Source organism: Methylocaldum sp. 14B (assembly GCF_002005105.1).
Taxonomy (GTDB): domain Bacteria; phylum Pseudomonadota; class Gammaproteobacteria; order Methylococcales; family Methylococcaceae; genus Methylocaldum.
On the sequence record NZ_MSCV01000006.1, the window covers coordinates 1 to 57,671 of the forward strand.

The following is a 57,671-nucleotide window of genomic DNA, read 5'->3' on the forward strand; positions in this document are numbered from 1 at the left end:
TTAAGTAGGTCGGCAATCCTTTGCCGACACAGCGGATCTGTCGGCAAAGGATTGCCGACCTACGGACTGAGCGGTGTCTGTTCACCTGCAACGCGGCTAACGATGCGACTATCGCACCGTTCGCTCGCGTATAATGGCCGCCTATGGTGATCAGGCAAGAATCGGTACATCGTTTTTCCGGTCTGGCAAGTTCCGGCCGCGAGCTTTTTTTTGCACGTCGAAGCTTTATACATTTATTCCGGCCGGCCGCGGTTCTGCTGCTGACTTTCCTGCTTGCCGCCTGCGGCAGTCCTCTGAACAATCCTTATCCGGCCGGGGACAAGGGCAGGAACATTCTTTATACCTCCTTCACCGAGCGGCCCAAGCACCTGGACCCGGCGCGGGCCTACAGCTCGAATGAATACGAGATCATCGCCCAGATTTACGAGCCGCTGTTGCAGTATGCCTATCTGAAAAGGCCCTATCAGCTCGAGCCGCTGACGGCGGAGGCTCTGCCAATAGTGACTTACCTCGATAAGGATTTGCGTCCGCTCCCGGACAACGCGCCTGAGGAACGGATAGCGTACAGCGAATACGATATTCGCCTTCGTCCGAACATCCTGTTTCAGCCTCATCCGGCATTCGCCAGGAACGGCGATGGGAGCTTTCGCTATCACGCGCTGACCGAAGGCGAATTGGCGAAAATAAGCACGATTACCGATTTTGCCGAAACCGGCGCCCGAGAGCTGACGGCCGAGGATTACGCTTATCAGATCAAGCGGCTGGTGCATCCCCAGCTGCATTCTCCGATCGCCGAGATGATGAAGAGTTATATCGTCGGTCTCAAGGAGACGGGCGAGCGGATGGCGAAGGATTTCGACGCCCGGCCGGATAAATCGGAATTTTTCGATATTCGCGGCTATACCGTGGAGGGCGTCGACATCGCCGATGCGCACCGCTTGAAGATCCGGCTGCACGGCAAGTATCCGCAGTTCCGCTTCTGGCTGGCGATGCCGTTTTTTGCCCCCATGCCTTGGGAAGCGGATGCGTTTTATGCCCAGAGGGGGTTGATCGAAAAGAACATCACCCTCGACTGGTATCCGGTCGGCACCGGCGCCTATATGCTGGCGGAGAACAATCCGAACCGGCGCATGGTGTTGCTGAAAAACCCCAATTATCACGATGAGTTCTACCCGGCAGAGGGCGAGCCGGAGGATGCGGCGAAGGGTTACTTGAAGGATGCCGGGCAAAAGCTGCCGTTTATCGAGAAAGTCGTCTTCACTTTGGAAAAGGAAACGATTCCCTATTGGAACAAGTTCCTGCAGGGCTATTACGACGCCTCGGGGATCGCTTCGGACAATTTCGATCAGGCCGTCCAGTTCACCGGGCAGAACGATGCCGAACTGACGCCGGAGATGAAGGCCAAGGATATCCACTTGGAGACGGCGATCACGACGACCATATTCTATATGGGCTTCAACATGCTCGATGCCACGGTGGGCGGGCTGGACGAGGCCAAATCCAAGCTTCGCCAAGCCATCAACATCGCGGTCGATTACGAGGAATTCATCGATATTTTCATCAACGGACGCGGCGTTCCGGCCCTGGGGATTTTGCCTCCGGACATTTTCGGTCACGTCGAGGGCAAGGACGGGATCAACCCTTACGTGTACGACTGGGCGGACGGCGCGCCGCGCCGCAAGAACATCGAGGCCGCGAAAAAGCTCCTGGCCGAGGCCGGCTACCCCAACGGTGTCGACGCCAAGACCGGCAGGCCCTTGGTGCTTTATCTCGATACCGTGGCGCGGGGCCCCGACGACAAATCGATTCTGAACTGGTACCGCAAGCAATTCGCCAAGCTCGGCATTCAGCTGGTGCTGCGCACCACCGATTACAACCAGTTCCAGCAGAAGATGCTGAACGGCAACGCACAGATTTTTATGTGGGGCTGGAATGCCGATTATCCCGACCCGGAAAACTTCTTTTTCCTGGTGTACGGCGAGAACGCCAAGGTGGGCAAGGGCGGAGAGAACGCGGCCAATTATAAGAACCCGGAATTCGATCGCTTGTTCGAGCGTATGCGCAACATGGACGACGGGGAGGAGCGTTTCCGTATCATCCAGGCCATGCAGGAAATCCTTAGGCACGATTCGCCCTGGTTATTCGGTTATCATCCCAAGGCTTTTTCGCTGCATCATGACTGGTTCCGCAACCTCAAACCCAATCTGATGGCCAACAACGGGCTCAAGTACCGGCGCATCGAAGCCGAGCAGCGGGAGCTCAAGCGGGCGGAGTGGAACCGGCCGATCTATTGGCCGCTGGCCGCGGGTTCGGGGCTGCTGGTCGCGGCGATCGTCCCGGCCTATTCGACCTATCGCCGCCGCATGAGGTCCACCGCGTTATGATCCGCTATATCATCCGCCGCGTGCTCTACGCTCTTCCGCTGCTATTGGGCGTGAACATCCTGACCTTTCTGCTGTTCTTCGTGGTGAATACGCCGGACGACATGGCGCGTATGCATCTCGGGGAGAAGCATGTCACCCAGGAGGCGGTCGAAGGGTGGAAACACGAGCGCGGCTACGATTTGCCCCTGTTCTGGAACGATAAAGCGGAAGGCGCCGAGAAGGCGACCCGGACGATTTTTTATCAGAAGTCGGTGGGTCTGTTTATGTTTCGGTTCGGACGTTCCGACAGCGGACGCGAAATCGGCGCCGATATCCGTCAGCGCATGTGGCCGTCCCTCGCCATCGCGGTGCCTTCGCTCATCGTCGGGCTTTTGGTGCACATCAGCCTGGCGCTACTCCTGGTGTTTTTCCGGCTGACTTATCTGGAATTCTGGGGCATTGCCTTGTGCGTCGCGCTGATGTCCGTTTCGTTCCTGTTCTACATCATCGGCGGACAATACCTATTGGGAAAACTGCTGCAGCTCACGCCGATCTCGGGTTACGACTCCGGAGTCAACGCTATCCGTTTCCTGATCCTGCCCTTGGCCATCAGCGTGGTTGCCGGCATTGGTTCCGGCGTGCGCTGGTATCGAACCCTGTTCCTGGAGGAAGTGGAGAAGGATTATGTCCGTACCGCGCGGGCCAAGGGGCTGTCCGAGCCGCAGGTGCTGTTCGGGCATGTGCTCAAGAATGCGATGATTCCTATTTTGACCGGGGTGGTCGTGGTGCTGCCCTTGCTGTTCACCGGCAGTCTGATCACCGAATCGTTCTTCGCCATTCCGGGGCTAGGCAGCTATACCATCGATGCCATCAGCCAGCAGGATTTCGCCATCGTGCGCGCCATGGTGTTTCTAGGCTCTGCGCTTTACGTCCTCGGTCTTCTGCTGACCGATCTTTCCTATACGCTGGTCGATCCAAGGGTGAGGCTGGGTTGAGCGGGACTCGCAAGCGTCGAAAAAGACAGGCCATTGCAACGGTGTTAAATGCGGAGACGCACATGAACAGAGAATACACGGCGATTACCAAGCAAATCGGCGAATGGCGGGTGGGATGGATCGAAGAAATCCCCGGCGTGAATTGCCAGGAAAGAACTCATGAAGAGTTGTTGAAAAGCCTCAGGATAACTCTGATCGAGGCGCTGCAATTCAATCACGAGGAGGCGAGTTCTCGTAGGGTGGGTTAGGCCGCGAGGCCGTAACCCACCGAGAGACCTCGGATTGGTGGGTTACGCTGCGCTAACCCACCCTACAATTAATCTTCTCAAGATTTGCAAGGACTTAGGTGTGCCGCTCGCAAAGTAATCCGACATGTTGAAGCTGCTCTGGACCGACATTCTGTTCTTCATCCTGCTGGCGGGGTTCGCCGTGCTCGTCGTCCGGGCCAGGGGCCGCGAGCATTTGCGCCGGCCCTGGCGCAAGGTGGCGCAGAGCCGCAGCGCCATGGTGTCGCTGGTAATTCTGCTGGCTTACCTTTTCATTGCCGTATTGGATTCGATCCACTTTCATCCGCGGATTGAAGGCGAAAACGGCCAATACCAAGGCGAGGTGATCAGCGTGCTGGACAGCTGGATGACGCCGATCCGGACGCGCGTGGAAAAAACCTATTCGGCGCCTTTTTCGTCCTACGCCTATGCCAAGGAAATGATCCGTCAGCCGGACGGTACGCAACGATGGGACTATCCCCGTTTGCAATACGGCGGCGCGCATCTGGCCGATCCGGAACACGAGAATATAGCGGATATTCTGACGACCGGCATGAAGGGATTTGGAAAGGGAGTATTGGTCTGGCTATTGCCGGCTTTGCTGGTCGTCGCCTGGCGCAGCCGCCAGGACCGTATCGGTCCGGCCGAGAGTTTCAAGCGCATCGCCCTCGGCCGAACGGAAATTCCGTGGCGGGCCGCATTACTGACGCTGTTCCTCATTTTGGCATGCGGCGGCACGCTGGGCGAGCTGGGGCTGCGCTATCACGTGCTCGGCACGGACAAGGTCGGCGAGGACGTGTTCTACCAAAGCCTCAAGAGCGTTCGGACCGGGCTTTTGATCGGCACCCTGACCACCTTCGCTACGCTGCCGCTGGCCTTGGGATTCGGTATCCTCGCCGGTTATTTCCGCGGCTGGGTCGACGATGTGATCCAGTATCTTTACACCACCCTCAATTCCATCCCCGGCGTGCTGCTCATCGCTGCCGCCATGCTCATCATGCAGGTGTACATGGCCCGGCACGAGGACGACTTCGCCAGCCTGGCGCTGCGGGCCGATTTCAGGCTGCTGTTTCTTTGCCTGATTCTCGGCATGACCAGCTGGACCGGCTTGTGCCGCCTGCTCCGCGCGGAAACCCTGAAGTTGCGCGAAATGGAATACGTTCAGGCGGCTCGGGCGCTGGGCGTCAGGCAAGGCACGATCCTGGCGCGGCATATCCTGCCCAACGTATTCCATCTGGTGCTGATTTCGGTAGCCCTGGATTTCAGTTCGCTCGTGCTGGCCGAGGCCGTGCTGTCGTACGTGAATATCGGCGTCGATCCCACCATGGAGAGCTGGGGCAACATGATCAACAGCGCCCGGCTCGAAATGGCGCGGGACCCGGTGGTGTGGTGGTCGTTGGCGGCCGCGTTTCTGTTCATGTTCACCCTGGTGCTCGCCGCCAATCTTTTTGCGGATGCCGTGCGGGATGCTTTCGATCCGAGGCGGGCGGAGTGATGGACTAGCCATTGTCATCATGTTCGATAAGGCCATGGTATTTTTTCCAGATTCCCGGAGGTAGCTTTTCATGAAATTAAAAGTGATCGTCCATCAGGCCGAGGAGGGCGGTTATTGGGCTGAAATTCCTGCGATTCCAGGCTGTGCTTCTCAAGGCGAAACCTTAGAGGAGTTGTTGGCGAATCTTCATGAGGCCGTAGAAGCTTGCTTGTCCATTGAGGTCGAGGAGAAAGGTCTCGCACAGACGGACAGGATTTTGGAGATCGCCGTTTGAAAACCATTTCCGGCAAAGCTTTAGGGAAATTGCCGGAGCGGCATGGATGGGAGCTAAAGAGAATCAACGGCAGCCATCATGTCTACGGAAAGCAAGGTTATTCGGCGCGTATTTCGGTTCCTGTTCACGGCAATGAGCCGCTCAAAATCGGGCTTCTAAAACATTTTCTTAAGGTGGCCGAAATTTCGGAGCATGAATTGTGAGTGTTGTCTCTGAGGTGCTGGAAACCGGTGTAGAGCGGCAACCGGCCAGCTCGCTTTTGTCGGTCTCCGATCTCCACGTGAGTTTCCGTCAGGGCGCGGAGCTGATACCTGCCGTTAGCGGGGTTTCGTTTCATATCGACAAGGGCGAGACTTTCGCCCTCGTGGGCGAGTCGGGTTCGGGAAAATCGGTCACGGCGCTGTCGGTATTAAGGCTCTTGCCCCACAATGGACGAATCATGAGGGGGCAAGTGAGTCTTGGGGGCACCGATTTGTTCGGGTTGCCGGAATATGCCATGAGCGCCATCCGTGGGCTGCGCATCGGCATTATTTTCCAGGATCCCATGAGTTCGCTGAACCCGGTCATGACGGTAGGACGGCAAATCGGCGAAGTCCTGCGCTTGCAACGGGGTTTGCAGGGCAGGGCGGCGAGAAATCGTGCCTCGGAGCTCCTGGATCATGTGGGACTGCCGAATCCGGAGCGGCATCTGAATGAATATCCCCACCAGCTTTCCGGCGGCATGCGGCAGCGGGTCATGATTGCCATCGCTCTGGCCGGGGAGCCGGACCTCTTGATCGCCGACGAGCCGACTACCGCTTTGGACGTGACGATTCAGGCGCAAATTCTGGAGCTTCTCGAGCGACTGAAGCGCGAAAGCGGAATGGCGCTGTGGCTGATCACCCATGATTTCGGCATCGTCGCGGAACTGGCCGACCGCGTGGCCGTCATGCGCGCCGGCAAGATCGTGGAACAGAGCGATCGAGAAGGGTTTTTCGAAAAACCGGAGCATCCTTACAGCCGCGAGCTGTTCACGGTCATGCCCCGCTTGGACGCCTGCCTAGCCCGGCCCGAAACACATCATTCGGACCCGCTGCTAGTCGTGGAGGACTTCAAGGTCCATTACCCGATCAAGCGCGGCATCCTTCAGCGGACCGTGGATTATGTCAGGGCTGTGGATGGTGTTTCGCTTTCGGTGGCGCAGGGCGAGACCCTGGCCCTGGTGGGCGAGTCCGGATGCGGCAAGACTACCCTGGGCAAGGGGATTCTCAATCTGATCGAGAATTCCGGTGGGCGGGTCCGCTTCGATGGCGCCGATATCACCGGGCTTCGCGGCGAGGAACGCCGGAAACGTTACGCCGAGATGCAGATCGTGTTTCAGGACCCGTATTCCTCCATGAATCCGCGCATGGTCGTGGGCGACATCGTCGAAGAGGGACTACGTGCCTTGCATCCGTCCATGACCGAGAAGGAGCGGCGCGAACGAGTCGAGGATTTGCTCCACAGCGTCGGTTTGCCGAAAGAGGCCCGATTGCGTTATCCGCACGAATTTTCCGGCGGACAGAGGCAGCGCATCTGCATCGCGCGGGCCTTGGCTGTCGATCCCAAGCTGATCGTGTGCGACGAGCCGACCAGCGCCCTCGACGTTTCGGTCCAAGCCCAAATTTTGAAGCTTTTGAGGGATCTGCGCGATCGGCGTGGTCTCAGTTATTTGTTCATCACCCACGATTTGGCCGTGGTGGCCGAGTTGGCCGATCGGGTGGCGGTCATGCACCGGGGCAAGATCGTCGAAATGGGGTCGACTCAGCAAGTTCTTTTTAAGCCGGCTCACTCTTACACCAAGCGTCTGTTGGAGGCAGTGCCGAAGTTAAGAAAGGGACAAAAATAGTTTCTCTCACTTCCAAGTGACAGTGAGCGGAACGAAACGCCTTATGGCCGCTCGGCTGAAATGAAAAAGCCGGGCGCAAGGCCCGGCTAAATGCAGATCGATAACAGGCGTTCGTCTAGTTCTGTACCGCCGGCAAAGTGAGAGGACTGCCACCTGCGTCATTAATACAGCCGGGCTGTTCAAAGCCGGCCGTGACGCCATCCCCGTTGCCGTTATACTGGTCGAGAATAATATTGTCCGGACGAGCGGGATCGCCCGATACACCGCCGACACCCTGCATCTGGTCCAATCCCAGGTTCTTACGAACGCGCCAGGCGATGTTGTGGTCGGCACAGGAGGTATCGCCGCTAACACCCACGGCACCGATGATCTTTCCATTCTTGTAGAGGCCCAATCCGCCCCCGAATACGTTTACGCCACCGGGACGTTTGCCCACCATCGGGTCATTGGCCTGACCATAGTGCTTCGGGTTACCGCCGTAAGCCACGCCGGGATTTACCGGATTGCTGAACTGAAGGCCGTACAAACTGCCGCCGAGCATCGTTTCCGCGTTGGCGCCGGAGGTTCCTTGCGCGGCCGAGTAAAGGTTACCGGTGGAGAGTGCTAGGCCATTAAGGCTAAATGCATTGGCCGTATTGGCTTTTTGGGCGGAAATTACGCGGCTGCCGGGCCATTGGGCGCCACGGTTAGCTCCGGAGAAGGCAACCGCACAGACTACGCCATCACGATTGACGATGGTGCCCCACATGTCGAAGTCCAGTCCGCTGCTTTCGCTGGCAACGGCGCTGATGAGAGCATTTTTCAGCTCGGCATGGGAGGGCAAACCGTTGCACGCCTCCTTGCCAGCGGAAGAATCCGCCATAACATTGCTGCAAGCCAAGGCAGCCGCCCCCAAGGCTATTATTATTTCTCTTGATTTCATAGCAGAATTTCCATTCGTTTGTTGGTGTTGAAAGACAAATAAAGTTATTGAGCGTACCGTCCGCAGCCGGCGGATTACAGGCAAATTAAGAAAAAAGCCCAAAAAGCATTAATTAACAGGGTTTGAAGTCAGATTTCGACAATAACAGGAGCATAAAGCGGGCCATGTCTTTTGTCCCAGTGTTGCAAAAGACAATACGGGCTTTCCAGGAAGCGATTTTCCATTAAATCTAGATTGCTAAGACAAATGGCACGACTATAAACCGGCTATACCGTTTTGCGACTGTAAAAAAAACTGACATTTTCTGTTATCAAGAAGCCGGAATGAGTGATTAATCCGGATAAACCTATGTCCGTATCCTTTTTCATATGTTTTTACATCTTTATCAGGAAGTTAAAGTGTCAGCTTTTTTTACAAATAAGCCGAATCGGTTAGCGCCAGAACACTCCTTCAGGTAACGTTCCAGACTTTCCGGTCAATCGTCCCTCGCCCGATTGATGCAGCAGCGCAAAAATTTCGGCGGCGGCTTTTTTCTCGGTTTCCCCCCAGCTTTTGATTCTTCCGTCGCAGTAATGCTGTCGCAGGGCGTTTTGAATCCGTTCGTCGGTTTCCTGCGTTAAGGGGACGACCTTGCGCCAAACGGCGTCCGACTCGCAGATCGATTTTTTGGCCGCGTCCGCCGCCTTCAAAAATCCTGAAAGCGCATTCTCGTGAGCATTGGCCCAGTCCTCCCTAAAAACATAACCGAGACTCGGTACATCGGCGTCTACCCCCAAGCCTCGAAGTATGCCGCGTCCATCGATAAGACGACGATAATTCTGAGCCTCCAGTTTGGCGGCGAAATTCCAGTAATTCAGGACGGCGTCCAGCTTGCCTTGTTGCAACTGTTGGTTGAGCAGCGGCGGCGCGCCGAAGACCTTGTCGGCGGACTTGTCGAGGTCCAGGCCGTGCTGTTTTTGAGCCAGAGCGCGCAGCAGCAGCCAGTTTTTGTCCAATCCGCCGCCCGCGATGCCTAGCCGCTTTCCCTTGAGATCGGCGATCCCTTGGATGGAAGAGCCGGCCGGTACGATCAACGCCCCATGGCTGGTAGAGTAGGGCAGAAAAGTGACATCCATGCCTTGCCCGCGCTGATTGGCCACCCAGATCCAATCGGACACGATTACATCGACGCTTCCTCCTTGCAGGGCGATTTTCCCCGCCTCGGCGCTGGCAAGGGGAGTCGTTTCTATGGTGATCCCCTGCGCCTTATCGAGTTTTTCCTCTTGAATAACGGCAAGCTCCCAGTTGAGCGTGCCGAAAGCCAGCATGCCGATTTTGATCTTTTGATCGACGGTTTCGGCACAAACGTGACCGGCAGCGATCAGGGCGAGGAAAATCGAGATGACGATTTGATTGTGCATGATGTTTAAACCGGTGCTAAAGAAAGGACTGTAACATTTCCAGGGCGGTAGCTTCAGGATAAAGCCGAACACATCATTGTCCGCATGCCTCGCTTAAAATTCTTGCCATTTTGGGCCCGTTGACTGCGGTACAGTATTCGCGTTTGACCGCGGCTCGTCCGGCTTGTCCCAGGCGGATGCGCAGGTCGGGGTTATGCAGTAGTTCCAGCAAGGCGGCTTTCCATTCCGATTCGGTGGAGGCGAGAAAGCCGTTGACGCCATGCTCGACGATCCTGAGGTTGGCTCCGACCGGCGAGGCGACCACGGGTTTGTGGCAGCCCATGTACTGGATGAGTTTATAGCCGCATTTCCCCCTTTCCCAAGGGGTATCGGACAGGGGCATGATGCCGACGTCAAAGCGCCGGATTTCGTCCACTTCGGTTTGTTCCGACCAGTCGCGATACTCGATGTCAACATTGGAGAGCCGCAAATGCGCGGCTTCCGCCCCCACCACTTTTATCCGTAAGGGATGGTCCCGTGCTATCGCCGAAAAAACGTCGTTCAAATTTCGCAAATACTGCGCCGTAGTGGGCGAACCTATCCAGCCGATGGTGAAGATGTCGTTTGGTTCGGTCGGATTCTGGGGATAGCGGTTCAAGTCGATCGAGGTTGGGATAAGCGCCACACGTGCGGCGCCGGCTTTAGTCGCCCGCTCGGCGAGGTATTCGCTTCCCGCGATCACCGCTTTGGAATGCCGCATGACGCGGTCTATCTTATCGCCCAGGATTTTGCGGATGACAGGATTGGCGTGACGATCGTAGCGGTGGAAGATGGCGTCGTCGTAGTCGACGACATAGGGAATTCCCGCGCGCGCCATGGCGGTCTCGATCCAAGCCGGAAGCCAGGGCAATACCTCCGCTTCGATCCAGATCAGGTCGTATGCGCGTAATCCCATCAGGGATACGATCCGCCTGCCGTAGCCGGCGAGCGCATAGCGCAGCGATTTTCCGTGTCCGGCATAGAATCGTTCGAGATACTCGTCCTTGAAGAAAGGCGCGACCGTGATCCGAAATCCCTGGCTTTCGAGATAGGGTAGATACTGATACGAGCGGAGCCGGCTGCTGGCCCCGAGTTGGCCGTAGCGGCTAAGAAGCAGCACCTTCATTTATCGATCGGCGCGTCTGGCCCAAACCGTCATCCGTGCGGTTTGGCCGAGCCGGCTCAGGATCAGGGCCAGCGGATAAAGGGGCAGGTTGAAAATTTCGGGATGCCGCTTGAGGAAGCGGGAAACGGTCGAATTGGGCCATTTGTCTTCGATGAGATAAGCCGTGCTCGCCACTAAATCGGTCATCACTTTCTGGTAAAGAATCTTCTCGATGCGCCAACCCGTAGCGTTCAGCAGGGCTTCCAAAGTCTCCGGGGTGAAGTGGTACAAATGGGCGGGCAAGTGCAAGGGAAACCATCGCTGTTTGAACCAGCCGAGTTGGAAGCAGGCCGCGTTGGGAACCGAGATGGCCAGCCAGCCGTCCTTCCGGGTCCAGCGATGCAGCTTGTTGAGCGCGAGCACGGGGTCGTGCAGGTGTTCCAGCACCATCCAGCCTACCACCAGATCGAACTGTTCGGCGGGTTCGGGCGCCGATTCCAGGCTCCCGCAATGAACCGAGAAGCCTGCATCTTGAGCATTCTTCGCCGCCGTGGGCGAAAATTCTATGCCTTCCACTCGCCAGCCTTTATCGGCCATTCGCCCTAGAAAGCTGCCCGAGGCGCAACCGATTTCCAGCATTCGTCCCGGTTCGAGTGCGGGCAAGGACAGGCTGTGTATCCTCAAGGCATTTCTGACGAATTCCTTAATGGCATTCGCCGCTGTTCTGAAACGCGAATGGGTAATGCGGGTGCCGGCGTAAGGCCCGTAAGTCTCGGGATAGTAATAGCCGATGGTGTCCGCGGTCGGTCTCGGATCGGTTCGCAACAACCCGCACGCCGAACATCGAACCACGGAATACGTGCCGGGCAGGTCATGCAGTCTGTCCCTTCCTTGCAGAACCAATTCATCGCGGCTTTCGCAGCCCATGGGACAGGGCTTGCTTTCAAGAGCAATAGAATCTGGCGTATCAGTTGAAACCATATTGATGTTTAGCGAGAGCTGGCTAGACGGGCTTTATCGATCCACGCCAGGCCCAGACCGATCGGAAGACTGATCCCGAACAGCAGCGGAAAGCCGACTTCCGCCAAGCTGGCATATAAGGATTCTCCGGCATGGACCGAGTATCGGATGAAGTTGGCCATATTCTTGAGCTTGGGTTTGATCCCGGTGGGCAAGCGTACCGCTTCGCCGTAATAAAGCCGAGCGCCTCTCGGGCTTCGATAGCGTATTGCCCTCGCTTTGGCGGTCAATCCGTCGGGCAGATACTGAATGATCCGCATCACCTCGTTGACGCACCGGAATCTCGGATTGAGCCGGTTGAACACGACACCTTCCACCAGGAATCTTTCGCCGGGGATTTCCGGAAAAGGATATGACCGCAGCCGTTCGGTCCGGACGAAATAACACTTGTCGCCTTTCATGTTCATTTCGAACCAGTATTCCCGATGGCTCATATCCATGGAGTCCCGGGGAAACCGCTTCGGGACGATGCTCCCGTCGCGATAAGCGCACAATCCCATGACGCCATCCAAGGACTCTTTTTCTTCGGGAGGAATGGCATTCCAGATTTCATGGAATCGTTTCAGAGTGTGGGGCAGAAGGAGATCGTCGGAATCCTGGATCAGAAAAAACTCGCCGGATGCCAGGCTCAGCCCCCGATTGATCGCCACATGCTTGCCCCGATTCTCCTGATGAACGTAGACGATAGGGAAGCCGGCGTTGGCTTGCCATTCCTCGACCCGTGCCCGGGTATCGTCGGTGGAACCGTCGTCCACGATGATCCACTCGAAATCGGTAAACGTCTGCGCCTTGAGGCTCTCAAAAACCTCGGCCAGCAACCGAGCCCGGTTGTAGGTCGGGGTGAAGATCGTGAATGTGTATGACGGCATCGTCGAACCGATCAGGCAGACCGCTCGAACAGGGTATTTTCCCGTTCCCGAAGAATGCGGTACCCGTTGTCCGAAATGAGGGATCGTAGTTGTCGTTTCCGCTCGGCCGTTTGCGGACCGCCTTCGATCTCGACCAGGATGTAGGCTGGTTTAAGCTGGGGAATATCGGCAATGTCATCGAAAAACCGATTCAGGACCGGATATTCGAATCCTTCGATATCCAGCTTCAGGACATCGATCTTTTTGATATCAGCCATCTGCAAAGCGTCATACAAGGAATGGCACTGGACCTCCTCCGTCTCTCCCTCGGCCTTGAGGAAACTGTTGGCGCCCCGGTTGCCTTGCCGATTGAGCCCTAGCCGCAGCATCTCCTTCTTGTCCGAGATGCCGATTTGATAGGCGGCGATCACGCTGTTCCGACCGTTGATTTCGATATTTTTTCGCAGGAGTCGGAAATTTTCCGTCGCCGCCTCGAAGGCGATCACCTTGCCGGATGCGCCGACGATCTCCGCGGCGAACAGCGCGTAGGCGCCGATATTGCTGCCCACGTCCACGAATACGCCGCCTTTCGGCAAACGCTTCATCAGGAATTTTCGCTCCCACCGGTCGTACATGTGCGGGATGAAGAACAGATTGCCGCCCACGCAATCGGAAGGATCGAGGATCATCTCGATGTCGCGTCCCCGGTAATTCCAGATGGTGGAGCGAAACAAGGCCCCGGAGATGAACGAGCAGACCAAGGGTTTGACGATGCGGTTGCTGATTCCGCTAAACCGCCAAACGGGCGGAATAAGCCGCGTCATGGCTTTGGCGGCTTTGACGAAAGGCGGTATCGGGCTGATCGCTAGATCCATGTTCATCGTTGATTTTTGTTGTTGGGCGTTTAGCCGATGAGACCCAATTTTAACCTGGTTTTGACGATTACCAGCGCTGAAAGATTTATGCCGGCGACTGCGATTGCGCTGGCAATAGCCGCGCCCATGGCGCCGTGTTCGCCGATGAGATACAGCTCCAAAGGCAGTTGCACGGCCAAGCCGCCGCCCATGAGCCATGTGGCTTCCTTCTGATGTCCGGTCATGGTCAGCAGGATGGTCCCGAGACCGGTCAGAGCGTACAGCGATTTTCCGGCCAGGAGCATGATCAGAAGAGGGTAAGCATCCACGAACGATGCTCCGAAAATACCGAGTATGTATTTTCCGGTGCCGGCAATGAATGAGGCGGCCGTCAAAACGAACAAGGCATTGCCTATTGTGGTGATTTTCAGTAGCCGCCGGAGGTCCGGAATCAAGCGATTGTTCCAATGTGCGGCGATTAAAGGCGCGGTTACGCTGCTGGCCACGACCAAGCCGAAAGCTGCGAAATCTGCGACTCTGGCCGCTACCGCATACGAACCGGCTTCCCGCGTGCCCACCATCGATCCGATCAGGAGGATGTCCAATTGGCTGATCAGCAGCTGGATGCCGACGACGACGAACATGGGAACGGCCATGGTCAGCCATTCTTTTTTTCGATAGGACGGCAGGCTGCCGGAAACGCCCTCCGGCAGGGATTGCCGAAGCCATGCGCTGCCCAGCAGGAAGTTGGTCATGGCTACGGCCAGGCTGATCAGCATTGCCGTCACGGGATCGACGAAGTCGTGAAACCCGAAATAAATCGCCGACAGCAGAATGATCAGGAGCAGGGGGCGAACGAGGTTTTCCGGGAGTTCGGCGAAACTGATTTTGAGCAGGCCGCGGAGAACGCCCACGCGCAATTCGGACAAGGACATGAAGGGCACATGGAGGAAAGCCAGGATGAAAACATAACGATGCAGATCGTCCATTGTGTCTTTCAGCAGCCAGCCGATCATCGCTGCGGCTGACCCGATGACAAGGCAAGCTCCGAGCGTGCTGCGCGTCGCGAAAGCCATGAAACCTAGAATGGCGCCCCAGTCTTTCTGCGAGTTGTAAATCGCGACGTACCGGATCGAGGTCTGTACCATGCCCAGTTGGGCCAGCCAGGATAAGATCGGGGTGAAGGCGAGGGCGTACACGAATAGCCCGTAATTGTCGGAACCCATGAACCGCGCGGTAATCGCCTGAGCCGTGAACGACAGGCCGATGCCGACCGCTCGGAGGCTGAAAGTGCCTATTGCGTTGCGAACGAGATAAAAAAAGGTCCGGTCTTTCCCGAACCTCGGTTTTGCGATCATTGATTCCGATAAGGTTTGAATGGGTTTGCGCGAGCGCGCGACCGATCTTTTTTGGTTGCGGCACGAAGCGGCGGATGCTGACCCTGAACCGATCAAGTTCGCGCCATCGGGTATTATACTGTCCTATTTTCTTGAGTCTTTCTTCGCGAGTTTCGGGACGACGGGCTGCGGGTCGAGTGCGAACAGGCAACCAAGACACGGGCCATACGAAAAGACGACGTTCCGCCTTTCCAGGTCATTGAGCCAAGCCGTTTTGAACAAGAAACTTTTATTTTTCGTTACCGAAGACTGGTTCGTTTGCTCGCATTGGCTGCCCCACGTGACTGCCGCCCGTGACGCAGGCTACCAGGTCTACGTGGTGACGCGGGTACGGCAGCACAGGGCTATCATCGAAGCGCGAGGCGTCCATGTCGTTCCGCTCGAATTGTCGCGGCGCGGCCGCAATCCGATGGCGGAACTCCGGGTGATTGCCGATCTGATCAAGATTTACCGAAAGATTCGGCCCGATCTGGTGAAGCATGTCGCCATGAAGCCGGTGGTGTACGGCACCATTGCTGCGTGGTTCAGCCAGCCATGTGCCGTGGTGAATTACATGGCCGGTCTCGGCTGGCTGTTTACTTCGGACAGCGTCAAGGCGCGGCTGCTTCGTCCGGTGGTCCGTGCCGTGTTGAGGCAGCTTTTCGCACGGGGGCACGTTATCGTGGAAAACCCGGACGATTACGAGCAGATGATGAGCTTGGGGTTGCCGGCCGCCCGCGTGAGCTTGATCCGGGGCGCCGGTGTGGATCTCCGGGAATTCAGTCCGGCGGTAGAGCGCGATGGGGTCCCTTTGGTCGTCCTGCCGGCGCGCATGCTCTGGACCAAGGGGGTAGGAGAGTTCGTCACGGCCGCCGAGCGGCTGCGCGCCGAAGGCGTCGCGGCGCGATTCGTCCTGGTAGGCGATCCTGACCCCGACAATCCGGAATCGGTCTCGATCGACCAACTCGAAAGCTGGCGGCAGAAAGGGGCGGTCGAATGGTGGGGGCGGCGGGACGACATGCCTCAAGTGCTCGCCGCATGCCATATCGTCTGCCTGCCCTCATATCGGGAAGGCCTCCCCAAGGCGCTGCTCGAAGCGGCAGCCGCGGGAAAACCCATCATCACCACCGATACCCCCGGCTGTCGGGAGGTGGTCCGTCACGGCGACAACGGTCTGCTGGTACCGGCGGCGGATGCGCTCGCTCTGGCCGAAGCGCTCAAAACGTTAATCGAGGATGGGCCGCAGCGGGAGCGGATGGGGCGTCGCGGCCGGGAAATCGCGGAGACCGAATTTTCCTCGGAAAAGATAACCTCCGAAGCTTTAGCCCTGTATAATGCCGTCCTTTCGTGAGTGGTAGGTCGGCAATCCCTTGCCGACGAAGGTGTCTCCGTCAGGGGAACTTCAATTCCCCGCTACCGTCATCTTTTCGAGCAAAATAGATCCGGTTCGGGTATTGCCCCGCAGGTCTACATCGTTTCCGACGGCCTGTAGATTCATGAACATATCTTTCAGGTTGCCCGCGATGGTGATTTCCTCCACGGGGAACTGGATCTCGCCGTTCTCCACCCAAAATCCGGATGCGCCGCGGGAATAATCGCCGGTGACCGGGTTGACGCCCTGGCCCATCAGCTCGGTGACGAGAAGTCCCGTGTTCATGCGTTTCAGCAAGCCCTCTAAATCGAGTTCGCCGGGGTCGATGACGAGATTGTGCACGCCGCCGGCATTGCCGGTGGTTTTCATGCCGAGCTTGCGGGCTGAGTATGTGCTCAACACATAGGATTCGAGTATGCCGTCCTTGACGATGTGGTGAGGTCGGGTCCGAACGCCCTCGGCGTCGTAGGGTGCGCTGCCCAAGGCCTTCTTGAGGTGCGGTTCCTCGCGAATTCGTATGAAGGCCGGGAAGATCTGCTTTCCCAGATGGTCGAGCAGGAACGACGACTTCCGATAGAGATTGCCGCCGCGGATGGCGCCGATGAGATGGCCCAGCAGGCTGGACGCGATATCCGCCGCGAAGATGACCGGGCATTGCCGGGTGCTCAGCGAACGGGCGCCGAGCCGCTTTACCGTGCGCTCGGCGGCCTTTCGGCCCACCAGCTCGGCCGCTTCCATGTCTCGGGCGTCTCGCGCCACGGTCCACCAATCGTCCCGCTGCATGCTGTCGCCCCGCTGGCCGATGACCGAACAGCTCAGGCTGTGGCGGCTGGACGCATAGCCATGCAGGAATCCCAGCGAGTTGCCCAGGACTCGTAACCCTTGGAAGGTGTTGAGGCTCGCGCCCTCGGAATTGACGATTTCGGGATGAAACTGGCGTGCGGCATTTTCGCAGCCTATCGCCAGGTTTATGGCGGTTTCCGCGTCCAGGTCCCAGGGATGATAAACGTCGAGATCGGGGAACTCGGTGGCCAGCATGTCCCGGTCGGGCAATCCGGCATATTCGTCTTCGGCCGCGTATTGAGCGATCCGGCACGCGGCTTCTACGGTTTCCCGCATCGCCGTCGCGCTGAGGTCGGTGGTGCTGGCCGAACCCTTGCGCTGGCCCACGTAGACGGTGACGCCGAGTCCGCGGCTGCGATGATGTTCAATGGTTTCGACCTCGCCCATCCGCGCGGTGACGGAAAGGCCGTGCTCCAGACTGACGCCGGCCTCCGCCGAGGTGGCGCCTTGCCGCCGGGCTTCGGCCAGGCAATCCGCCACCAGGGATTTCAATTGTTCGAGTTGTTTTGCTTCACGTGCGAAAGTCGTGGGTTCCTGCACGGATGGCTCCTTCTAATCGTTAAATCGTTCGGATATAGGAACGGGTGGGGCGCTGGTCTTAAACCCGAGTACCGCCCACGGTCAGCCCGTCCACCCGCAAGGTCGGCTGGCCGACGCCCACGGGTACGCTCTGGCCGTCCTTTCCGCAGGTGCCGACGCCGGTATCGAGCTGCAAATCGTTGCCGACCATGCTGACGCGGGTCAGCACGTCCGGGCCGTTGCCGATCAGGGTCGCGCCTTTGACCGGCCGGGTGATTTTCCCGTCTTCGATCAAATAGGCTTCGCTGGCGGAGAACACGAATTTGCCCGAGGTGATGTCGACCTGGCCGCCGCCGAAGTTCTTGGCGAACAGCCCTTTTTTCACCGAACCGATGATTTCCTGCGGGTCGTGAGGTCCCGCCAGCATGTATGTATTGGTCATGCGGGGCATGGGCAGGTGGGCATAGGATTCGCGGCGGCCGTTGCCGGTCGGCGATACGCCCATGAGCCGGGCGTTGAGCTTGTCCTGCATGTAGCCCTTGAGAATGCCGTTTTCGATCAAAACCGTGCATTCCGTCGGCGTGCCTTCGTCGTCGATATTGAGCGAACCGCGCCGGCCGGGCAGGGTGCCGTCGTCGACTACCGTACAGAGCGGCGAAGCCACGCGTTCGCCGATTCGCCCGGCAAAGGCCGAAGTGCCTTTGCGGTTGAAATCGCCTTCGAGTCCGTGGCCTATCGCTTCGTGCAGCAAAACGCCCGGCCAGCCGGGTCCCAAGACCACGGTCATGGTTCCCGCGGGAGCTTCGACCGCTTCCAGATTCACCAGGGCCTGACGCACGGCTTCCCGTGCGTATTCGATGGCCCGGTCTTCTTCCAAAAAGAAGCGGTAATCGGTGCGGCCGCCACCGCCGCAGCTGCCTTGTTCGCGGCGCCCGTTTTCCTCGACGATCACGCTGACGTTGAGCCGCACAAGCGGACGCACGTCGCCGTGGAGCGCTCCGTCCTGGCCGATCACCAGAACGACTTCGTGGCTGCCGGCAAGGTTCACCATGACCTGCTCGACACGCGAATCGAGTCTCCGGCATTCCTCGTCCAGACGTTTGAGGAGGGCGATTTTCTCTTCTTCGGGCAACGATTGCAGCGGATCGATCGGCAGATAAAGCTGTGGCGGGCGATATAGGCCGGAGACTTCCCGTTTGCCCTGTGCTCCCTCTCGAGCGATGGCTCGCGCGTTCTTGGCGGCTTCGAGCAGGGTCGGCAGCGTAATTTCGTCGCTGTAGGCGAATCCGGTCTTTTCGCCGGAAACGGCGCGTACCCCGGCGCCTTGTTCTATGCTGTGGCTGCCTTCCTTCACGATGCCGTCTTCCAGCATCCAGGACTCGAACCGGGTGGATTGCAGATAGACGTCGGCGGCATCCACCGACGCGCTCAAGAGCTGTCCCATGACGCGGTCGATGTCGCCGCCTATGAGTCCAGCCGGCTCCAGCAGGGTTTGCCGGGCGATTACAAGAGGATCATGACTCATGATGAGGTGTGAGAATTAAGCTGATGATAAAAACTAGCCTACACGCCATAGCCCTCAGCGGCAATGCAGTTTGCGGTGGGTCAGGGCCGGAAACGCGGCCCGCACTTTCTGCAGCCGGTCGCGGTCGAATTCCGCAGTCACCACACCGGCGCCCTGTGGAAGGCTGCCGAGCACCTGGCCCCAAGGGTCCACGATCATGCTGTGGCCGAAGGTTTCGCGGCCGTTGACGTGAAACCCGCCCTGATTGGCGGCGACGGTGTAGCACAGGTTTTCGACCGAACGGGCGCGCACCAGGATTTCCCAGTGAGCGGCGCCGGTTTGCGCAGTAAAGGCCGAGGGAACGACGAGAATGTCCATGCCGCTGTCCGCCATCTGCCGGAACAGTTCGGGGAAGCGGAGATCGTAGCAAATCGACAAACCGAGTCGCCCGAACGGCGTGTCCAGGACCAGAGCCTCGCTGCCGGCGTCTATGGTCTTGGACTCGTGATACTGTTCGTCGGTGCCGGGCACGTTGACGTCGAACAGATGAATCTTGTCGTAGCGTCCTGCCCGCTCGCCTTTGTCGTTATAAACCAGGCAGGCAGCGCGGACTTTGCCGTTGTCGGCGCGGATCGGCATGGTGCCGCCGACCAGCCAGACCTTCAGCCGCTCCGCCGTCTGGGCGAGAAAATCCTGGATCGGTCCGGAACCGTCGGCTTCGGCTACGGCCAGTTTGTCGGCTTCGGATGTACCCATGATGGCGAAATTTTCCGGGAGCACGATCAGGGAAGCGCCCTGGGACGCGGCTTTCTCGACTAGTCGCCCCGCCTCGATGAGGTTGGCGCTGACATTGGGACTGGACGCCATCTGGATAGCGGCGAGAACCGTTTTACTCATTCGTCTTTTTCTCCGTTTCGGTGCCAAAACCTGATAAATCTTTCATGCCGCTCCAGGCCCGGTCGAGAATGTCGAGCGGCAGGTTGCGGCTAATCTTGGTGATTTGCGGTTCGTCCCAACTACCCTTGACGGCGTAGTGGGTCGCGGTGATGCTGTCCACTTCCTCGCCGACCAGTTGTTGTGCCAGAAGCACGGCAGCCCCGACTGCGGGTCCGCCGGCCAGAGCGCCCGCGATGGGCAGAGCGACGCTGGTGTGGGGTATGACGGTGACGACTTGATCCAAATCTCTCGCCACCAATCCGGCGCGGCCGTTGATGACGATCTTGGCGGGAACCGCATCGATTAGAAAACCCTTCGTTACGGCTTGACTGTTGCCGAGCTGAAAGGTTCCCAGGACGCTGTCATAGGCTAGGCCCTTGCCGAACAAATCGCTGAAATCGAAGGACAGCCTGCGCCACAACGTGTCCAAGTTTAACATACCGAGCACCCGGCCCAGCCCCGGCTCGACCTTGAGAATCGCGCCTTTGCCCAGCTTCATCCGGATGTCGCCGTTGACGCTGGCACGGGAAAATTGCTGGGGCGCGCCCGGCCAGGACAAAGTGAAGTCGACGTCGGAAGGGGTTTCCCTGACCTCGCCGGAATAACCGATGACGGTCAACAAATCACCCATGTCCTCGATGCGGAGTTTCCCCTCGATACGCGTGGATACGGTTTGGTCCGCCGACCGTGTCCAACTGCCGTGGATGTCGAAGCGGTGATTTTTGGTCCCGCCCTCGAGTGTTCTTATGATCATGCCATGAGCGTGGCGTTCGGTTTGGAGTGTGAATGGGCCTAAATCGGCGTCCTGCCAGAGTAGCCGCTTGGCATTAAGCGCCAGATTCGGTACGGCGGACGGATCGATGGGTTCGATGTTCGCCGGTCCGGCTTTATTGGCCTTCAGTTTCGGTATCTTGAGGTGTTCCAGATCGAAAGCGATCGAATCGGCCGTGGCTTTGAAGCCCCCCTTGCCGTAAGCGCTGGCGATATGGCCCCGCCAATGTCGGTCTTCGCTCTCCATGTCGATGATCAGCGGACCCAAGGTTTCTTTGTTCCAATATAGCGTCCCGACGTTCAATTCCAGTTTACGCAAGAGACCGGTACTGCCCGGTTCGTCCGAGGAGTTGGGCAGCAAGCGCCGCCATTCGGCGGCTTCGAGTTCATCCAGTCGGGCGAAGATCGCCAGGCCGGGTTCCGATGAGGAGGAGGGGAGCAGTGTTCCGATGGCGATATCGCCCCCTTCCAGCTCGATGCCGGTATCCGATTCCGAGAGCCTGAGCCGTGCGGTGACATCGTGTCCATAGCTCAGCCGAAGCGGGATCTTGCTGCCGGCGAGAATCGCCGTTTCGATGAATAGATCTTTTCTCGCTTTTTCGCGCTTTCCGAGTGGCGCCGGCAGATTCAACTCCAGGCCCGTCATTCCGGACGACAGCGACAGAACCAGCGGATCGCTTTCGGTATCGAGCGATTCCGGAATCCGGAGATTGAGCCGATAATCCGTGGCTCCCCGCGCCCATCGCCAAAGACTGCCGGGGATTTGTTCCTGCAGGTCCGACACTCCGATTCGGCCTTTGATCTCGACCGAAGTCTCGGCCTTCTGTCCCGAGATGCGGATGACGGCGGGACGATCGAACGCCGAGGCTCGAATGGCATTGGCGCTCAAACCGGTTCGCGTAAAATGCAAGGGGCCGTTGATGTGCCCCAGTTCCAGCCCGGCATCCTCGACGCGGAGGGTCGCATTTTTGAATTCCGCTTTGCCTTCGACTTCGGTATCGCCCAGTTTTTGATCGAGCGGAATGGTCAGGTTCAGCGAAATATCCGTTTCGCCGGCGGTGCTCACGAACTTGCCGAGCCGTTCAGGGATATCCCGAAGGGGAGTGTGGGCGAGAAAATCCAGGGCATCCGGCACCGTCGCGCGAGCGGTTCCGCTCAGTTTGAGCCAAGGCGAAGACTTTAGGTCCTTGGTTTCGGCGTGCGCTTCCACAATCTGGCCCTGGCCGATTCGTCCTTTGGTCGAGCCGATTTCCATGCCGGGACCGTGGAATTGCACGCGGGCGTCGGTTTGGGTCAGCGGCGGCCAGTCCGGATGAAAGCGAAGTTCGATGTTTTGCGCTTCGATCGAGGATTCGAATACGCCTTCGTTCCGATAAAACGGGAAATCGGCGATCGCGCCGTGAAACAGAAGATGGGCATTTCGGACTTGTCCGCCGATCAGCGCCTGCTCCAACCAACGCGAAGTTTGGGGGATTACGGCGAAAGGCAGGTAATTCTTGACGGCGGCCACAGTCGTTTCGCCGAGTTGCACGCGAAGATCGAGGAAGGGAGAGGCATTTGGGCTTTTCGGCAGGACGACTCCGAACCGGCCGCGTGCGGCGAGATCGGCGTTTTCGAGCGAAAGCGAACGGGATGAAATCGACCAATCCGTGTCGGTTTGCCGCCAGGACAGATCGGCCGTGGCCTTATTCAGATGAACCGGGCTCTTCAGTCCCAGCGCGGCCGGTTGGATATCCCCGTTTTCGACTGATACCGAGATCCGGCCGGTTTTGTCGGTACCGCAGAGTTTTCCGGTGAAGCCGGAAACGCCCGGAAGCGATTGCCAGGCATTCGAGCCGAAATCGTCGAATGTTCCGCACAGGGCTACGCGTTCGCCCAGCGATCTTCCGGGTGCGAAAAAGAAACTGGTATTCCGTACGGTGCCGCGCGGAGCCAAGTCCCTCAACATTCCGCCGGCTTTTTCGCCGAGCACCGGGAGAGCGTGCAAGACGGTGTTGATATCGCCCAATTCGAGGTACGACGCTGCGGCGCGTATGACGGCAGGCGTTCCGCCGGCGCGACGGGTGAGAGCGAAGGAAAGGCGGGTCTTGGGCCAGGTGTCGGTCAACGCCGGCCTGAAGCGATCGAGATCCAGTCGCCAGCCGTCGTTTTCCAGCTGCCACCTGAACCGGCTTTCCAGGGAGGCCAAAGCCAGCTGATTTTCGGTGTTTGAATCCCCATGGAAAACGAATAACGGCTTTGCGAGCTTGACGTCTCCCGTCACGGAATTCAGCGCGCCGTTCCAGTTTCCCCAAAGTCTGAAATCCGCTATTCCGGATTTCATGGCGAAACGCGGCGTCGATAAGGCGTCGGCTATCCGGGCCGTATCGATGCGCTTTCCTTCGAGGTAAAGCTTTCCGGACCACTCCTCGGCCCGGAAGAGATCGCCTTCCGCATTCAGGACAAGCCGGAATGCTTGGCCCAGACTTTGAGGCAAGATGATATCGGCACCGAGCTTATGTTTTCCGTTTTTGTTGGCAAGCCGGATATTCGCCCGTCCTAAGTGCAGAGACGGTTTGTTCCCTTGCAAATCCAGCCATTCCAGATCGCAGTCCAACAGTTCGAAGCGGCCGTCGCCCATGAGCCAGGCCGGCGGCTGGTCGCGCACGTGCAGACCTACGATGCCGATCGTGCCGTCTTGCCTGCGCCGGATCGAGAGTTTCGCTCCGATAATCTGCAGCCGGTCGAAGCTGGGTTGGCCGGTCAACAAGGTGCGAAGCGGATCGACGTCGACGCGGATTGCGGCGAATCGGATCGCCGGCTGGCCTTGCGAGTCCAGGATATGGAAGCCGTTCAGGGAAAACTCGGGATGGAAGCCATGCAGGCGGGCCGACAGTTCGTCGATTCGGACGGTTTCGCCGATCAGGAAACCGATTTCGGTTTCCAGGCGGCGGCGATACTCCGCCGCTCCGGGAAACAGCCAGAAGCGCAGGACAGTAACCGTCAGCGCCAATATGACAATGAAGCAAAGACCGAAATACAGCGCCGTTCGGTGGGTAAAACGAAGAATTCTTTTCAAAAGACGGCGCTACAGCAGGACGACATCGTATTGCTCCTGGGTATACTGCGTTTCGGCGCGGAACTTGATGCGAACCCCTAGGAATGTCTCCAGTTCCGACAAGGTGTCGGCTTCCTCGTCCAGCAGTCGCTCGACGACTTCGTTGGATGCCAGCACGAGGAGTTCCTGGACATTATATTGACGCACTTCGCGAATGACTTCGCGGAAAATCTCCATGCAGACCGTTTCCGGCGTTTTCAACACCCCGCGTCCGCTGCACGCCGGACAGGGCTCGCACAGGATGTGCTCGAGGCTCTCGCGGGTGCGCTTACGCGTCATTTCCACCAGCCCGAGCGAAGACACCTCGCTGATGGTGTTCTTGGCGTGGTCCTTTTCCAGGCTTTTTTCCAGCGCTTGCAGGACCTGCTGCTTGTGGTCCTCGTCCCGCATGTCGATGAAATCGATGATGATGATGCCGCCGAGATTGCGCAGCCGTAGCTGGCGCGCAATGGCTTGGGCCGCCTCCAGATTGGTCTTGAAGATGGTTTCTTCCAGGCTGCGTCCGCCGACGAAGGCGCCGGTGTTGACATCGATGGTCGTCATCGCCTCGGTCTGGTCGAACACCAGATGGCCGCCTGACTTGAGCATGACCCGGCGCTCCAGAGCCTTCTGTATTTCGTCCTCGACGCCGTAAAGATCGAACAAAGGCCGTTCGCCGGAATAATGCTCGACGAGGGGAGCCAGTTCCGGAACGAATTCCTTGGCGAACTTGACCAGGCGACCGTAGGTTTCGCGAGAATCGACCCGAATTTTCTCGACTCGGGCGCGGTGCAGATCGCGCAAGACCCGCATGCTGAGCGGCAGGTCCTCATGAAGCAAGGTTTTCGGCTTGACGGTCTTGATCCGCTGAGCGATGGAGTTCCACAGCTTAAGCAGGAACAGCATGTCGGTGCGGAGCGCGGTTTCTTCGATGCCCTCGGCGGCGGTGCGCGAGATGAATCCTCCGGTGGCGTGCTCCTTCTGAAAGGTTTCGATGACGGTGCGCAGCCGAATCCGTTCCTGAGCGCACTCGATGCGCTGCGATACGCCGCAGGTTCGGCTGTAAGGCATATAGACCTCGTACACCGACGGAATGGCGATTTCGGTGGTGAGCCGCGCGCCCTTGGCACCTATGGGGTCTTTGACGACTTGTACGACCAGTTCCTGCCCTTCGTGAAAAATCAGCTCGATCTGGTCGGTCGGTGTTTTCTCCCGATCGGTGGCTCCTAGATCCGATATGTGCAGGAATGCCGCCCGTTCCAGCCCGATATCCACGAAAGCGGCCTGCATGCCGGGCAGCACTCGGCAGATCTTGCCCTTGTAGATGTTGCCGACCAGCCCGCGGCGGCGGGTCCGCTCGATCAAGACCTCTTGCAAGACGCCGTTTTCGACGATGGCTACGCGAGTCTCCCGCGGTGTGACGTTGATGAGTATTTCGTCGCTCATGCGCCGGCTAGGTGGCAGAAACGTTGAGGACCGAGATCCCGACACATTTCAACAGTTCCGCCGTCTCGAAAAGCGGCAAACCCATGACGCCCGAGTAGCTGCCGGACAGATGCCGAATGAAGACCGCACCCTTGCCCTGAATGGCGTAGGCGCCGGCTTTGTCGCGGGGTTCGCCGGTGGCCCAGTAAGCTTCGATTTCTTCCTGGCTCATTCGGCGAAAGCTCACGCTGCTGACAGTCAGCGCTTCCCAATGCCGGTCGCCTTTCCGCAGCGAAACGGCGCTCAGGACCCGATGCTCCCTACCGGCCAGCTGCGAGAGCATGCGCGAAGCGTGCTCGAAATCTTGCGGCTTGCCCAAGATGTTCCCGTCCAATACGACCTCGGTATCCGCCGCCAATACCGGCAGCCTGCCGCCGCTGCTCTTCCATGTTTCGAGCGATTTTTCCGCCGCCACGCGCTGGACATAGGCTTCGGGGGACTCGTTCGGCTGCGGGTGTTCGTGAACTGCGGCCGGCATCACGTCATAGGCGATGCCGAGTTGATCGAGCAGTTCGCGGCGGCGGGGCGATGCCGACGCCAAAATAATCTGCGGACTTCGGGTGTCCATGCTATCGGTGATAAGGGTGATGCTGCAGAATGCTCCACGCCCGGTAGATCTGCTCGGCTACGATGATACGCACCACCGGGTGAGGAAAAGTCAACTTCGATAAGCTCCATCGTTGATTCGCGCGTTCCAGGCAAGCCGGAGAGAGTCCGTCCGGTCCTCCCACCAGAAGCGCCACGTCGCGTCCGCTTTCCAGCCAGCGCGCCAAAGTTGCGGCCAAGTCCGGCGTGCTCCACTCCTTTCCCGCCACATCGAGCGCGACTACATGCACATCGCGCGGCAATGCCGCCAGCATCCGCTCTCCTTCATCCTCGGTCAGTCGGACGATGTCGGCATTCTTCCCGCGTTTCGCCGGGGCGATTTCCTTCAGCGCCAGTTCGCACTCCCGGGGCAGGCGTTTGGCATACTCCGAATAAGCTTCCGTCACCCAATCCGGCATACGGTTACCGACGGCCACCAAATGAATCCGCATGTGACAGCGCGGGACAAAAAAACGAATTATAAGGCAATCGGCCTAATTTACCGACTGCGACAAATGGGGTGGCTGAAAGAAAAAGCACGTAGGATGTGCTGACCGAAGGGAAGCGCATCGGTTGCGAACGATTCGCTTCCTTGCGTCAGCGCATCCTACCGGCTCGCCATCGACGCGTTGCGAATCAAGCCAGTTGCAGCATCTTGTTCAGAGCCAGCTTGGCCCAGCGTGCGTCACCCTCGGGTACTTTGATGCGGTTGACGACGTGTCCTTCCACAAGGTTTTCCAGCACCCAGAGCAAGTGTTGCGGATCGGTTCGGAACATCGTCGAGCACATGCACACGGTCGGGGACATGAAATGAACTTCCTTGCCCTGCGGCTTGAGTTCCTCGGCCAGCCGATTGACCAGGTTGAGCTCGGTGCCCACCAGCCAGCGGGTGTTCGGCTCCGCCTCGCGTACGGTTTTCAGAATGTATTCGGTCGAGCCGATGTACTGGGCTTTCTGGCAGACTTCGAAAGAACACTCGGGATGGGCGATCACCCGTGTGTCCGGGTAACGCTCCAAAAAGCGGTCGATATGCTCGGGACGGAACATCTGATGCACCGAGCAGAAGCCCTTCCAGAGAATGATCCTCGCCCGGCGGATTTCGTCTTCGGTCAGGCCGCCCATGGGTTTGGCGAAATCCCAGGTCACCATCTCGTCGAGCGGAATGCCCATGCGATAGCCGGTGTTGCGTCCGAGGTGCTGGTCGGGAAAGAACAGCACTTTCTGCCGCTGGGCGAAGCTCCAGTCGAGAATCTTTTGGGCATTGCTGGAGGTGCAGACGATGCCGTTGTGCCGCCCGCAAAAGGCTTTCAGATCGGCCGCCGAATTGATGTAGGTCACCGGCGTCACGATTTCGTCGGGATCGAACAGTTGACCGAGTTCGCTCCAGCACCGCTCGACGGCGGCCAAGTTCGCCATGTCGGCCATCGAGCAGCCGGCCGCGAGGTCGGGGAGAATCGAGATTTGTTCGGGACGCGACAGGATATCCGCCACCTCCGCCATGAAATGCACGCCGCAGAACACGATGTACTGGGCACTGGACTTGGAGGCTTCGCGGGACAGCTTGAGGGAATCGCCGGTCAGGTCGGCGTGGCGGAACACCTCATCGCGCTGGTAATGATGGCCCAGAATCACGCAACGATCGCCGAGTTTTCGCTTCGCGGCGATGATTCGTTGCTCGCACTCGGCGTCATCCAATAGGGCAAATTGCTGTATGGCAAGAGCGGATACGGACATAATTCGGCGGTAACACGAGTGAAATATGGCAGTGTGGAGGCCGATAATAACACAGCAAAATAGTGCGTAATAGGTGTCGCGAACGGGATCGACGGTGTGGTCTTGTTGCGAATCAATCTGAGAAATGCGGACTGGCGTTTGGGATATTCCGACTCAGTTCCGCGGACGCAGTTGATTCAGGGGGGGCGCCGAATTGGCGGCGAAACGCGGTGGCGAAGTTGGCGGCACTGGTGAAACCGGCCCGGTGCGCAGCCTTGTTCACGCTAACGCTTTCGCGTTCCAGTGCGGTGCGTGCACCGTCCAGCTGAACCGCCCCGGTTTTCCCGGAGACAGTTAACGTTGAGTCAGGCCGCGATGACCGACCAGTTTCAGCTTCCGCCGCAGCAGGCCGGTCAGGGAATGGCGCCGCCATCTAATTCCGTCATCGTTGTTTCTGTGGAAGCCTCGCCAGTCTCGGCACCCGAGTTCATGGCGACGTTCCAGTCCCGCACCACGCGTTGCGCAAACGACCGCACTCCTTGATCGGCATCTCCGGCGAGTCGCTCGAATGCATCGATCACCGCACGATCGCGGAATCCCTGACTAGCGCCATGCTGCCATAAGTGGTGCGCTGCACGCTGACGGAACTCGGAGGTGCGGCCGGACGCTTGGGCGGTGGCGATCAGCGCTTCCGTAGCCCTGGGATCGTCAACGCCCTCCAGTACATCCAGCGCCTCCTCGTGCAATCGGCTATACGGCGATCGTAAGGCATCCAGGGCCCGTTCCACCGAAGCGGACAGTCGGCGCCTTTGAGCCTCTTCGAAAAGTTTCTGCTGGGCTTCGGGATCTCTTGCTTCGTCCGGATCGATCCCCGCGTACGATCCGGGCAGTGGGCGGAACTCGTCCAGGCTCTTAGGCTCGCCGGGAGCGGGTTTCGGCTCCGCGGCGATCAGCCGGAGCGTGTCCGCGCTGCCCGGATTTCCCAGGACTCGCGTCACCCAACGTCCTTGGTTGTCGGGATAAGCTACGAAGGAATAACCGTCGAGCAGTCGTCGCAGCGCCTCGGGCACGTCGAGGTCGGCGAACGTCACCGATACCTTTCGGCGGTCGGCTTCCGCCTCGCCGATGAGGAAGCGGATTCCGGCGGCGGCCCCGACTTCTTCCAGGCAACGCTGCAAGGTTTGATTTTCGCAGCGCAGGCTCAGGCGCTGATCGGTATAGCGCGCTTCGGGCTCAACCGTGGAAGTGGCCGGAAGCGCTTCGCCGCAAACTCCCGCCAACAGTGCGACGGCTCCTAAAATGGTTTTCCGGTGGATCATGATCACAAGACCTCGTTCGGTGTGGGTTCGCCCGTTACTTTCGCCATGCCCCGCCGGGCACGACGGCGCTTTTACCTTGAAAGCAACCGGGATGCCATCGCCTCGAAGACTGGACACACGCGCGCCGAATTCCCGCACTCGGGAAGCTCGCCAGGCAGGGTGACGCGCTTCGGATTGGGTTCCCCCTCGGTCGCCCCCCTCAAATCAGCGCCATTTTTACGCCATATCGTTTTGTGTACGAAATATCGTAATTCCTCGACGGATTACGATCGGCTCGCTGCCCCATGCTCTTAGGCATAACCCAGTCAATTCAGTCGCTTACATGAGGAGGCGAGTGTTGGCCCGCGGTTTGCGCCAGTACGCATCGTCACCGTACCCGAAAAGAAATCTCTTTACATACATTCAGGAGACGAGCCGTGAACACTCTTAAAACACTGACCGCCTGGTTCCTTACCGCAGCCACCGCCCTGGGAAGCACGGTTTCCCTGGCCATCGACAACTCCGCCTATTCGCACGACGCCGACAACGGCGCCCGCAATCCGCAGTGGATGAGTTCGCTGCCCGATAGCCGCAAGTTCAGCGAACTATCCGTGCCGGGAACCCACGACACCATGGCGTTGTACGGCGGCGACTATGCTCAGGCGCAATCCATGTCGCTCGCGAAACAACTCGATGCGGGCATCCGGGCACTGGATATCCGCTGCCGCCATTACGAAAACACTTTCCAGATCTATCACGGCTTCGTGTACCAGTTTGCGAGCTTCGAGACCGTGCTGGACGCCGTGCAGCAGTTCCTGAATCAAAACCCCCGGGAAACCGTTTACATGTATATCCAGTCGGAAACCACAGACATCACGCCGGCCAAGGGAAACACCCGGTCCTTCGCCGAAACCTTCGACGACTACAAGTCCCGGTATCCCGGTCTGTTCTGGGAGTATACCGGCGAGAATCCGACCCTGGGCGAAACCCGAGGCAAGGTCGTCGTCATTCAGAATTTCTATCACTCGCCCGCAGTGGGTCTCGATTACGACCGCTTCGTCAAGCGGGATAACGATTGGAAAGTCAGCACCAACTGGAAACTCTACGACAAATGGACCTCGGTCAAATCCCAGCTCCAACTGGCCGCGACGGCGTCGACCGATACGGTTTTTTCCATCGGCTTGAACGGCGCCGAAATCGCTTTTCCCTACTTCGTCGCCAGCGGCCATAGCTCGCCGGGCACCAACGCGCCCCAACTGATGACCGGCCTGACCACGCCGGGCTGGAAGGACTGGTATCCGGATTTTCCGCGGGTCAACTGCGTGTTGGGCATCTGCTCCATCGCCTTTCTGGGCACCAACCAGTTGACCAACCTTTGGCTTCTGACGCAGCGGATGACGGTGGACCTGCTCAACATGGACCCGAGAAACAAAGACCGGGAGCGCATCCCCTATCCCCGCGTCGGCCTCATCTGGGCCGATTTTCCCGGTAGAAGCTTGATCGAGAACATCATCGCGCTGAATCGCAGGTAGTCTCGAGCGGTGGAGCACATGAAGGGGTGGCAAGATGAGGAGGCATTGCCACCCCTCTTATTATCTTGGCACACCGTGAAAAGCATCGCTCATGCTGAAACTGGAAATAAAATGGGGTACATCGTTCCGCTTGGAATCCATTCCATTGCGCAATGCTGTCTGAGGCGGTTCGAAAAAGCATGACCGTTTCACGCGGAGACTTTTTTCAGACCTGGAAATAAGCCGAGCTGCACGAGAACTACGCATACTCGGCATCGCACGAGCCCGCCGTCCGCGAATTGAGATGCCTGCCGGCATCCTCTATTCTTAGCGACTTTAATGAAATTGGCCGATTCGTGCTCAATAAGACGATAACCGGCGGGCGGAGATGTGAACCTAATCCAGCAATTGTTATTGACGGTCGGCCTGGGTTTGATGGCTGTTTCGGTTAAGGGAAGCGATCTGGGCCTGAGCGACGAACCTTTATTAAAAGAATTTCATTTGGCGGATTTCGACGGTAAGGCGGACGAAGCCGCCTTATTGAGCGATTGGAAGATCATAGTGGAGCGACAACCGGCCAGCATGGCGTTTCGGCTGGGCGAAGACCGAACAAACGGTGTTTCGGGGAAGTCCCTCCAGGTGAGATACGCCTTGCCGCCGTCGGCCGATTCGGTGGATCTCCCGGAAACCAGCGGCGAGTTCAGCGCGTCGCTGAATTTGAACTCGCTGGATGCGGCGGACTACGATCATTTGAGGTTCTGGGTCAAGGGAGATCCGGCCGAGGGTTTCAACCCCGAGTTCGAGGTGCAGTTTCGCCGTCCGGAACCGGCAGGGAGCGGGATGAAGGAAGTCGGCAGCTTTATGGTGAGCGGTATTACCGATCAATGGAAACAGGTCGTCGTGCCTTTGAATTACATGATCGGCATCAAGGACTGGAGCCAATTGTCTTCCTTCGTCATTACTTTTTCGCCGCGCGAGATGCGCGTCCATAATGGGGCCTATTGGATCGACGATATCGCGCTGATCAAAACCGGCAAACCGGGGCCCGGCACCGGCGATCTGGTCATCGCCGAAAAGAAGAAAGCCTGGGAAGACGCTTTAGGCGGCGAAGCGGCGGCGCGTCCCAAACTGCGGGAGCGACTGGCCGGCTGGCCCGCTACGCCCTTGATCGACGGCAAAACCCTGCCTGCCGACGAGCGGGAATTTCTCCGCCGCATCGCGCAGGATACCTGGCGCGGCCTCGACGCTTTGACCGACAAGCTGCACGGTTTGCCGCTGGATCGCGTGCATTTCGGCAACGGCTCCGTCGATCTCTCGGTTTCGAAAATCGGCGATTACACTAGCGTCACCAATATCGGTTTTCATTTTCTAGCGGTGGTTGCCGCTCACGAGCTCGGATTCATTACCCGCGAGCAGGCGCTGGAACGGCTCGCGGCGACGCTCGCGACCTTGGAAGTTCTGGAAACCTATCGGGGCTTTTATTTCAATTACTACAACACCACGACACTGGAGCGTACCAGCAATTTCGTCTCGTTCGTGGATTCGTCCTGGCTGACGGCGGGTCTCGTCGTTGCGCGGCAGACGTTTCCGGAGTTCGCTGCCCGTTGCACGCGGCTGATCGAAAACGGCAACTACCGTTTTTTTTACGATCCCGACCATAAGCTCATGTCCCACGGGTATTATGTGAACATGGCCTTGCGGTCGACCTTCCATTACGGGGTGTTTTACGCCGAATCCCGCATCGGAAGCTTGATTGCCATCGGCAAGGGCGATGTTCCCGAGGAACACTGGTTCAGGATGGCGCGCACCCTGCCGGCGGAATTCGATTGGCAGTCGCTTACGCCTCTGGAGCGCACGGAGAAGAGCGTGAACGGTTTTTGCTGGATCGGCGGCTATTACCAATGGCGGGATTACCGCTATGTGCCTTCGTGGGGAGGCAGTTTGTTCGAGGCGCTGATGCCGGCGCTGGTGCTGGATGAAGCGCAGCACGCACCGGGCAGCCTCGGCTACAACGGCAAAGTGCATACCGACATACAGCGGGCATACGCGCTGGAGTCGCTCGGTTATCCGGTCTGGGGCATGTCGCCCAGTTCTACGCCGGGCGCGGACCGCTATTCGGAGTATGGCGTAAAGTTTCTCGGTGCGGCGGGCTACGGCGAGGGCGTGGTGACGCCTCATGCGGCGGCCCTGGCCCTGCTCACCGAACCCTCCGAAGCGGCGGTCAATTTGCGGAAACTGATCGAACTTTATCCCATTTACGGCGATTTCGGATTCTACGACGCGGTGAATCCGGTGACGGGCGAAGTGGCGTACAACTATCTGTGCCTGAATCAGGCGATGATTCTCGTGGCTCTGGCGGACCATCTCGCCGACCATGCGGTGCAGAAGCGCTTCGCGGCCGATCCGATCGTACAACGGGCCTTGCCCCTGATCGGCTTCGAGAAGTTCGTCGATCAGGCGCCTTGACCGTGGCATCGACAGCGAAGCTTATCCGCACCTTCGATCGCGGCGCAGCGCGCCGAAACGTCCATCATCCACTTTAGGCCTGTCGAGGATGACCAGCGTCGAATTCGAGCACGTCGATAAAACCTATCCGAATGGCCATCGGGCCATTTCCGACCTGAGTCTCCGCATCGAGGACGGCGAGCTGATGGTTTTCGTCGGTCCCTCGGGTTGCGGCAAATCCACCCTGCTGAGACTGCTCGCGGGACTCGAGGAGGTCACCGGGGGAATCATAAGAATCGGCGACCGCGTGGCGAACGAGCTCAGTCCGCAGCAGCGGAATATCGCCATGGTGTTCCAGGATTATGCCTTGTACCCGACCATGACTGTGCGCGGCAATCTCGAATTTCCCTTGAAGATGCGGAAGCTCTCCAAGGAGGAAATCAGACGGCGGGTAGGCTGGGCCGCGGACATGCTCGGATTGGGGGATGTCATGGACCGCTTGCCCAAGCAGCTTTCCGGCGGCCAGCGTCAGCGTGTCGCCATGGGGCGGGCGCTGGTGCGGGAGCCGACGGTGTTCTTGCTCGACGAACCGCTATCGAATCTCGATGCGAAGCTGCGCACTCAGGTTCGGGCGGAAATCGGCGATCTGCAGCGGCGCACGGGCGCAACCATGATCTATGTCACTCACGACCAGGTGGAGGCCATGACCTTGGGGCAGCGTATCGCCGTGCTGGATCAAGGCCGCATTCAGCAGGTGGCCAATCCCAAGGAACTGTATGAGCATCCGGCGAATGCCTTCGTCGCGGGATTTATCGGCAACCCGCCGATGAATTTGTTTACCGCGGAATTGCGAAAGGACTTAGACGGACGCTTGCAACTCTTGGTCAACGGACAAGCCCTCCTGGTGTTGCCCGACAAGTGCGCGGCAAGCCTTCGCGACCGCGGCTTGCCGGTAACCGCGGGTTTTCGCCCGGAAGCCGTGCGTTTGTCGGAAGAGGGCGGAAACGGCTTTCCGGCCGTAGTCGTCAACGCGGAATACCTGGGCCACGAGACTTTGCTTCACTTTCGTCCCGGACGCGCCAGCGATCAACTGTCGGATGCGCCGGTCTGGACGGCAAGACTGCCCGGATTGCATCTCTTCTCCAAGGATGAGGCCGTTCGCTTGACGGTATCGCCGGATCAAATTTACTTGTTCGATTAGCTGAACGAACGGGATAAGCGCCTGTCGGATATTTATTCGCCGCCGGCTTTATCTATAAAGTAGCTGCCACGCCTAAGCCGGGGTAGTCATGATCGACTGGAAACAACCGGCATTTTTTCTTGAACTGCTGGTCATTCTGACCAGTTCGCTGGTCAGTGTCGTCGTTTTTCGGCGTTTCCGCATTCCGGACATTCTGGCTTATCTATTCGCCGGCGCCGTGATTGGGCCTTATGCGCTGGGCCTGGTGAAAGACGACGCGAATATCCGTCTCTTCTCCGATCTGGGCGTCACCTTCCTGCTATTCGATCTGGGGCTCGAATTCTCTCTGCCCAGGCTGCTCGCTCTGCGCCGGTCGGTGTTCGGCTTGGGGGTATTGCAACTGACCCTTACGATCGCCGTAATGTCCGGCGTCCTGATCTGGTTCGGCGGTTATTCGTCCGCCGCCTCTCTGGTGATCGCCGGTGCGCTGACGGTGTCGTCGACCGCGATCATCGTGCGGGAATTAAATGAGCTGAGACTCATCAATCGGCACCACGCCCAGCTGTCCATAAGCGTTTCGATTCTTCAGGATCTCGCCGCTGTAATTCTTTTGATACTCATTCCGGCGCTCGCCGTTACCCCCGATCAACCGGTTTACCGGCAAATCGCGTGGACTCTCGGATCGAGTCTGCTCTTGGGAGGTTTTCTTCTCGGCGTGGCGCGATGGGTGTTGCCGCACGTTTTCTATGAGATCACCAAGATTCAATCCGAAGAAATCTTCGTGCTGACGACTCTGGTAATCGTATTGCTCTCCGGTTGGTTGATGAGTGCCTTTGGCCTATCGATGGCGCTCGGCGCCTTCATCATCGGGGTCATGCTGGGCGAGAGCGAATTCCGCCATCAGGTCGAGATGAGCATACGGCCGTTCCGCGATATCTTGATGGGACTGTTTTTCGCGAGTCTCGGCATGAAGCTCGACATCGGGCTGTTGAGCGGCGAGTGGTCCATGCTCCTGATCGGTACCGCCTTGGTGGTACTGGGCAAATGGGCCATCACAGTCGCATCGGCTCTGATCGTCGGCGAATCCTTCCCCACCGCCTGCAAGGCCGGGCTGCTGTTGGCTCAGGTGAGCGAGTTCGGTTTCGCCCTGATCGCCTTGGCCACCGAAGTGGGCATACTCGCCACGGACACCAGTTCACGGGTGCTTTTGATTGCCTGGGCCACTATGGTTTTGAGTCCCGTGCTGATCCGCTACAACTTCGAAATCAGCGAAGCTCTGGCCGGAATGGCAGGGCAGCGGTTCTCGGCGCGCGACAGAGAAAGCGAGCATATCCCGCCGGATTTGAGCGATCACGTGATCCTTGCCGGTTATGGTAGGGTCGGGCAAATGATCGGGAGATTTTTGCGGACCAACCAGATTTCGTTCATCGCGATGGATATCGACAGCGAGCAGGTCAAAAAAGGGCGTAAGGACGGCGAGTTGGTGATTTACGGGAGTTGCGACCGGATCGAACTGCTCGAGCGTTGCCACATCGCCCGCGCGCGCCTGGCGATCCTAACCTTCAAATCGCTTAAGGAAGCCCAGCGAGCGGTTTCGAAAATACGCTCGTCGGGCTATGCGCTGCCCATCATCGTCAGGACCCAGCACCACAGCGATTACACCGGCTTGATCATGGCCGGCGCCAATCACGTGGTGCCCGAGATGTTCGAGGCCAGCCTGCTGATTGCGGCGGAAGTTCTGACCATGCTCGGTTTTTCAAAAGGCGAGGTCGAGGAGCAAATCGACGCCGAGCGGAAGCGCCATAGGCATTTGAGGTGGACTAGTAGGCTCGGATGACGAAGGATCCCGCCATTTCCGCGAAAATGCCCGTTTTCGTTTCCCAACCCAACTTACATGTTGGGTTCACGACGCGCTCCGGAGGGAAAGAAGGCATTATCTTTCTCGACCATTTTGTGTGACGTGGTCCGGAAGTCCGCTGACGCCGGTTTTAAAAGCGTAGGACGCTAACGATTGGCGATGCCGTGCGGTACGTGGCCGGTGGCGACGTGGAGGCAGGCGGATTCGCAATGGCCTTTTTGGTCGTCGAAAAAAATGTCCGCGCCGAACGCCCGCAGAAACGGGCCTTTATCCATCCCGCCCAGAAACAGCGCTTCGTCGATGCGGATGTTCCAGGCGCGCAAGGTACGGACCACCCGTTCGTGGGCGGGAGCCGCGCGGGCCGTTACGAGAGCGGTCCGGATCGGCGACTGGTCCGGGCCGAACAGGGTCTGAATTTGGTGGAGCGCGGCCAGAAAGGCTTTGAACGGGCCGCCGGAGAGCGGATTTCGCGCCTCGGTAATTTCATTTTCAGTAAACGCTTGCAGCCCGTCGGAGCGATAGATACGCTCCGATTCGTCGGAAAACAGCACGGCATCGCCGTCGAAAGCGATCCTCAGTTGCTCGGATTCGTTCGCGGACTTGCTGGCCGACATGATGGTCGCCGCCGCGTATCCGGCATCCAAGGCCTTGGCCACGTCCTCCGCGTTCGCGGAGAGAAACAGGTGCGCGCCGAAAGCCGCGATGTAATTGAAAGGCGATTGGCCGCTGGTGAATGCCGCGCGACAGATATCGAGCTCATGATGCCGAATCGAGTTGAAAACCCTAAGTCCGGTATCCGCGCTATTGCGCGACAGCAGGATGACCTCGACCATCGGGGCGGCCAATACCCGGTTCAGCGCCAGGAGTTTCTTGACCAGCGAAAAAGCCACGCCCGGCGCCAAGACGCTGTCTTCGTGCTCGACCTGGTACCGGCAGAAGGCTTCTTTGCCGTCCTGTTCGAAAATAGCGTGGGATTCGTCCAAGTCGAATAGCGCTCTGGACGAGATGGCCACCACCAGTTTCTTATCCTGTTTGGTAAGCTTGGCTGTCAAATCTGGAAGACTGGTCACGTCGCGAAAAAATCCATAGAAAAATAATTCGTAACGTCAATGCGGGCACTAATAGCAATCTGAGGGGTCTTAGCTGCTGTTTTGCGGTCTGTTGCTTCGCCCAGCCGAGGGAGCTTCGAAAAGCCGTTTGGTTAAGCGATCAATATATACATTTTTTTTCTGCTGCCGCAAAATCTGTCCTCCTTTTATGAACGTGCCAAAATTATTCAATTGTCAATTTACCTAAGACTATAACAAAGCGTCAGCCATGAAAGATTTATTGCGTAGCAAGTATTCACTTCTTTTCTTATTCCTCTTCATCATCCTGCTTTATGTCCTTTTGGACAAAGCAGTGCTTCCTTTCGTGATGAAAGTGGTCGAATCGGATGTGTTCTTTGAGCAAGAAACGGAAGAAGAACAGTTGGGTAACGTCAAAAATGAACGTACCGACTTCGCGCTGATGCACTGCAAAAATTCGATGAAAGAAGAGGGTATGTTGCCTGAAAATGCCGACTTTCTCGACGCCAAGTACGATGCGTGGGCCTTGGGCAATCGAACCTACATCATTCGTTCAGGCATCAGGGTGGTCGATCCCGAGAAGGGACAGATGGAGAGGAAGTTTGCTTGCAAAATCCGTTTGGTCGAGAACGACCCGACGGATTTCAAGAATTGGTCGATTCTGGGTATCGATTTCCACTCGGAAGACGAGGAGGAATAAGTACCCGGCCGGGGTTTCCGGAAAATCCGTAGTGGCGGATTAAAGATCCGGCGGAAAAACGCCGGATCTTTAATCCGGATCTGAGTAGCCCGTCGGCGTCGGCATTAACCCGGCGGCCAGCTCATCGGGCGTCCGCCGAGAACGTGGAGGTGGAGGTGGTAGACCTCTTGGCCGGAATCCCCTCGGCAATTGATGACCGTGCGGTAGCCCGATTCCGCGATGCCTTCGGATCGGGCGACTTTCCTGGCCGCTTGCAGTAGCTCGGAAGCCAATACCGAGTCGGCCTCGGGCAGATCGTCGAGAGTCGGGATGTGCCGCTTCGGTATGATCAGCACATGAACCGGCGCACGCGGCCGAATATCCCGAAACGCCAGCACGTGATCGTTCTCGTATACCACCGCAGGCTTGATGTCGCCGGCGACCATCTTGCAAAACAGACAATCCGTCATCGTTTCCTCCGCTGGGTCTAACCTAGAAACGGGAATAGTAAGGCTGGACAGTCGGAATCCCTAGGGCTTTTCTACACCATCAAAGCGGTCAACTGCCGTCTCGAGGTTCAAAAGTCTTTGCGGCCGTCGAACGCATGTGCCAAGGTGGCGCCGTCGACGTATTCCAGTTCGCCGCCGAAGGGTACGCCGTAGGCTATGCGGGTCGTCCGAACTCCGTTCTTCCTCGCCATCTCGCTGATGTAGTGAGCTGTGGCTTCTCCTTCCACCGTGGTATTGGTGGCTAGGATGATTTCCGCGACTTCGCCCGACCTCAACCGCTGTTCCAACAAATCGAGGCGCAACTCCTCCGGGCCGATGCCATCCAGCGGAGAAAGCCTTCCGTTGAGCACGAAAAAGAGACCCTTGAATCCGGTTGCCTGACTGATTGCATAAACCTCGGCAGGCGTTTCTACGATGCACAACTGCGTTCTGTCGCGATTGGGACTGGCGCAGATATTACACAGTTCGCCTTCGGTCAAGGTGCGGCATAGCGCGCAATGTCCGATTTTTTCGAGAGCGGAAAGCAGGGATTCGGCGAGACTCCGCGCGCCTTGCCGGTCGCGCTGAAGAAGATAGAACGTCATCCGCTGGGCCGATTTCGGACCCACGCCCGGCAGGCAGCGCAGGGCTTGCATCAATTGGGACAAGGCCCCGGTCTTTGGCATTGGCGATAGAGCGGTCGAATGTTAGGGCAGGACTCGTTCAAAACGGAAGTTTGAATCCGGCGGGCAGCTCGATACCGCCGGTTAAAGCCGACATTTTTTCCTGTTTGAGGCGATTGACCCGGTTTACCGCGTCATTTACGGCGGCGGCGACCAAGTCTTCCAACATGTCGCGATCGTCTCTTACCAGACTTTCGTCGATGCTGACCTTTTTCACTTCCTTTTTGCCGTTCATGACGACCTTGACCAGTCCGCCGCCCGATTCGCCTTGAACTTCCAAAGCGGCTAATTCCTCCTGGGCCTTCTGCAGGTTTTCCTGCATCTTCTGCGCCTGCTGCATGAGATTGGCGAGCGGGTTTTTCATGGGATTCTCCGTCAGTCAATGGGTTTGGTGGAACCTGGGATGATACGGGCGTCGAAACGCTCTTTCAGTGCCCTGATGTTCTCGTCTTGCTCTATTTCGATTTCCGCGGTCCGCTGGCGTTCCTCTTTTTCGCGTTGAATCAGCGAAGCAGGCGTTTCCCGTCCGGGCGCCTCGATTTTGATCGTCAGTTTCAAAGGACTTCGGAAATAATCCCTCAGAGCCTTTTCCAGGTTGGCCTCCACCCGGCTGACGCGGAGGTGAGCATGTTGTGGATCGAGCACCAGGATACAGGATTTTTCGTCCAGGTCTTGCAATACGCAATTGTTCGCCAGTTCGCGAGTCAGTCCGGCGACGCCCATCGCCTGGATCAGTCCGTGCCAGTCATGGCTCGATCCGATTCGAGACGCGGGCGGCGCAGGAGCTGTTCCGATCTCGGTCTTAATCGGTTCGGGAGCAGGCTCGGCTTCGACCTGAGTCGGCATGGAGACGGGGCTGGCGTCGAGCGGACGAGCAATTTTCGGCGGATCGGTTTTCCGTGGGGGAGCCGCGTCGACGGCACTCCGCAGGTCCGCAGATTTCGTCGCCGGACGAAAGGCCAGCATGCGCAGCATCACCATTTCGAAACCCGAGCGCGGATCGGGGGCGAGCGGCAAGTCCCGCTGTCCGATCAAGCCGATCTGATAAAACAGCTGCAAATCCTCTGCGCCGATCCGTTGTGCGAGATTCAAAATCAGGTCGGCGTCGTCCTCCCGCTTGATCGCCTCGGGAATCCATTGGGCGAGCGATGCATGGTGCAGGATGATCAGGATTTGTTGCAGCACGTCGGCGAAATTCGGCGTGTGCTCCGCCATCTGCTCGATGTGCCGGAGCAAGGTTGCGGCATCGCCTTCGGCCAGTGCCGAAAGAAGCTCGAAGACCGGATGCCTCGCCACGGTGCCCAGCATCAGGCTGACTTCGGCTTCCCTGAGCCGGCCGCCGCCGTGGACGATTGCCTGATCGAGAAGACTCAGCCCGTCGCGCATGGAGCCTTCCGCGGCACGGGCTAGCAGCTTCACGGCGGCGGCCTCGTATTCGATGCTCTCGCGCCTTAGGATTTCTTCCATCTGGGCGCGAATCTGATCCGGCGTCAGCCGCTTCAAATTGAATTGCAGGCATCGCGACAGCACCGTGACCGGAATTTTCTGCGGATCGGTCGTGGCCAGCAGGAATTTGATGTGGGGCGGCGGTTCTTCAAGCGTCTTGAGCAGGGCATTGAAGCTATGCCCCGAAAGCATGTGCACTTCGTCGATCAAGTAGACCTTGTACCGCCCCTGGTTGGGGGCGTACTGCACGTTTTCGAGCAGGTCGCGGGTATCTTCGACTTTGGTGCGCGAAGCGGCATCCACTTCGATCAAATCGACGAAGCGGCCTTCGTCCACTTCGCGGCAGATCACGCACTCGCCGCACGGGTCGTAAGTTTTTCGATCCTCGCAATTGAGCGCCTTGGCCAGGATTCGAGCGATGGTGGTTTTGCCGACGCCGCGGGTGCCGGTGAAGAGATAGGCATGGTGCATACGGTCGAATTCGAGCGCGTGGGTCAACGCTCGGACCACATGCTCCTGGCCTACGATTTCGCTAAAAGTGCGGGGTCGCCATTTCCGGGCTAGGGCCTGATACGGCATTCTGGGTTTGTGCACGCTATCGACCGGGATGAATGAATTAGGGCGGCAAGCCGCGCCAGCCGCACCTCGGCACACGAATCCGCTGCTACCGCTGCTCCCTTCCGGGCCTGACGGGGTTTACAGCGTATCGTTGCGAGGGGACCGACGCGACTCGCCATTGAACTCGAAGACCCGGCCATGTCCTATGGCGGGGCTGAAGAGAACGTATTATCGTCGATTAAGAGTCCGGCTTCAAGGCTATATAACGTTTGTCTCAAGCGGTCTTCCGGCGTAGGTGTCTCCGTTTGTGACGAACAGACGACAGCAGCGACAGCAGAATGAACCCCATCCCGGTCAGTCCGGTTATCACTTCGGACACTTCGACGACCATGCTGGCCAGCATCAGGAGGGCCAGCGCGCCTATGGCGTAGTGGGCGCCGTGTTCGAGGAACAGGTATTCGTCCAGGGTGCGCTTGTGAACCAGGAAAACCGTGAGGCTGCGCACGAACATCGCGCCTATGGTCAGGCCCAGCATGATGATCACGACGTCCTTGGATAATGCGAAAGCGCCGATGACGCCGTCGAAAGAGAAAGACAGATCGAGTATTTCCAGATAAAGAAAGGACATGAAGCCGGCTTTGTGTGCCGTGTGTTCGGCGGCTTTCGGGGTTTCGAAAAGGGCGGACAGACTTTTTACCAGGACGAATAGGATGACGCCGGCCAATCCGGCGATCAGGGCGTCCAGGCGCTCTTCGTGCGGCAGATAGTGTTGAGCGGTCAAAAGAGCCGTGAGCGCGGTGATGACCTCGATCGATTCCAGTTTGCCCAGGCGCGACAAGCGGCGTTCGACCCAGCCCAGCCAGTGCAGCGTTCTTTCCGATTCGAACAGAAAGCTGAAAAACACGAGCAGCAGGTACATGCCGCCGAACGCGGAAATCTGTATGTGCGCGGACGTGATGTGACGGGCGTACTCGTCGCTTTCTCGGAAAGCCATGATCACCACATCCTGTAGGCTGTGCCCGGTGATGACGGCGACGATCAGGATGGGCAGGAGAAAACGGGCCCCGAATACGGCGATAACCATGCCCCAGGTGAGAAAACGCCTCTGCCAGCGCGGGGTCATTTTTTTCAGTACCGAGGCGTTGACCACGGCATTGTCGAACGAAAGGCTGACCTCCATCACGCTCAAAATGCCCGCCAGGAAGAGACCGGCCAGTCCGGCCCAGTAGTAAGCGGTCGATAAGCCGATCAGCAAAATCAAGAACGAAAACAAGAAATACCGCACAAAAAACTCCGCATTAAATAAAAGTACGGCCATGAGGGTCGGTAACCGTTCTTTCCGCCAAGAGCCGCCGTCCAGGCGAAAGCGGTCAGTCGAACTAAGCGGCAAGTTGCTCCAGCAATTGGCCGATGAAAACGACCTTACTCTCGGGAGTATCGAAGCGGGCAAAAAATTTCAGTTTATCCGGGCCGTCCAGTTTGTAGGTTTGCGGTTGGGCTTGGATCAGACGAATCACCTGGGCCGGATCGACGGCCGGATTCGGATTGAATAATAGCCGGCCGTTTCCGGAGCCCGCTTCGATCTTGTGGACCCCGAGGGCTTCCGCTCTCAGTTTGAGTTCGGTGATCGCGAACAAGTTCTTGGTCTGCGGAGGCAGGAGTCCGAACCGGTCGATCATTTCCACCTGCAGCTTGCGCAAATCCTCTTCGTTCTTGGCATTGGCGATGCGCTTGTAGAGCACGAGACGGGTGTGAACGTCCGGCAGATAAGTGTCGGGAATGAGGGCTGGACACTGGAGGTCGATCTCGGGGCCGGCCTCGTGGGGAAGCATGTCGAGATCCAGCGATTTGCCCGATTTGAGTGCCGCCACAGCCCGTTCCAGCAACTCGGTATACAGGCTGAGACCGATTTCTTGAATCTGGCCGCTTTGTTCATCGCCCAACAACTCGCCGGCGCCGCGGATTTCGAGGTCATGGGAAGATAGCATGAACCCTGCTCCGAGTTCGCCCGTGGCCTCGATCGCCTCGAGCCGCTTGACCGCGTCGGCGGTCATCAAGGATTTCGGCGGTACCACCAGATAAGCGTAAGCGCGATGATGCGAGCGGCCGACCCGCCCTCGAATCTGGTGCAGCTGGGCGAGTCCCAGCAAATCGGCGCGGTGGATGATGATGGTGTTTGCCGTCGGAACGTCGATACCGCTTTCGATGATGGTGGTGCAAAGCAGTACGTTGAAACGCTGATGGTAAAAATCCAGCATGATCCGCTCCAGTTCCCGCTCCGCCATCTGCCCATGAGCGGTGCGGACACGGGCGACCGGCACCAGCTTCTCCAAGTCCCGCGCCGCTTTTTCCATGGTTTCGATCTTGTTGTGCAGGAAATAAACCTGCCCGCCGCGTTTGATTTCTCGGAGTATTGCTTCCTGAATCAGGGCATCGTCCCATTCGCTGACGAAGGTCTTGATGGCGTGCCGGTTGGGCGGCGGAGTGGCGATGATGGAAATATCCCGGAGCCCGGACATCGCCATATTGAGCGTGCGCGGAATCGGCGTCGCGGTCAGGGTGAGAAAATCCAGTTCGCTGCGGAGTTTCTTGAAATGCTCTTTCTGGGCGACGCCGAACCGGTGCTCCTCGTCGACGATCACCAGTCCCAGGTTCTTGAAGCGGACATCCTTTTGCAGAATCTTGTGGGTGCCGATGAGGATATCTATCGTGCCCTTCTCCAAGTCTTCGAGGAGCTGCTCCTGCTGTTTTTTGCCGACGAAGCGTGAAACCACCTCGACCCGAATCGGCCAGTCGGCAAAGCGGTCCCGGAAATTCTGAAAATGCTGCTGTGCCAATAGGGTCGTGGGCACCAGAACCGCCACCTGTCTGCCGTTTTGCGCCGCGATGAAAGCCGCTCGCATGGCTACTTCGGTCTTGCCGAAGCCGACATCGCCGCAGATGACTCTATCCATGGGGAGGGGCGCGGCCATGTCCTTGACGACGTCGAGGATGGCGTTCTCCTGATCGGGCGTTTCCTCGAAGGGAAAGCCGGCGGCGAAAGCGGCATATTCCTCGGTCACCGTTTTATAGGCGTGTCCCTCCTTGGCCGCTCGCTTGGCGTAAATATTCAGCAGTTCCGCCGCGATATCCCTTACCCTCTCGAGTGCCTTGCGCCTGGCCTTTTGCCACTGTTCCCCGCCCAGTTTGTGCAGGGGGGCGGTGTCAGGGCTGGCGCCGCTGTACCGGCTGATCAGGTGCAAAGAGGAAACCGGGACGTACAGCTTGTCGTTGTTTGCATACTCCAGTGCGAGGAACTCGGTTTCGATCCCGCCTACTGTCAGCTTGGTCAGGCCGAGATAGCGGCCGACGCCGTGATCCTGATGCACGACCGGTGAGCCGATATCCAGTTCCTCCAGGTTACGGAAGATCTGTTCGAGGTTGCGATCGGCTGCGGTCCGGCGCCGTCTCCGTTGTTGAGCCCTTTCTCCGGAAAGCTGAGTTTCGGTAATGATGGCCAACGGCGGATCGGTAAGCCAGAGGCCGTGGTCCATCGGCGCGACGACCAGGCAGGGGCTTTTCTCGGCGGCGAGAAATCCTTGCCAGTTTTCGACGACTTGCGGCTTTATGGCGTATTTCGCCAGAGTATCCAGCAGTGCTTCCCGATGACCCGCGGTTTCCGCGACGAACAAAATCCTGCCAGCCTTCTCGCTTAGGAAAGAGGACAATGCGACAGCCGGCTGCTTCAATTTCGGGTCTATCGCGACAGGGGGAAGCGGCCGGCAATCGTAGTCGACCGAATCGAATTTTTCGGTAGGACGCGCGGGAGAGGACGCAATCCAGATTCTGGGATGGACGGCAAGCCGTTCGGCCAGAATGCTGGGCGTCAGAAACAGCGATTCCGGCGGGAGTGGAGGGCGGTCGATATGCCCCGACCGGTGATCGTGCCGCTTTTCGACCTCTCGAAAGAAAACCTCGGCGGCATCGTCGATGGCACGGTGTAGAACGACCGCGGCCGTTTTCGGCAGATAGTCGAACAAGGTTTCGGTTTGGTCCACGAACAGCGGCAGATAGTACTCGATGCCGCCCGACGCGATGCCTTTGCTGACGTCCTGATACAAAGGATTGTTGATGGACGCCTCGGAAAAATGCGTTCGGAATGCCCGTCTAAACCGTTTGATCGCTTCCTCGTCGAAAGGAAACTCGCGAGCGGGAAATAAGCTGATTTCTCTGACTTTCTCCAGGGAACGTTGAGTCTCGGTATCGAAAGTCCTGATCGATTCCACTTCATCGTCGAAAAGCTCGATACGATACGGGACGGTACTGCCCATAGGGAAAAGATCGATGATCGATCCCCGTACCGCAAATTCCCCGTGTTGCAGAACTTGCGACACGCACTCGTATCCGACGCTTTCCAGTCTTTGCCGGGTCTCTTCTAGATTAAGCCGGCTGCCTACTTTTAGCGCAAAGGTGTTGGCCAATACATGCGAGCGCGGCGCCAACCGCTGCATCAAGGTGGCGACCGGAGTAATCAGTATTCCGTGTTCGATGCGCGCCAATTGGGCGAGCGTTTTCAGCCGTTCCGAGACGATTTCGGGCAGGGGAGAGAAAACGTCGTAAGGCAGGGTTTCCCAATCGGGAAAGTGGAGTACCGGCGCGCTTCCGTCCAGAAAAAACTCGATTTCGTGTTCGAGCCTCAGAGCGGTTTGCGTATCTTCGGTCACGATCAGATAGAGCCGTTTATCTTGCTTTACCGCCTGAGCCAAGGCCAGAGAATCGCCGCAGCCATTTAGGTTTTGCCAGACCATGGACGGGGCGTTGTAGCCCGGAACGGTCGGCGTGAACGGTGAAATGGCTCCGAACTGTTTTGCAGCTTGATTCATGGCTCTGAAGTGATGAATGTCGAACGAATAACTAAAGGGGTAGTGTCGCAGAAAAATCCGCTCTAGGCTCTCGTGCGACCGGGTTAGCGGTATTCGGATGTCTACCTATATATATACGGTCAAATTGTTGACAGGTAGGACCGGCATCGATACAGCCTGGTTCTTGGAATTCAATCGAAATAACGCCAATCTTCCGTTTTAACACGGGCACTGCGGAATCAGCGCTCATTGCTTCTATCTAATTGTCTAAAATATGAGCGATTTATTTTTTATATTTTTTTAATATACTAATTACGTCTTCACAAGGTTAACCTATATCTTGTTACGTCAATTTTATAATAGAGGTAGTTTATGAAGGGCAATTTAGCAGACCTTTCCGAAGCCGAACTGGCAAACATGATCGAAAACGCTCAGAAAGCGTTGAAAGAAAAGAAGGAAACTAAGCGCAAGGAAGTCATAAGCAAGATAAAGGAATTGGCTGCTTCGATCGGTGTTAATGTGGACATCACTGAAGGCACAAAGGTCTCCGGGAGAAAGGGCAGTAAAGTTCCGGTTAAATACCAAAACCCCAATAATCTGTCTCAAAAATGGACCGGCCGTGGTATGAAACCGAAATGGCTGCAAACGCTCATCGAGCAAGGCCATAAGCTGGAGGACTTTGAAGTGAAGTCCTGATCGAGAGCAAGATAAGGTCCCCGGCCGGACCGCCGGGTTCCACTGCAATTCTGCTATCGAGTGAACAGGATCGAAAGGATTTTGGCTCCTGAAACTTGGCTGCCGATGAATTCTTGTACCTGGTTTCGCGGCGATTTTGCTAATCCAGATAACGTTTAGTCAATCCGCCATACTCTTCGATCCGCCGGTCACGCAGGTACGGCCAGATTCGACGGACGTCCTCCGATCGGCGGCGGTTTATTTCAACCACCATAACCCGCTCTTCTTTCTCGTTGGCCTGACAAAGAATTTCCCCTTGGGGGCCGGCGACAAAACTATTTCCCCAGAACATGATGCCTCTGGTTTGACCGCTTGGATCAGGCTCGTGCCCGATGCGATTGCAGGAGATGACCGGTAGGCCATTGGCAACGGCGTGTGCCCGTTGAATGGTTATCCAGGCTTGCAATTGCCTTTGCTGTTCGTCGGCGTCGTCGTCCGGATTCCAGCCGATGGCCGTGGGGTACAGCAGCAGATCGGCACCCGCAAGGGCCATTAGCCGCGCGGCTTCCGGATACCATTGGTCCCAGCATACCAAGACTCCGAGTTTTCCCAATGAGGTGGTTATCGGTTTGAAACCTATATCACCGGGCGTGAAATAAAATTTTTCATAATATCCCGGATCATCGGGTATATGCATTTTTCGGTATTTACCCGCTAAACTGCCGTTTTTTTCCAGTACGACAGCCGTGTTGTGATATAGCCCCGGAGCGCGCCGTTCGAATAGCGAAGCTACGATGACTATTCCAAGCTCTTTAGCAAGTACGCCCAAGATTTCGGTGGTCGGTCCCGGTATGGGTTCGGCCAGATCGAAACGGCTGCAATCTTCCGTCTGGCAGAAATAAGGGCCGAGATGGAGTTCCGGCAGCAATACCAGTTTCGCACCCTGGGCCGCGCCATCTTTCACACCCTGAATCGATATCTTCAGATTGACATCCTTGTCCGCAGAGCCGCAGGCTTGTTGTACCAAACCTATTTTGATCGATTGTGTCATATCAGGTTACTCGAACTATTCTCGGAAACTGCATGGTCATGCAGTGCAGGCTGCCGTATTGTCGGATGAGCAGTATACAAGGTATGCCCACGATTTCGCGATCCGGAAAGGCATCGGCCAAACGCGCCACAGCTTCGGAGTCCGCCGGATCGTCATATACAGGGACTAGAACGGCTCCATTGATGATTAGAAAATTGGCGTAAGTCGCCGGCAATCGATCGCCTTCTTCGCTGAAAATCGGTTGCGGAATATTTAAAGGTATCAAGCGATAAGATTGACCCGAAAACGTGACGAAGGTTCGCAGTTGATTTTCCATCGCTTTGAATTCGTCGTATAGCGGATCGCCGGGATCGTTGCAGGCGGTGTAGGCGATCGTATCTGCCGAACAAAAGCGGGCCAGGGTATCGATATGGGCATCGGTATCGTCGCCCTCGGCATGGCCATGGTCGAGCCAAAGAATACGGTTGGCGCCGAGGCTGGTTTTCAGCCGATTGTCGATTTGTTCGCGCGTCAGTTCCGGATTGCGGTTGGGATTGAGCAGGCAGCGGCTGGTTGTCATGATCGTGCCTTCACCGTCCGATTCCACACTTCCGCCTTCTAATGTAAAGTCGACTCTATCCATCGGGATGTCGCCAAGCAATCCAGACGCGTGGAGGTGCTGAGCCAATCGGGCATCAGCCTCGTGCGGATATTTTCCGCCCCATCCGTTGAAGCGAAAGTCGATAAGCCTTACGCCTTGTTCGGTTGCTAGCGTGAGCGGCGCCGTATCCCGCACCCACACGTCGTCGTAAGACATCTGAGCGAACCGAACCCGGTCGAGATTCGCGGCGCATGCCGCCAACCGTTGATGGATATGCCTTTGATGGGCATCATCCCGGCAAATAATAATCACAGTTTCACGGCTAGCGATTTCGAGTGCGATCAGGTCGTATGTTTTTTCGACCGCATTTAGCCACGGCTCGAAATCGCCTTGAGAATAAGGCCAAGCGATCAAAACCGCTGATTGCTCCGCCCATTCGGGCACCAAAACGGATAAAAGTGATGATGTCACGGTCAGAATATCGGTTCCGGAAAAACCGATTATTGTACCGTAAAACATCCGTAGTAGCGGGGGCGCTCGGTTTGGTATACGGTAGCGGGGTATTAGGCACGGCCCAATACGTTATGCGGACAGCAACTCCGCTGGACAGCCGATAAAAATAATGGCGGCGAAAGGGTATTAATTCCGCACAAGAGCTTTTTTTCATAGAGAACACTATGGCATCGACTCTCCATCCCGAATCGAAAACTATCCGCCTTTCCGTCTCCGGCATGCGCTGCGCCGGGTGTGTCGAGGCCGTCGAGACCGCGCTGCGCTCGCTGCCCAATGTGTTTTCCGCCGATGTCAATTTTGCCGATCATTCCGCTCTGGTGCGAGGGAACGTGGACCCGGACGTCTTGCGCAAGGCCGTGCAGGATGCGGGTTACGATGCGGCGGTAATGGAGGGATTGGAAGATCCGGCCGAACAGGAGGCGCTGGAAACCGCCCGTTACCATACGCTGCTCAACAAGGCCGCCGTCGCCGGCGCGGTCGGCGCGCCTTTGATGCTGGTAGAGCACTTCGGATGGTTTCCTATGCTGGGGGAGCCGACCGCCCGCGGCGTGTGGCTGATCGTTTCCATGGTCACGTTGTGGGTTCTGTATTTCTCAGGCGGCCATTTCTTCAGGGGGGCGATCAAGAGTTTGCAGCATCGCCAGGCCAATATGGATACCCTGATCGCGCTCGGCACCGGCGCCGCCTGGTTCTACTCGACCATGGCCATTTTCTTTTCCGACAGCCTGCCGATGCTGGCGCGGCACGCCTACTTCGAAGCGGCGACCATCATTCTGGCGTTCATCAACCTGGGAAGCGCCCTGGAAATGCGCGCCCGCGGCAAAACGTCGTCCGCAATCCGTCAGTTGATCGGTCTTCAGCCGCGAACGGCACGCGTGTTGAGGGATGGTCAAGAGATCGATATTCCCATCGCGGAGGTTGGTCTGGATGAAACCTTGCGGGTGAGGCCGGGCGAAAAAATCCCGGTGGACGGCGTCGTCATCGAGGGTCATTCCAGCCTGGACGAATCCATGCTCACCGGCGAACCCATGCCGGTCGAGAAAACCGTGGGAGACGAAGTCGTCGCCGGCACGCTCAATCAGTCTGGAACGCTGCTGTTCAAGGCAACCCGGATCGGGCGCGACACCGTATTGGCGCAAATCATCGCCAGCGTTCGAAAGGCGCAGGCGAGCAAGCCGGAAATCGCCCGCCTCGTGGACCGTGTTGCTTCCGTGTTCGTTCCGGCAGTCGTGGCGGTTTCGCTGCTGACCTTCCTGGTTTGGTGGACGGCCGGGCCGGCCCCGGCGCTCGGCTACGCCTTCGTCACGGCCATGACGGTGCTGGTAATCGCCTGTCCCTGCGCCTTGGGGCTGGCTACGCCGATATCCATCATGGTGGCGGTCGGAAAGGCGGCGCAGAAGGGCATCCTCATCCGCAACGGCGACGCGCTTCAATCGGCGGGGAAACTGACCTGCATCGTGCTGGACAAAACCGGAACGGTGACCGAGGGCAAACCGCGTCTGGTTCGAATCGAGACCTCTCAGGATTGGACCGAGGAACAGGTACTCCAATGGGCGGCGAGTCTCGAAACCGGGTCCGAGCATCCCCTGGCCGCGGCGATTCTGGCGGCGGCCGCCGAGAAGAACGGCACTCTCCTGCCGGTTACGGGATTCGCGGCGGTTGCGGGTCATGGCGTTTCGGGTCTCATCGAAAACCGTGCCGTACTGTTGGGTAATTTGACCTTGATGGCCGAACAGGGAATCGATTGCGGACGTTTCGCCGAACGCTTGACCGAGTTGGCTAGCGAGGGGCAAACCCCCGTCCTGTTGGCGGTCGACAGAACCGTGGTCGGGCTGCTTTCGGTGGCCGATCCGATCAAGGCGGATTCCAAGCAAGCCGTTGCGCGATTGAGATCCATGGGCGTACGGGTGCTCATGGTAACCGGCGACAACGAGGTCACGGCCAAGGCGATTGCCGCCGAGGCCGGCATCGACGAGGTACGCGCGCAGGTGCTTCCCCAGGATAAGGCTGCTGTCGTGAAAGCCTTGCAGGAGGCCGGGGAGATCGTAGGCATGGTAGGCGATGGCATCAACGATGCACCGGCCTTGGCCCAGTCCAACGTGGGGCTGGCGATCGGCACCGGCACCGATGTCGCCATAGAAAGCGGCGACGTGGTGATCATGGGCGGTTCGCTCCTGAAAGTAGCCGAGGCCATGGAGCTGTCGCGGGCCACGGTGCGCAACATCAAGCAGAATCTGTTCGGAGCCTTTATCTACAACACGCTTGCTATTCCGATCGCCGCCGGTTTTCTCTATCCGGTTTTCGGAATCCTGCTCAATCCCATGATCGCCGGCGCAGCCATGGCGATGTCCTCGGTGACGGTGGTGAGCAATGCCAACCGCTTGCGGTATTTTTGACGGACCGGGCCCGCTCGCTTCTATAGCAATGGTGGTAGAATTCTCCGGTTTTTCGGCACGGTTTTAGCTGAAGCGGAGGTAAGTTAATCAATGGCAGGTCATAGCAAGTGGGCCAACATCCAACATCGCAAGGGCGCTCAAGACGCCAAGCGCGGCAAGCTGTTCACCAAGCTGATTCGGGAGATCACCGTGTCGGCCCGGAACGGAGGCGGCGATCCCGCGAATAACCCGCGCCTTAGGGCGGCGATGGACAAGGCCCTCACCGCCAATATGTCCAAGGACACCATCGAACGGGCCATCAAGAAAGGTACCGGTGCTGGCGAAGGCGACAATTACGAGGAAGTGCGCTACGAGGGCTACGGCCCCGGCGGCATTGCGGTAATGGTGGATTGCCTGACCGACAACCGCAATCGCACGGTTTCGGAAGTGCGCCATGCCTTCACCAAGGCGGGCGGCAACTTGGGCACCGACGGCTCCGTGGCCTATTTGTTTTCGAAGACCGGCATCATCAGTTATCCGGCGAGCGTCGAAGAGGACCGGGTGATGGAGGCCGCGCTCGAAGCCGGCGCGGACGATGTGATCAGCAACGGCGACGGTTCGATCGATGTGCTGGTCGCTCCGGATCAGTTCGAGACGGTGCGCGATACGCTCGCGCAAGCCGGGCTCGCGCCAGAGAGCGCCGAGGTGACTATGCGAGCCAGCACCAGCGTGGCCTTGGACAAGGACGACGCGGAGAAGATGATCCGCCTTCTGGAGCGTCTGGAAGATTTGGACGACGTACAAAATGTTTATTCCAATGCTGATATCAGCGAGGACATCCTCGCCCAGATCGGATAAAGAGGCGATGTGACGGTCGTTTTGGGACTGGACCCGGGGTCACGCCGTACCGGCTACGGCGTCGTTCGCGATAGCGATAAAGGACCCGTCTTGATTGCCTGTGGGTGTATTCGCACGGAAACGGATCATTTTCCCGAACGCCTCAAGCAAATCTATGACGGGGTCTATAAAATCGCGCTCGAATTCCGGCCCGACGAACTGGCCATCGAGCAAGTGTTCATGCACAAGAATGCCGATTCGGCTCTGAAGCTCGGGCAGGCCAGGGGAGCCGCCATCTGCGGGGGCCTTGCGGCGGGATTGCCGGTTCATGAATATGCCGCGCGGCAGGTGAAGCAGGCCCTGGTCGGAAAAGGCAGTGCGGACAAGCTGCAAGTCCAGCACATGGTGCGTTTCCTGCTCAAATTTTCTTCGCCGCTGCAATTGGACGCCAGTGATGCTTTGGGCGTGGCCTTGTGCCATATCCACCACCGGCAGACCTTGCGGCGTCTGCGGCTGGCCGGAGTTGTGATGCGATGATCGGATTTTTGCGCGGTTTGGTGGTCGCCAAAAAGCCGCCTTCTCTTTTGTTGGACGTGCGCGGCGTCGGGTACGAGATCGACGCGCCGATGTCGACCTTCTACAAGCTGCCGGAGATCGGCGAAGAGGTGACGCTGTACACCCATCTGGCGATCCGCGAGGACGCCCACAGCCTGTTCGGATTCGTATCCGAGGCGGAGCGCGCCCTGTTCCGCAGCCTGATCCGTGTCAGCGGCGTCGGTGCGAAGCTCGCCCTGGCGATTCTGTCGGGTTTGAGCGCCGAAGAGTTCCACCGTTGCGTGGAAGCGCAGGACGCCGCCCGTCTGGTGCGCTTGCCGGGGGTCGGCAAGAAAACCGCGGAACGCTTGATCATCGAAATGCGGGACCGTCTGCCCGAGCTGCCCACGGTTCATCTGCCCGGCGCGGGAACCCTGCCGGCACCGGCGGCGAGTCCGGTGGACGATGCGGTCAGCGCATTGATCGCTTTAGGATTCAAGCCGCAGGATGCCAACAGCCTGGTGCGGAAGGTTCCGGTCGACGGCAAGAGCAGCGAGGAGATCATTCGTTCAGCCTTGCAGTCCGCGGCGAAGTAAAAACCGGCTGAACTTTGATACGATAGAATCCGAGCAGCCATGGCGAATCCAGCGATTAAACCCGCGACCTACGAAGACATTCTCGCCCTTCCGCCCAATTTGGTGGGAGAAATCGTTTACGGGCGCCTGATCACCCATCCCCGTCCGGCGCCGCGTCATGCGCGGGCGTCATCGAATCTCGGGGTTCGGATCGGCGGTCCTTTCGATTTGGGTGATGGCGGCCCCGGAGGCTGGTGGATTTTGGACGAGCCGGAGCTTCATCTCGGTGGGCACGTCCTGGTGCCGGACCTGGCCGGATGGCGACGGGAGCGAATGCCCCGCTTGCCCGATGCCGCCTGGTTCGAATGCGTACCGGACTGGGTTTGCGAAGTGCTGTCGCCGTCTACGGCCCGCGACGACCGCGCCGAAAAGCTGCCGCTCTACGGCTCCCTGGGCGTAGCTCATGCCTGGCTGGTCGACCCTGACACGCGGGTTCTCGAGGCTTACGAAAACCAGCAGGGGCGCTGGTTGCTGGTACAGACCCATGCCGGCGACAGCCGGGTTTCCGTTCCGCCTTTCGAAGCCGTCGAATGGGCGTTGGGGGAACTGTGGGCGGAGTAATTGCCGCTCAAAATAGACCGTATTTATAACTATGCCTACCCACCGTCTCATCAATCCCGCCGGCTCCCCGGACGAAGACGCAGTCGACCGCGCCATACGTCCGCGCCGTCTGGACGACTACATCGGCCAGGCGGCCATGCGCGAGCAGATGGCGATCTTCATTCAAGCGGCCCTGGCGCGACGCGAAGCTTTGGATCATGTTCTGATTTTCGGTCCGCCGGGACTCGGCAAAACAACCCTGGCCAACATCATCGCCAACGAGATGGGCGTCAGCCTACGCCAGACCTCGGGGCCGGTTCTGGAAAAGGCGGGGGATTTGGCGGCTTTGCTGACCAATCTGGAGCCGCGCGACGTTCTTTTCATCGACGAGATCCATCGCTTGAGCCCGATGGTGGAGGAGGTTCTCTACCCGGCGATGGAGGATTACCAGATCGACATCATGATCGGCGAAGGTCCGGCTGCGCGTTCGATCAAGCTGGATATCCCGCCGTTTACCCTGGTGGGTGCGACTACCCGGGCCGGACTTTTGACTTCGCCCTTGCGTGACCGATTCGGGATCGTCCACCGCCTGGAGTTCTACACGCCGGAGGAATTGACCCGGATCGTCACCCGCTCGGCGAAAATCCTCGGCGTTGAAATGAGCCCCGAAGGTGCCCGCGAAATCGCGCGCCGGTCGCGCGGAACGCCGCGCATCGCCAACCGGCTGTTGCGGCGAGTTCGCGATTTCGCCGAAGTCATGGCGGACGGAAGAGTCACCGTCGAGGTGGCCGGCAAGGCGCTGGAAATGCTGAACGTCGACCATAACGGCTTCGACCAGCTCGATCGCAAGCTGCTCCGCACCATGATCGAGAAATTCGAGGGCGGTCCGGTAGGGCTAGACAACATAGCCGCCGCGATCAGCGAAGAGCGCGGCACCATAGAGGACGTTCTGGAGCCTTACTTGATTCAGCAAGGCTTCATCATGCGCACGCCGAGGGGGAGGGTTGCGACGCGCACGGCTTACCTTCATTTCGGTCTGGAGCCGCCGAAGGCGCTCAATGTGAACGAGGAGCTCTTTTAGTTGGGGGATATTTCCGAACAAAGCGGGTTTCGCTGGCCCGTCCGCGTATATTACGAAGACACCGATGCCGGCGGCGTGGTTTATCACGCCAGCTATCTCAGATTTTTCGAGCGGGCAAGGACCGAGTTTTTGCGTTCGTTGGGTTTCGAGCAGGATGACCTTCGGACCCGACATGGGATCTTGTTCGCCGTTCGCTCGATGCAGATCGACTACGTGAAAGCGGCACGGTTCAACGAGATGCTCTGGGTGTCTGCCGAAGTGGAGCAGTTGAAGTCGGCGAGCTTGACGTTCAAACAACTGGCGGTACGGCAAGATAACGAACTCGTGTGCGAGGCGCGGGTGCGCGTCGTCTGTCTCGTCGCCGAAACCTTCCGGCCCACGGCCATTCCTGATTTTTTATTGCAACGGTTAAAAAATGACCTCTGAACTCTCCATATTCAAGTTAATCACCGAAGCGAGCCCGGTGGTCCAGATCGTTATGCTCATTCTGGTTTTGGCATCGGTTATTTCATGGACCTTCATTTTTTCGAAATACAAGGAGATCAGGCGCGCCGAGGAGACTTCGGAGGAGTTCGAAGAACGCTTCTGGTCGGGGATAGATCTTGCCGATCTCTACCGCCAATTGACCCGAGAGGATCTGGGGACGGAAGGGCTCGAAAATATCTTCATGGCCGGATTCAAGGAATTCGCGCGGCTGCGGCAACAGCCGAACATCGGTCCCGATGCGGTGATGGAGGGAACGCAGAGGGTGATGCGCGTGGCCCTGAACCGCGAATTGGAGAGCCTGGACGAGCGCTTGCCGTTTCTCGCCACGGTCGGTTCCACGAGTCCCTACGTCGGACTGTTCGGTACCGTGTGGGGCATCATGAACTCGTTCCGGTCGCTCGGCAGCGTCAAGCAGGCGACCCTGGCCATGGTGGCGCCCGGCATTTCCGAAGCGCTGGTGGCGACTGCCATGGGCTTGTTCGCCGCGATTCCGGCGGTCATGGCCTATAACCGCTATTCGACCGATATCGGGCGGCTGGCCAATCGGTACGAAGCGTTCACCGAAGAATTCCTGAGCTTATTGCATCGTCAGGCGCACGCAAAATGAACGTATCATCCGGGGGAAGCGGGCGCGGCCGTCGCCGCAGGCCCATGGCCGAAATCAATGTCGTTCCTTATATCGACGTCTCTTTGGTGCTCTTGATCATTTTTATGGTGACGGCGCCGCTGCTTCAAACCGGGGTGGACGTGGATCTTCCCCAAGCCGAGGCCAGAACCGTCGATCCGCAGCAGGATCTGCCCATCATCGTATCGATCAATGCCGAAGGCCGCTTGTTCGTGGATGCCGGCAATCAGGAGGACGTCGAGGTCGATTCCGACGCGCTTACCGCCAGAGTCATGGATGCTCTCCAGAAAAAACCGGGGCTCTCGGTCTTGATTCGGGGCGACAAGACCGTGGATTACGGCAAAGTCGTGATGGTCATGGCCTCGCTCAAAAACGCGGGCGTACCGAGCGTCGGATTGATGACGGGCCCGGCCGAGGACGAATGAGTCGTTCCCATTCCAAACGCTACCGTGGTCCGTTCGGGCTATCGGTGGCGCTACACGCTGTTCTGATCCTTCTTTTTGCGGTTCAGTTCGATTCCGTCACGCCGGTCGCGCAGCCGCCCCAGCCGGAAATCATTCAGGCGACAGCGGTCGACGAATTCCAGATCGAGCGGGGACGGCAAGCCAGGCGGCGCGAGGAGCAGGCCCGTCAGGAAAAGCTGGAAGAGGAGCGGCGCGTCCAAGAAGAGGCCGAACGCCGGGAGCAGGCCGAAGCCCAAGAATTGAAGCGCAAACAGGACGAAGATGCCAAGCGGCAAGCCGAACTGGAAGCTCAGCGCAAAGCCGAGGCGGAGGAAAGAAAACGCCTGGAGGAGGCCAAGCGCCTCGCCGACCAGAAGCGTAAGGCCGACGAATCCAGGCAAGCTGAGCTGGAAGCCAAGCGCAAGGCGGAAGAACAGGCGTTGCGCAAAGCGGAGGCGGAAGCGAAGAAACGCCAGGAGGAAGATCGCCGTCAGGCCGAGCTCGAAGCCAGACGCCGGGCTGAAGAGGAGGCGAGGCGAAAGGCCGAAGTCGAAGCTAAACAAAAAGCCGAGGCTGAGGCCAAGCGTCAAGCGGAGGCCGAGGCAAAACAGAAGGCGGAGTTGGAAGCCAAGCAGAAGGCGGAAGCCGAGGCGAAACGGAAAGCGGAGCTCGAAGCCAAACAGAAAGCCGAAGCGGAAGCGAAACGGAAGACCGAGTTGGAAGCCAAACGGAAAGTCGAAGCCGACGCGAAGCGAAAAGCCGAGCTGGAAGCCAGACAAAAGGCGGAAGCCGAGGCAAAACGGAAAGCCGAGTTGGATGCCAAGCAAAAGGCTGAAGCGCAACGCAAAGCTGAACTGGAAGCCAAACTCAAGGCCGAAGCGGAAGCGAAGCGGAAGGCCGAATTGGAGGCCAAACAAAAGGCGGAAGCCGAGGCGAAACGGAAAGCTGCCGAATTGGAAGCTAGACAGAAAGCGGAGGCCGAAGCAAAACGGAAAGCGGAGCTCGAAGCCAAACAGAAAGCCGAAGCGGAAGCGAAGCGAAAAGCCGAGCTGGAGGCAAAGCGGAAAGCCGAAGAAGAAGCGCGCCGGAAGGCCGAAGCCGAGGCGAAACGGAAGGCCGAGGAAGAGGCCCGCCGGCTACAGGCGGAGCGCGAATTGGCATTGCGCGAGCAGCTCGAGGAAGAACACCGAGCCGCGATGGAACAGCAAGCCAAGAAAGCGGCGAGCGACTGGGCGAATACGTACATCAAGCCGAAAGTTACGCGCTCATGGCTTCGTCCGCCGTCCGCCAAGAGCGGGCTGTCCTGTATAATTCAAGTCCGCTTGCTGCCGGGCGGTGAGGTGGCTGATGTCCAAGTGGTCAGCAGTAGCGGCGACTCCACGTTCGACCGATCCGCCGAGGCTGCCGTGCGCAAAGCATCGCCTTTGCCATGGCCTTCTGACCCGAAGGTGGCGGAACAACTTCGAGCATTTAAGTTCACATTCAAGCCCGAATAATTCTTGTCCAGGTGTTTGATGAATAGACGATTTCGCAGCGTTTTCTTTTTGAGCGTCTTTCTCACGCTCTTCAGTGGTTGGGCGCGCTCCGAGCTAAACGTGGAAATTACTCAGGGCGTCGAAGGCGCCATGCCGATCG

50 protein-coding genes and 1 other RNA gene (1 of these 51 running past the window's edge) are annotated in these 57,671 nt (G+C 58.2%); 25 read left to right on the top strand and 26 right to left on the bottom strand.

The genetic code is table 11. The features are described from left to right. Window positions 1-143 precede the first annotated feature (143 nt). The 7 genes from B2A78_RS05590 (at window position 144) to B2A78_RS05620 (ending at window position 7,260) form a co-directional block, all read left to right on the top strand. Window positions 144-2,384: an ABC transporter substrate-binding protein gene (locus tag B2A78_RS05590; protein ID WP_077728929.1), complete on the top strand. Its 2,241-nt coding sequence runs from the start codon at window positions 144-146 to the stop codon at window positions 2,382-2,384. Then, the gene (locus B2A78_RS05595) at window positions 2,381-3,358 is read left to right on the top strand and encodes an ABC transporter permease (protein ID WP_077728930.1); all 978 of its coding nucleotides are present in this window, start codon (window positions 2,381-2,383) and stop codon (window positions 3,356-3,358) included. Before B2A78_RS05590 ends, B2A78_RS05595 begins: the two co-directional genes overlap by 4 nt. A gap of 62 nt (window positions 3,359-3,420) precedes the next feature. Beyond that, window positions 3,421-3,606, top strand: a complete 186-nt coding sequence (locus tag B2A78_RS05600) for a hypothetical protein (RefSeq protein ID WP_077728931.1) — start codon at window positions 3,421-3,423, stop codon at window positions 3,604-3,606. Window positions 3,607-3,730: 124 nt separating this feature from the next. Further along, window positions 3,731-5,119, top strand: coding sequence for an ABC transporter permease (locus tag B2A78_RS05605; protein WP_077728932.1), 1,389 nt, complete (start codon window positions 3,731-3,733; stop codon window positions 5,117-5,119). Window positions 5,120-5,189: 70 nt separating this feature from the next. Continuing rightward, complete coding sequence (locus B2A78_RS05610; RefSeq protein ID WP_077728933.1) at window positions 5,190-5,393, top strand: type II toxin-antitoxin system HicB family antitoxin; 204 nt, start codon at window positions 5,190-5,192, stop codon at window positions 5,391-5,393. Further along, window positions 5,390-5,596: a type II toxin-antitoxin system HicA family toxin gene (locus B2A78_RS05615; RefSeq protein ID WP_077728934.1), complete on the top strand. Its 207-nt coding sequence runs from the start codon at window positions 5,390-5,392 to the stop codon at window positions 5,594-5,596. Before B2A78_RS05610 ends, B2A78_RS05615 begins: the two co-directional genes overlap by 4 nt. Continuing rightward, a complete protein-coding gene (locus B2A78_RS05620; RefSeq protein ID WP_240502421.1) occupies window positions 5,593-7,260 on the top strand; it encodes a dipeptide ABC transporter ATP-binding protein in 1,668 nt (555 codons plus the stop codon). Before B2A78_RS05615 ends, B2A78_RS05620 begins: the two co-directional genes overlap by 4 nt. Window positions 7,261-7,375: 115 nt before the next feature. Here B2A78_RS05620 and B2A78_RS05625 read toward each other — a convergent pair whose 3' ends face one another. The 7 genes from B2A78_RS05625 to B2A78_RS05655 all read right to left on the bottom strand — a co-directional run bounded on the left by B2A78_RS05625 (window position 7,376) and on the right by B2A78_RS05655 (window position 14,785). Then, complete coding sequence (locus B2A78_RS05625; RefSeq protein WP_077728935.1) at window positions 7,376-8,182, bottom strand: heme-binding protein; 807 nt, start codon at window positions 8,180-8,182, stop codon at window positions 7,376-7,378. A 431-nt stretch (window positions 8,183-8,613) separates the two neighbouring features. Beyond that, window positions 8,614-9,582: an ABC transporter substrate-binding protein gene (locus B2A78_RS05630; protein ID WP_077729111.1), complete on the bottom strand. Its 969-nt coding sequence runs from the start codon at window positions 9,580-9,582 to the stop codon at window positions 8,614-8,616. Between the two features lie 73 nt (window positions 9,583-9,655). Further along, window positions 9,656-10,726, bottom strand: a complete 1,071-nt coding sequence (locus B2A78_RS05635; RefSeq protein WP_077728936.1) for a glycosyltransferase family 4 protein — start codon at window positions 10,724-10,726, stop codon at window positions 9,656-9,658. Further along, complete coding sequence (locus tag B2A78_RS05640; RefSeq protein ID WP_205780681.1) at window positions 10,727-11,632, bottom strand: class I SAM-dependent methyltransferase; 906 nt, start codon at window positions 11,630-11,632, stop codon at window positions 10,727-10,729. A gap of 62 nt (window positions 11,633-11,694) precedes the next feature. After that, window positions 11,695-12,594: a glycosyltransferase family 2 protein gene (locus B2A78_RS05645; protein ID WP_077728938.1), complete on the bottom strand. Its 900-nt coding sequence runs from the start codon at window positions 12,592-12,594 to the stop codon at window positions 11,695-11,697. Window positions 12,595-12,605: 11 nt separating this feature from the next. Continuing rightward, a complete protein-coding gene (locus B2A78_RS05650) occupies window positions 12,606-13,454 on the bottom strand; it encodes an FkbM family methyltransferase (protein WP_077728939.1) in 849 nt (282 codons plus the stop codon). A gap of 23 nt (window positions 13,455-13,477) precedes the next feature. After that, window positions 13,478-14,785 carry an oligosaccharide flippase family protein gene (locus B2A78_RS05655; RefSeq protein WP_077728940.1) on the bottom strand — a complete coding sequence of 436 codons (1,308 nt, stop codon included), beginning with the start codon at window positions 14,783-14,785 and terminating at the stop codon, window positions 13,478-13,480. 253 nt (window positions 14,786-15,038) lie between these two features. Between B2A78_RS05655 and B2A78_RS05660 the strand changes: the two genes are divergently transcribed. Continuing rightward, on the top strand, window positions 15,039-16,154 hold the full coding sequence (locus B2A78_RS05660; RefSeq protein ID WP_156879589.1) for a glycosyltransferase family 4 protein: 1,116 nt from the start codon (window positions 15,039-15,041) through the stop codon (window positions 16,152-16,154). 51 nt (window positions 16,155-16,205) lie between these two features. On the opposite strand, the gene pmbA is transcribed toward B2A78_RS05660, so the two are convergent. The 9 genes from pmbA to B2A78_RS05710 all read right to left on the bottom strand — a co-directional run bounded on the left by pmbA (window position 16,206) and on the right by B2A78_RS05710 (window position 28,926). Beyond that, a complete protein-coding gene (gene pmbA, locus B2A78_RS05665; RefSeq protein ID WP_077728942.1) occupies window positions 16,206-17,558 on the bottom strand; it encodes a metalloprotease PmbA in 1,353 nt (450 codons plus the stop codon). A 58-nt stretch (window positions 17,559-17,616) separates the two neighbouring features. Then, window positions 17,617-19,062: a metalloprotease TldD gene (gene tldD / locus B2A78_RS05670; RefSeq protein ID WP_077728943.1), complete on the bottom strand. Its 1,446-nt coding sequence runs from the start codon at window positions 19,060-19,062 to the stop codon at window positions 17,617-17,619. A 54-nt stretch (window positions 19,063-19,116) separates the two neighbouring features. Beyond that, on the bottom strand, window positions 19,117-19,938 hold the full coding sequence (locus B2A78_RS05675; RefSeq protein WP_077728944.1) for a carbon-nitrogen hydrolase family protein: 822 nt from the start codon (window positions 19,936-19,938) through the stop codon (window positions 19,117-19,119). Beyond that, the gene (locus B2A78_RS05680) at window positions 19,931-23,806 is read right to left on the bottom strand and encodes a YhdP family protein (RefSeq protein WP_077728945.1); all 3,876 of its coding nucleotides are present in this window, start codon (window positions 23,804-23,806) and stop codon (window positions 19,931-19,933) included. Before B2A78_RS05680 ends, B2A78_RS05675 begins: the two co-directional genes overlap by 8 nt. A gap of 9 nt (window positions 23,807-23,815) precedes the next feature. Beyond that, window positions 23,816-25,270, bottom strand: a complete 1,455-nt coding sequence (gene rng / locus B2A78_RS05685; RefSeq protein WP_077728946.1) for a ribonuclease G — start codon at window positions 25,268-25,270, stop codon at window positions 23,816-23,818. Between the two features lie 7 nt (window positions 25,271-25,277). Then, complete coding sequence (locus tag B2A78_RS05690; RefSeq protein WP_077728947.1) at window positions 25,278-25,877, bottom strand: nucleoside triphosphate pyrophosphatase; 600 nt, start codon at window positions 25,875-25,877, stop codon at window positions 25,278-25,280. A 1-nt stretch (window position 25,878) separates the two neighbouring features. Then, the gene (gene rlmH / locus B2A78_RS05695; protein WP_077728948.1) at window positions 25,879-26,346 is read right to left on the bottom strand and encodes a 23S rRNA (pseudouridine(1915)-N(3))-methyltransferase RlmH; all 468 of its coding nucleotides are present in this window, start codon (window positions 26,344-26,346) and stop codon (window positions 25,879-25,881) included. A 184-nt stretch (window positions 26,347-26,530) separates the two neighbouring features. After that, on the bottom strand, window positions 26,531-27,628 hold the full coding sequence (gene nadA / locus B2A78_RS05700; protein WP_077728949.1) for a quinolinate synthase NadA: 1,098 nt from the start codon (window positions 27,626-27,628) through the stop codon (window positions 26,531-26,533). Between the two features lie 392 nt (window positions 27,629-28,020). Next, window positions 28,021-28,926 carry a hypothetical protein gene (locus B2A78_RS05710; RefSeq protein ID WP_143735082.1) on the bottom strand — a complete coding sequence of 302 codons (906 nt, stop codon included), beginning with the start codon at window positions 28,924-28,926 and terminating at the stop codon, window positions 28,021-28,023. Window positions 28,927-29,342: 416 nt separating this feature from the next. Between B2A78_RS05710 and B2A78_RS05715 the strand changes: the two genes are divergently transcribed. The 4 genes from B2A78_RS05715 (at window position 29,343) to B2A78_RS05730 (ending at window position 35,878) form a co-directional block, all read left to right on the top strand. Beyond that, on the top strand, window positions 29,343-30,437 hold the full coding sequence (locus B2A78_RS05715; RefSeq protein ID WP_077728952.1) for a phosphatidylinositol-specific phospholipase C: 1,095 nt from the start codon (window positions 29,343-29,345) through the stop codon (window positions 30,435-30,437). 369 nt (window positions 30,438-30,806) lie between these two features. Continuing rightward, a complete protein-coding gene (locus B2A78_RS05720) occupies window positions 30,807-32,882 on the top strand; it encodes a glucoamylase family protein (protein WP_143735083.1) in 2,076 nt (691 codons plus the stop codon). Between the two features lie 88 nt (window positions 32,883-32,970). Further along, a complete protein-coding gene (locus B2A78_RS05725; RefSeq protein WP_077728954.1) occupies window positions 32,971-34,062 on the top strand; it encodes an ABC transporter ATP-binding protein in 1,092 nt (363 codons plus the stop codon). Window positions 34,063-34,150: 88 nt separating this feature from the next. Beyond that, window positions 34,151-35,878 carry a cation:proton antiporter gene (locus tag B2A78_RS05730; RefSeq protein WP_077728955.1) on the top strand — a complete coding sequence of 576 codons (1,728 nt, stop codon included), beginning with the start codon at window positions 34,151-34,153 and terminating at the stop codon, window positions 35,876-35,878. A gap of 167 nt (window positions 35,879-36,045) precedes the next feature. Here the strand turns inward: B2A78_RS05730 and B2A78_RS05735 are convergent, their stop codons facing one another. Beyond that, window positions 36,046-36,969 carry a 5'-nucleotidase gene (locus tag B2A78_RS05735; RefSeq protein ID WP_240502422.1) on the bottom strand — a complete coding sequence of 308 codons (924 nt, stop codon included), beginning with the start codon at window positions 36,967-36,969 and terminating at the stop codon, window positions 36,046-36,048. A 247-nt stretch (window positions 36,970-37,216) separates the two neighbouring features. Here B2A78_RS05735 and B2A78_RS05740 point away from each other — a divergent pair, with 247 nt between their 5' ends. Beyond that, window positions 37,217-37,666: a hypothetical protein gene (locus B2A78_RS05740; protein WP_240502423.1), complete on the top strand. Its 450-nt coding sequence runs from the start codon at window positions 37,217-37,219 to the stop codon at window positions 37,664-37,666. Window positions 37,667-37,770: 104 nt separating this feature from the next. Here the strand turns inward: B2A78_RS05740 and B2A78_RS05745 are convergent, their stop codons facing one another. The 7 genes from B2A78_RS05745 to mfd form a co-directional block, all read right to left on the bottom strand. After that, a complete protein-coding gene (locus tag B2A78_RS05745) occupies window positions 37,771-38,115 on the bottom strand; it encodes a histidine triad nucleotide-binding protein (RefSeq protein ID WP_077728957.1) in 345 nt (114 codons plus the stop codon). Window positions 38,116-38,222: 107 nt separating this feature from the next. Continuing rightward, complete coding sequence (gene recR, locus B2A78_RS05750) at window positions 38,223-38,819, bottom strand: recombination mediator RecR (protein ID WP_077728958.1); 597 nt, start codon at window positions 38,817-38,819, stop codon at window positions 38,223-38,225. Between the two features lie 37 nt (window positions 38,820-38,856). Continuing rightward, window positions 38,857-39,180, bottom strand: coding sequence for a YbaB/EbfC family nucleoid-associated protein (locus B2A78_RS05755; RefSeq protein ID WP_077728959.1), 324 nt, complete (start codon window positions 39,178-39,180; stop codon window positions 38,857-38,859). An 11-nt stretch (window positions 39,181-39,191) separates the two neighbouring features. Then, the gene (gene dnaX, locus B2A78_RS05760) at window positions 39,192-40,841 is read right to left on the bottom strand and encodes a DNA polymerase III subunit gamma/tau (RefSeq protein WP_077728960.1); all 1,650 of its coding nucleotides are present in this window, start codon (window positions 40,839-40,841) and stop codon (window positions 39,192-39,194) included. Between the two features lie 50 nt (window positions 40,842-40,891). Continuing rightward, window positions 40,892-40,988, bottom strand: an RNA gene (gene ffs / locus B2A78_RS05765) — signal recognition particle sRNA small type. A gap of 106 nt (window positions 40,989-41,094) precedes the next feature. Beyond that, the gene (locus B2A78_RS05770) at window positions 41,095-42,105 is read right to left on the bottom strand and encodes a DUF475 domain-containing protein (protein ID WP_077729113.1); all 1,011 of its coding nucleotides are present in this window, start codon (window positions 42,103-42,105) and stop codon (window positions 41,095-41,097) included. Between the two features lie 94 nt (window positions 42,106-42,199). Then, entirely contained in the window at window positions 42,200-45,607 is a 3,408-nt protein-coding gene (gene mfd / locus B2A78_RS05775; protein ID WP_240502433.1) for a transcription-repair coupling factor, read from the bottom strand. 426 nt (window positions 45,608-46,033) lie between these two features. Between mfd and B2A78_RS05780 the strand changes: the two genes are divergently transcribed. Further along, a complete protein-coding gene (locus B2A78_RS05780; protein WP_077728962.1) occupies window positions 46,034-46,357 on the top strand; it encodes an H-NS histone family protein in 324 nt (107 codons plus the stop codon). Window positions 46,358-46,496: 139 nt separating this feature from the next. On the opposite strand, the gene B2A78_RS05785 is transcribed toward B2A78_RS05780, so the two are convergent. Together B2A78_RS05785 and B2A78_RS05790 are read right to left on the bottom strand one after the other, a co-directional pair. Next, a complete protein-coding gene (locus B2A78_RS05785) occupies window positions 46,497-47,387 on the bottom strand; it encodes a carbon-nitrogen hydrolase (RefSeq protein WP_077728963.1) in 891 nt (296 codons plus the stop codon). A 1-nt stretch (window position 47,388) separates the two neighbouring features. Continuing rightward, window positions 47,389-48,438: an agmatine deiminase family protein gene (locus B2A78_RS05790; RefSeq protein ID WP_240502424.1), complete on the bottom strand. Its 1,050-nt coding sequence runs from the start codon at window positions 48,436-48,438 to the stop codon at window positions 47,389-47,391. A gap of 206 nt (window positions 48,439-48,644) precedes the next feature. On the opposite strand from B2A78_RS05790, the gene B2A78_RS05795 reads away from it, so the two are divergent. The 11 genes from B2A78_RS05795 to tolB all read left to right on the top strand — a co-directional run. After that, window positions 48,645-50,876: a heavy metal translocating P-type ATPase gene (locus B2A78_RS05795; RefSeq protein ID WP_240502425.1), complete on the top strand. Its 2,232-nt coding sequence runs from the start codon at window positions 48,645-48,647 to the stop codon at window positions 50,874-50,876. Window positions 50,877-50,966: 90 nt separating this feature from the next. Continuing rightward, window positions 50,967-51,713: a YebC/PmpR family DNA-binding transcriptional regulator gene (locus B2A78_RS05800; RefSeq protein WP_077728966.1), complete on the top strand. Its 747-nt coding sequence runs from the start codon at window positions 50,967-50,969 to the stop codon at window positions 51,711-51,713. A gap of 9 nt (window positions 51,714-51,722) precedes the next feature. Further along, window positions 51,723-52,229, top strand: a complete 507-nt coding sequence (gene ruvC / locus B2A78_RS05805) for a crossover junction endodeoxyribonuclease RuvC (RefSeq protein ID WP_077728967.1) — start codon at window positions 51,723-51,725, stop codon at window positions 52,227-52,229. Then, window positions 52,226-52,822 (top strand): Holliday junction branch migration protein RuvA, encoded by a 597-nt coding sequence (ruvA, locus tag B2A78_RS05810; protein ID WP_077728968.1) that lies wholly within the window; start codon window positions 52,226-52,228, stop codon window positions 52,820-52,822. The genes ruvC and ruvA overlap by 4 nt, the downstream gene beginning before the upstream one ends. 39 nt (window positions 52,823-52,861) lie before the next feature. Continuing rightward, entirely contained in the window at window positions 52,862-53,422 is a 561-nt protein-coding gene (locus B2A78_RS05815) for a Uma2 family endonuclease (RefSeq protein ID WP_077728969.1), read from the top strand. A 31-nt stretch (window positions 53,423-53,453) separates the two neighbouring features. Further along, window positions 53,454-54,482: a Holliday junction branch migration DNA helicase RuvB gene (gene ruvB, locus B2A78_RS05820; RefSeq protein WP_077728970.1), complete on the top strand. Its 1,029-nt coding sequence runs from the start codon at window positions 53,454-53,456 to the stop codon at window positions 54,480-54,482. Beyond that, a complete protein-coding gene (gene ybgC / locus B2A78_RS05825; protein WP_077728971.1) occupies window positions 54,483-54,908 on the top strand; it encodes a tol-pal system-associated acyl-CoA thioesterase in 426 nt (141 codons plus the stop codon). Beyond that, window positions 54,898-55,575, top strand: coding sequence for a protein TolQ (tolQ, locus tag B2A78_RS05830; RefSeq protein ID WP_077728972.1), 678 nt, complete (start codon window positions 54,898-54,900; stop codon window positions 55,573-55,575). The genes ybgC and tolQ overlap by 11 nt, the downstream gene beginning before the upstream one ends. Next, window positions 55,572-56,018 carry a protein TolR gene (gene tolR / locus B2A78_RS05835; protein WP_077728973.1) on the top strand — a complete coding sequence of 149 codons (447 nt, stop codon included), beginning with the start codon at window positions 55,572-55,574 and terminating at the stop codon, window positions 56,016-56,018. Before tolQ ends, tolR begins: the two co-directional genes overlap by 4 nt. After that, the gene (tolA, locus tag B2A78_RS05840; protein ID WP_077728974.1) at window positions 56,015-57,532 is read left to right on the top strand and encodes a cell envelope integrity protein TolA; all 1,518 of its coding nucleotides are present in this window, start codon (window positions 56,015-56,017) and stop codon (window positions 57,530-57,532) included. The genes tolR and tolA overlap by 4 nt, the downstream gene beginning before the upstream one ends. 18 nt (window positions 57,533-57,550) lie before the next feature. Beyond that, a protein-coding gene (tolB, locus tag B2A78_RS05845; protein ID WP_077728975.1) for a Tol-Pal system beta propeller repeat protein TolB crosses the window boundary here: on the top strand, window positions 57,551-57,671 show its beginning. The gene runs 1,169 nt beyond the window's last position; only the first 121 of its 1,290 coding nucleotides appear in the window; its start codon is at window positions 57,551-57,553; its stop codon lies off the right edge, out of view.

Excerpts from the sequence above, each read along its gene's own strand:
- B2A78_RS05730 (WP_077728955.1), top strand. The coding sequence starts at position 34,151 with ATGATCGACTGGAAACAACCGGCATTTTTTCTTGAACTGCTGGTCATT.
- B2A78_RS05780 (WP_077728962.1), top strand. The coding sequence starts at position 46,034 with ATGAAGGGCAATTTAGCAGACCTTTCCGAAGCCGAACTGGCAAACATG.
- B2A78_RS05710 (WP_143735082.1), bottom strand. The coding sequence starts at position 28,926 with ATGATCCACCGGAAAACCATTTTAGGAGCCGTCGCACTGTTGGCGGGA.
- B2A78_RS05690 (WP_077728947.1), bottom strand. The coding sequence starts at position 25,877 with ATGGACACCCGAAGTCCGCAGATTATTTTGGCGTCGGCATCGCCCCGC.
- nadA (WP_077728949.1), bottom strand. The coding sequence starts at position 27,628 with ATGTCCGTATCCGCTCTTGCCATACAGCAATTTGCCCTATTGGATGAC.
- B2A78_RS05640 (WP_205780681.1), bottom strand. The coding sequence starts at position 11,632 with ATGGGCTGCGAAAGCCGCGATGAATTGGTTCTGCAAGGAAGGGACAGA.
- tldD (WP_077728943.1), bottom strand. The coding sequence starts at position 19,062 with ATGAGTCATGATCCTCTTGTAATCGCCCGGCAAACCCTGCTGGAGCCG.
- tolR (WP_077728973.1), top strand. The coding sequence starts at position 55,572 with ATGAACGTATCATCCGGGGGAAGCGGGCGCGGCCGTCGCCGCAGGCCC.
- B2A78_RS05605 (WP_077728932.1), top strand. The coding sequence starts at position 3,731 with ATGTTGAAGCTGCTCTGGACCGACATTCTGTTCTTCATCCTGCTGGCG.
- B2A78_RS05675 (WP_077728944.1), bottom strand. The coding sequence starts at position 19,938 with ATGAGTAAAACGGTTCTCGCCGCTATCCAGATGGCGTCCAGTCCCAAT.
- B2A78_RS05635 (WP_077728936.1), bottom strand. The coding sequence starts at position 10,726 with ATGAAGGTGCTGCTTCTTAGCCGCTACGGCCAACTCGGGGCCAGCAGC.
- B2A78_RS05655 (WP_077728940.1), bottom strand. The coding sequence starts at position 14,785 with ATGATCGCAAAACCGAGGTTCGGGAAAGACCGGACCTTTTTTTATCTC.
- B2A78_RS05785 (WP_077728963.1), bottom strand. The coding sequence starts at position 47,387 with ATGACACAATCGATCAAAATAGGTTTGGTACAACAAGCCTGCGGCTCT.
- B2A78_RS05755 (WP_077728959.1), bottom strand. The coding sequence starts at position 39,180 with ATGAAAAACCCGCTCGCCAATCTCATGCAGCAGGCGCAGAAGATGCAG.
- B2A78_RS05740 (WP_240502423.1), top strand. The coding sequence starts at position 37,217 with ATGAAAGATTTATTGCGTAGCAAGTATTCACTTCTTTTCTTATTCCTC.
- B2A78_RS05815 (WP_077728969.1), top strand. The coding sequence starts at position 52,862 with ATGGCGAATCCAGCGATTAAACCCGCGACCTACGAAGACATTCTCGCC.
- B2A78_RS05645 (WP_077728938.1), bottom strand. The coding sequence starts at position 12,594 with ATGCCGTCATACACATTCACGATCTTCACCCCGACCTACAACCGGGCT.
- B2A78_RS05625 (WP_077728935.1), bottom strand. The coding sequence starts at position 8,182 with ATGAAATCAAGAGAAATAATAATAGCCTTGGGGGCGGCTGCCTTGGCT.
- B2A78_RS05630 (WP_077729111.1), bottom strand. The coding sequence starts at position 9,582 with ATGCACAATCAAATCGTCATCTCGATTTTCCTCGCCCTGATCGCTGCC.
- rng (WP_077728946.1), bottom strand. The coding sequence starts at position 25,270 with ATGAGCGACGAAATACTCATCAACGTCACACCGCGGGAGACTCGCGTA.
- mfd (WP_240502433.1), bottom strand. The coding sequence starts at position 45,607 with ATGGTCTGGCAAAACCTAAATGGCTGCGGCGATTCTCTGGCCTTGGCT.
- B2A78_RS05650 (WP_077728939.1), bottom strand. The coding sequence starts at position 13,454 with ATGAACATGGATCTAGCGATCAGCCCGATACCGCCTTTCGTCAAAGCC.
- B2A78_RS05610 (WP_077728933.1), top strand. The coding sequence starts at position 5,190 with ATGAAATTAAAAGTGATCGTCCATCAGGCCGAGGAGGGCGGTTATTGG.
- B2A78_RS05600 (WP_077728931.1), top strand. The coding sequence starts at position 3,421 with ATGAACAGAGAATACACGGCGATTACCAAGCAAATCGGCGAATGGCGG.
- recR (WP_077728958.1), bottom strand. The coding sequence starts at position 38,819 with ATGCCAAAGACCGGGGCCTTGTCCCAATTGATGCAAGCCCTGCGCTGC.
- tolA (WP_077728974.1), top strand. The coding sequence starts at position 56,015 with ATGAGTCGTTCCCATTCCAAACGCTACCGTGGTCCGTTCGGGCTATCG.
- ruvB (WP_077728970.1), top strand. The coding sequence starts at position 53,454 with ATGCCTACCCACCGTCTCATCAATCCCGCCGGCTCCCCGGACGAAGAC.
- dnaX (WP_077728960.1), bottom strand. The coding sequence starts at position 40,841 with ATGCCGTATCAGGCCCTAGCCCGGAAATGGCGACCCCGCACTTTTAGC.
- rlmH (WP_077728948.1), bottom strand. The coding sequence starts at position 26,346 with ATGCGGATTCATTTGGTGGCCGTCGGTAACCGTATGCCGGATTGGGTG.
- B2A78_RS05595 (WP_077728930.1), top strand. The coding sequence starts at position 2,381 with ATGATCCGCTATATCATCCGCCGCGTGCTCTACGCTCTTCCGCTGCTA.
- B2A78_RS05590 (WP_077728929.1), top strand. The coding sequence starts at position 144 with ATGGTGATCAGGCAAGAATCGGTACATCGTTTTTCCGGTCTGGCAAGT.
- B2A78_RS05725 (WP_077728954.1), top strand. The coding sequence starts at position 32,971 with ATGACCAGCGTCGAATTCGAGCACGTCGATAAAACCTATCCGAATGGC.
- ruvA (WP_077728968.1), top strand. The coding sequence starts at position 52,226 with ATGATCGGATTTTTGCGCGGTTTGGTGGTCGCCAAAAAGCCGCCTTCT.
- B2A78_RS05795 (WP_240502425.1), top strand. The coding sequence starts at position 48,645 with ATGGCATCGACTCTCCATCCCGAATCGAAAACTATCCGCCTTTCCGTC.
- tolQ (WP_077728972.1), top strand. The coding sequence starts at position 54,898 with ATGACCTCTGAACTCTCCATATTCAAGTTAATCACCGAAGCGAGCCCG.
- B2A78_RS05800 (WP_077728966.1), top strand. The coding sequence starts at position 50,967 with ATGGCAGGTCATAGCAAGTGGGCCAACATCCAACATCGCAAGGGCGCT.
- B2A78_RS05745 (WP_077728957.1), bottom strand. The coding sequence starts at position 38,115 with ATGACGGATTGTCTGTTTTGCAAGATGGTCGCCGGCGACATCAAGCCT.